49 protein-coding genes, 1 tRNA gene and 1 riboswitch are annotated in these 45128 nt (G+C 36.9%); of the genes, 24 read left to right on the top strand and 26 right to left on the bottom strand.

All coding sequences use genetic code 11. The features are described from left to right. Positions 1 to 1066: 1066 nt before the first annotated feature. From BLV99_RS14455 to BLV99_RS14485, 7 genes are all read right to left on the bottom strand, one after another. On the bottom strand, positions 1067 to 1570 hold the full coding sequence (locus BLV99_RS14455; RefSeq protein WP_244516331.1) for a lytic transglycosylase domain-containing protein: 504 nt from the start codon (positions 1568 to 1570) through the stop codon (positions 1067 to 1069). Between the two features lie 271 nt (positions 1571 to 1841). After that, entirely contained in the window at positions 1842 to 2384 is a 543-nt protein-coding gene (locus BLV99_RS14460) for a type 1 glutamine amidotransferase domain-containing protein (RefSeq protein WP_092691973.1), read from the bottom strand. 382 nt (positions 2385 to 2766) lie between these two features. After that, positions 2767 to 3252: a GNAT family N-acetyltransferase gene (locus tag BLV99_RS14465; RefSeq protein WP_092691976.1), complete on the bottom strand. Its 486-nt coding sequence runs from the start codon at positions 3250 to 3252 to the stop codon at positions 2767 to 2769. A 92-nt stretch (positions 3253 to 3344) separates the two neighbouring features. Then, a complete protein-coding gene (locus tag BLV99_RS14470) occupies positions 3345 to 4544 on the bottom strand; it encodes an acyl-CoA dehydrogenase family protein (protein WP_092691978.1) in 1200 nt (399 codons plus the stop codon). A 25-nt stretch (positions 4545 to 4569) separates the two neighbouring features. Next, complete coding sequence (locus BLV99_RS14475) at positions 4570 to 5856, bottom strand: acyl-CoA dehydrogenase family protein (RefSeq protein ID WP_171259189.1); 1287 nt, start codon at positions 5854 to 5856, stop codon at positions 4570 to 4572. A 235-nt stretch (positions 5857 to 6091) separates the two neighbouring features. Beyond that, positions 6092 to 7465 carry an ABC1 kinase family protein gene (locus BLV99_RS14480; RefSeq protein WP_092691983.1) on the bottom strand — a complete coding sequence of 458 codons (1374 nt, stop codon included), beginning with the start codon at positions 7463 to 7465 and terminating at the stop codon, positions 6092 to 6094. A gap of 254 nt (positions 7466 to 7719) precedes the next feature. Beyond that, positions 7720 to 8025, bottom strand: a complete 306-nt coding sequence (locus tag BLV99_RS14485) for a hypothetical protein (RefSeq protein ID WP_092691985.1) — start codon at positions 8023 to 8025, stop codon at positions 7720 to 7722. A 199-nt stretch (positions 8026 to 8224) separates the two neighbouring features. Here BLV99_RS14485 and BLV99_RS14490 point away from each other — a divergent pair, with 199 nt between their 5' ends. The 8 genes from BLV99_RS14490 to BLV99_RS14525 all read left to right on the top strand — a co-directional run bounded on the left by BLV99_RS14490 (position 8225) and on the right by BLV99_RS14525 (position 15044). Next, positions 8225 to 8605, top strand: a complete 381-nt coding sequence (locus BLV99_RS14490) for a lysozyme inhibitor LprI family protein (RefSeq protein WP_092691987.1) — start codon at positions 8225 to 8227, stop codon at positions 8603 to 8605. A 90-nt stretch (positions 8606 to 8695) separates the two neighbouring features. Next, positions 8696 to 9706 carry a 50S ribosomal protein L3 N(5)-glutamine methyltransferase gene (gene prmB / locus BLV99_RS14495; RefSeq protein WP_086185488.1) on the top strand — a complete coding sequence of 337 codons (1011 nt, stop codon included), beginning with the start codon at positions 8696 to 8698 and terminating at the stop codon, positions 9704 to 9706. 12 nt (positions 9707 to 9718) lie between these two features. Continuing rightward, positions 9719 to 10813, top strand: a complete 1095-nt coding sequence (aroC, locus tag BLV99_RS14500; protein WP_092691990.1) for a chorismate synthase — start codon at positions 9719 to 9721, stop codon at positions 10811 to 10813. Between the two features lie 142 nt (positions 10814 to 10955). After that, complete coding sequence (locus BLV99_RS14505) at positions 10956 to 11492, top strand: GNAT family N-acetyltransferase (RefSeq protein WP_092691992.1); 537 nt, start codon at positions 10956 to 10958, stop codon at positions 11490 to 11492. 360 nt (positions 11493 to 11852) lie between these two features. Further along, entirely contained in the window at positions 11853 to 12590 is a 738-nt protein-coding gene (locus tag BLV99_RS14510) for an iron-containing redox enzyme family protein (RefSeq protein ID WP_092691995.1), read from the top strand. 142 nt (positions 12591 to 12732) lie between these two features. After that, a complete protein-coding gene (locus BLV99_RS18760) occupies positions 12733 to 12900 on the top strand; it encodes a transposase (protein ID WP_425283561.1) in 168 nt (55 codons plus the stop codon). Positions 12901 to 13054: 154 nt separating this feature from the next. Beyond that, positions 13055 to 13144, top strand: a riboswitch (glycine riboswitch). A 143-nt stretch (positions 13145 to 13287) separates the two neighbouring features. Beyond that, positions 13288 to 14532, top strand: a complete 1245-nt coding sequence (locus BLV99_RS14520; RefSeq protein WP_086185492.1) for a D-amino acid dehydrogenase — start codon at positions 13288 to 13290, stop codon at positions 14530 to 14532. 95 nt (positions 14533 to 14627) lie between these two features. Further along, positions 14628 to 15044 carry an NUDIX domain-containing protein gene (locus BLV99_RS14525; RefSeq protein WP_167356339.1) on the top strand — a complete coding sequence of 139 codons (417 nt, stop codon included), beginning with the start codon at positions 14628 to 14630 and terminating at the stop codon, positions 15042 to 15044. 55 nt (positions 15045 to 15099) lie between these two features. On the opposite strand, the gene BLV99_RS14530 is transcribed toward BLV99_RS14525, so the two are convergent. Further along, a complete protein-coding gene (locus BLV99_RS14530) occupies positions 15100 to 15750 on the bottom strand; it encodes an A1S_1983 family putative colistin resistance protein (protein WP_092692003.1) in 651 nt (216 codons plus the stop codon). Positions 15751 to 15849: 99 nt separating this feature from the next. On the opposite strand from BLV99_RS14530, the gene ispF reads away from it, so the two are divergent. Next, positions 15850 to 16341: a 2-C-methyl-D-erythritol 2,4-cyclodiphosphate synthase gene (ispF, locus tag BLV99_RS14535; protein ID WP_004649474.1), complete on the top strand. Its 492-nt coding sequence runs from the start codon at positions 15850 to 15852 to the stop codon at positions 16339 to 16341. On the opposite strand, the gene BLV99_RS14540 is transcribed toward ispF, so the two are convergent. The 7 genes from BLV99_RS14540 to BLV99_RS14570 all read right to left on the bottom strand — a co-directional run bounded on the left by BLV99_RS14540 (position 16329) and on the right by BLV99_RS14570 (position 23607). Next, positions 16329 to 16853, bottom strand: a complete 525-nt coding sequence (locus BLV99_RS14540) for a protein tyrosine phosphatase family protein (protein ID WP_092692005.1) — start codon at positions 16851 to 16853, stop codon at positions 16329 to 16331. The two genes, ispF and BLV99_RS14540, sit on opposite strands and share 13 nt — an antisense overlap. A 64-nt stretch (positions 16854 to 16917) precedes the next feature. Next, positions 16918 to 18009, bottom strand: a complete 1092-nt coding sequence (locus BLV99_RS14545) for a 3-deoxy-7-phosphoheptulonate synthase (protein ID WP_139243561.1) — start codon at positions 18007 to 18009, stop codon at positions 16918 to 16920. A 126-nt stretch (positions 18010 to 18135) separates the two neighbouring features. Then, the gene (locus tag BLV99_RS14550) at positions 18136 to 19026 is read right to left on the bottom strand and encodes a sulfite exporter TauE/SafE family protein (protein WP_092692011.1); all 891 of its coding nucleotides are present in this window, start codon (positions 19024 to 19026) and stop codon (positions 18136 to 18138) included. A 164-nt stretch (positions 19027 to 19190) separates the two neighbouring features. Then, positions 19191 to 19475, bottom strand: a complete 285-nt coding sequence (locus BLV99_RS14555) for a hypothetical protein (RefSeq protein ID WP_092692013.1) — start codon at positions 19473 to 19475, stop codon at positions 19191 to 19193. Next, positions 19475 to 21052 (bottom strand): PepSY-associated TM helix domain-containing protein, encoded by a 1578-nt coding sequence (locus BLV99_RS14560; protein ID WP_092692016.1) that lies wholly within the window; start codon positions 21050 to 21052, stop codon positions 19475 to 19477. The genes BLV99_RS14555 and BLV99_RS14560 overlap by 1 nt, the downstream gene beginning before the upstream one ends. A gap of 3 nt (positions 21053 to 21055) precedes the next feature. After that, on the bottom strand, positions 21056 to 21349 hold the full coding sequence (locus tag BLV99_RS18550) for a hypothetical protein (protein WP_092692018.1): 294 nt from the start codon (positions 21347 to 21349) through the stop codon (positions 21056 to 21058). A gap of 59 nt (positions 21350 to 21408) precedes the next feature. Beyond that, the gene (locus BLV99_RS14570; RefSeq protein WP_092692020.1) at positions 21409 to 23607 is read right to left on the bottom strand and encodes a TonB-dependent siderophore receptor; all 2199 of its coding nucleotides are present in this window, start codon (positions 23605 to 23607) and stop codon (positions 21409 to 21411) included. Positions 23608 to 23815: 208 nt separating this feature from the next. On the opposite strand from BLV99_RS14570, the gene lpxB reads away from it, so the two are divergent. Next, complete coding sequence (gene lpxB / locus BLV99_RS14575) at positions 23816 to 24994, top strand: lipid-A-disaccharide synthase (RefSeq protein ID WP_092692023.1); 1179 nt, start codon at positions 23816 to 23818, stop codon at positions 24992 to 24994. 1 nt (position 24995) lies between these two features. Here lpxB and BLV99_RS14580 read toward each other — a convergent pair whose 3' ends face one another. Next, on the bottom strand, positions 24996 to 25919 hold the full coding sequence (locus BLV99_RS14580) for an AraC family transcriptional regulator (RefSeq protein WP_092692025.1): 924 nt from the start codon (positions 25917 to 25919) through the stop codon (positions 24996 to 24998). A gap of 190 nt (positions 25920 to 26109) precedes the next feature. On the opposite strand from BLV99_RS14580, the gene BLV99_RS14585 reads away from it, so the two are divergent. Continuing rightward, positions 26110 to 27333, top strand: a complete 1224-nt coding sequence (locus tag BLV99_RS14585; RefSeq protein ID WP_086185505.1) for an alkane 1-monooxygenase — start codon at positions 26110 to 26112, stop codon at positions 27331 to 27333. Between the two features lie 332 nt (positions 27334 to 27665). Here the strand turns inward: BLV99_RS14585 and BLV99_RS14595 are convergent, their stop codons facing one another. Continuing rightward, complete coding sequence (locus BLV99_RS14595; protein WP_092692030.1) at positions 27666 to 28964, bottom strand: dicarboxylate/amino acid:cation symporter; 1299 nt, start codon at positions 28962 to 28964, stop codon at positions 27666 to 27668. Between the two features lie 629 nt (positions 28965 to 29593). Here BLV99_RS14595 and ybaK point away from each other — a divergent pair. The 6 genes from ybaK (at position 29594) to BLV99_RS14625 (ending at position 34003) form a co-directional block, all read left to right on the top strand. Further along, positions 29594 to 30064 carry a Cys-tRNA(Pro) deacylase gene (gene ybaK / locus BLV99_RS14600; protein WP_092692033.1) on the top strand — a complete coding sequence of 157 codons (471 nt, stop codon included), beginning with the start codon at positions 29594 to 29596 and terminating at the stop codon, positions 30062 to 30064. Between the two features lie 346 nt (positions 30065 to 30410). Continuing rightward, positions 30411 to 31040: a 2'-5' RNA ligase family protein gene (locus tag BLV99_RS14605; protein ID WP_092692035.1), complete on the top strand. Its 630-nt coding sequence runs from the start codon at positions 30411 to 30413 to the stop codon at positions 31038 to 31040. Further along, positions 31037 to 31555 (top strand): bifunctional adenosylcobinamide kinase/adenosylcobinamide-phosphate guanylyltransferase, encoded by a 519-nt coding sequence (gene cobU, locus BLV99_RS14610; protein WP_092692038.1) that lies wholly within the window; start codon positions 31037 to 31039, stop codon positions 31553 to 31555. The genes BLV99_RS14605 and cobU overlap by 4 nt, the downstream gene beginning before the upstream one ends. Next, a complete protein-coding gene (cobT, locus tag BLV99_RS14615) occupies positions 31555 to 32607 on the top strand; it encodes a nicotinate-nucleotide--dimethylbenzimidazole phosphoribosyltransferase (RefSeq protein WP_092692041.1) in 1053 nt (350 codons plus the stop codon). The genes cobU and cobT overlap by 1 nt, the downstream gene beginning before the upstream one ends. 29 nt (positions 32608 to 32636) lie before the next feature. Further along, complete coding sequence (locus BLV99_RS14620) at positions 32637 to 33245, top strand: histidine phosphatase family protein (protein ID WP_092692044.1); 609 nt, start codon at positions 32637 to 32639, stop codon at positions 33243 to 33245. Between the two features lie 2 nt (positions 33246 to 33247). Next, a complete protein-coding gene (locus BLV99_RS14625; RefSeq protein WP_092692047.1) occupies positions 33248 to 34003 on the top strand; it encodes an adenosylcobinamide-GDP ribazoletransferase in 756 nt (251 codons plus the stop codon). A 63-nt stretch (positions 34004 to 34066) separates the two neighbouring features. Here BLV99_RS14625 and BLV99_RS14630 read toward each other — a convergent pair whose 3' ends face one another. Both BLV99_RS14630 and BLV99_RS14635 read right to left on the bottom strand, forming a co-directional pair. Beyond that, positions 34067 to 34759, bottom strand: a complete 693-nt coding sequence (locus BLV99_RS14630) for an LrgB family protein (RefSeq protein WP_092692048.1) — start codon at positions 34757 to 34759, stop codon at positions 34067 to 34069. Position 34760: 1 nt separating this feature from the next. Beyond that, on the bottom strand, positions 34761 to 35195 hold the full coding sequence (locus BLV99_RS14635) for a CidA/LrgA family protein (RefSeq protein WP_092692050.1): 435 nt from the start codon (positions 35193 to 35195) through the stop codon (positions 34761 to 34763). Positions 35196 to 35290: 95 nt separating this feature from the next. Here BLV99_RS14635 and BLV99_RS14640 point away from each other — a divergent pair, with 95 nt between their 5' ends. Continuing rightward, positions 35291 to 36190 (top strand): LysR family transcriptional regulator, encoded by a 900-nt coding sequence (locus BLV99_RS14640; RefSeq protein WP_092692052.1) that lies wholly within the window; start codon positions 35291 to 35293, stop codon positions 36188 to 36190. 63 nt (positions 36191 to 36253) lie between these two features. Here BLV99_RS14640 and BLV99_RS14645 read toward each other — a convergent pair whose 3' ends face one another. From BLV99_RS14645 to tusD, 4 genes are read right to left on the bottom strand one after another with little or no spacing between them, the layout of a single operon-like run. After that, positions 36254 to 36565 carry a TusE/DsrC/DsvC family sulfur relay protein gene (locus BLV99_RS14645; RefSeq protein ID WP_092692054.1) on the bottom strand — a complete coding sequence of 104 codons (312 nt, stop codon included), beginning with the start codon at positions 36563 to 36565 and terminating at the stop codon, positions 36254 to 36256. A gap of 13 nt (positions 36566 to 36578) precedes the next feature. Continuing rightward, complete coding sequence (locus BLV99_RS14650) at positions 36579 to 36863, bottom strand: hypothetical protein (RefSeq protein ID WP_092692057.1); 285 nt, start codon at positions 36861 to 36863, stop codon at positions 36579 to 36581. A 15-nt stretch (positions 36864 to 36878) separates the two neighbouring features. After that, complete coding sequence (locus BLV99_RS14655) at positions 36879 to 37229, bottom strand: hypothetical protein (protein WP_086185518.1); 351 nt, start codon at positions 37227 to 37229, stop codon at positions 36879 to 36881. Positions 37230 to 37272: 43 nt separating this feature from the next. Continuing rightward, positions 37273 to 37641 (bottom strand): sulfurtransferase complex subunit TusD, encoded by a 369-nt coding sequence (tusD, locus tag BLV99_RS14660; protein ID WP_086185519.1) that lies wholly within the window; start codon positions 37639 to 37641, stop codon positions 37273 to 37275. Positions 37642 to 37712: 71 nt separating this feature from the next. Here tusD and BLV99_RS14665 point away from each other — a divergent pair, with 71 nt between their 5' ends. Both BLV99_RS14665 and fumC read left to right on the top strand, forming a co-directional pair. Then, the gene (locus BLV99_RS14665; RefSeq protein ID WP_092692061.1) at positions 37713 to 38720 is read left to right on the top strand and encodes an NAD-dependent epimerase/dehydratase family protein; all 1008 of its coding nucleotides are present in this window, start codon (positions 37713 to 37715) and stop codon (positions 38718 to 38720) included. A 134-nt stretch (positions 38721 to 38854) separates the two neighbouring features. Further along, positions 38855 to 40249, top strand: a complete 1395-nt coding sequence (fumC, locus tag BLV99_RS14670; RefSeq protein ID WP_092692064.1) for a class II fumarate hydratase — start codon at positions 38855 to 38857, stop codon at positions 40247 to 40249. Positions 40250 to 40551: 302 nt separating this feature from the next. Here the strand turns inward: fumC and BLV99_RS18340 are convergent, their stop codons facing one another. Both BLV99_RS18340 and BLV99_RS14685 read right to left on the bottom strand, forming a co-directional pair. After that, positions 40552 to 40782 carry a site-specific integrase gene (locus BLV99_RS18340; protein ID WP_213030964.1) on the bottom strand — a complete coding sequence of 77 codons (231 nt, stop codon included), beginning with the start codon at positions 40780 to 40782 and terminating at the stop codon, positions 40552 to 40554. Between the two features lie 726 nt (positions 40783 to 41508). After that, positions 41509 to 42477 (bottom strand): hypothetical protein, encoded by a 969-nt coding sequence (locus tag BLV99_RS14685; protein WP_092692068.1) that lies wholly within the window; start codon positions 42475 to 42477, stop codon positions 41509 to 41511. Between the two features lie 237 nt (positions 42478 to 42714). Here BLV99_RS14685 and BLV99_RS18555 point away from each other — a divergent pair, with 237 nt between their 5' ends. The 4 genes from BLV99_RS18555 (at position 42715) to BLV99_RS14700 (ending at position 44760) form a co-directional block, all read left to right on the top strand. Then, positions 42715 to 42960 carry a hypothetical protein gene (locus tag BLV99_RS18555; protein WP_244516329.1) on the top strand — a complete coding sequence of 82 codons (246 nt, stop codon included), beginning with the start codon at positions 42715 to 42717 and terminating at the stop codon, positions 42958 to 42960. After that, entirely contained in the window at positions 42948 to 43583 is a 636-nt protein-coding gene (locus BLV99_RS14690) for a hypothetical protein (protein ID WP_244516330.1), read from the top strand. The genes BLV99_RS18555 and BLV99_RS14690 overlap by 13 nt, the downstream gene beginning before the upstream one ends. A 530-nt stretch (positions 43584 to 44113) precedes the next feature. Continuing rightward, positions 44114 to 44407 (top strand): hypothetical protein, encoded by a 294-nt coding sequence (locus tag BLV99_RS14695; RefSeq protein ID WP_086185526.1) that lies wholly within the window; start codon positions 44114 to 44116, stop codon positions 44405 to 44407. A gap of 276 nt (positions 44408 to 44683) precedes the next feature. Next, positions 44684 to 44760: transfer RNA gene (locus tag BLV99_RS14700), tRNA-Met, on the top strand. A gap of 105 nt (positions 44761 to 44865) precedes the next feature. Here BLV99_RS14700 and BLV99_RS14705 read toward each other — a convergent pair. After that, positions 44866 to 45128: integrase core domain-containing protein (locus tag BLV99_RS14705; RefSeq protein WP_005401423.1), on the bottom strand; the 263-nt coding region annotated here is incomplete at its 5' end.

The raw sequence follows: 45128 nt of genomic DNA on the forward strand, positions 1-45128 counted from the left end.
GATGGTAGTGTGGGGTTACCCATGTGAGAGTAAGTCATCGCCAGCTCATTATTCCTAAAAACACCCCAACCTAAACGTTGGGGTGTTTTTTTATGCGTGAAATAAAAGAAATAAAAGTTAAATATTAGGAATGATGAAAAATATTCAAGAGCTGTTTTGCTAGATCACTTGTATTAAAGCAGCTGATTTAGATCAAACCGATAATTTGAAAATATAGTTCAGCTATTAAAATATAATAATTTTTTTTATGAGTTATTCAGGACACTTTAGAAAGAAAGTATTAGCTAAGCTTGAGGAAGACTATTCCATCCGAGCAGTTGCTTCACAATTTGAAATTGATAAAAATACGATTTTAAGTTAGAAAAAGTATATTGAAACTAAGCGAAGACGGCCTCGAAAACCATCAAAAATCGATAATCAAGTATTAAAGGATGAAGTTGAAAGCATCCCCTTGCGTAACAGTATTACTCATACCAAGATGAGCGTGCTCAGCGTTTTTCTTGTGCTCAATCTTCTATAGGTAATGCAAAAGACGATTTGAGATTGCAGTTAAAGCTAACCCACCTAAAACCAGATCCTGAGCTTAGAAAGAAGTTTAGTGATTCTCTTAATCTTTTAAAGATCATCCCCTCATCATTTATCTTGATGAAAATGGATTTAAATCCAATAGAAAAAATGTGGGCATGGGTTAAACGCAAACGTAAAGAGTGGCTTGTTGATTCTATTGATCAGTTATTCCAGTTGTTTTTCATTTGTGTATGGGAAATTAGACGGTTTGACTATAGTTAGTCACTTAAAACTATCTTTAAAGTATCAACTATATTTTTAAATATTGAGTTTAAATTAGTAAGCTCTTGAGAGAAATTTTGCCATGGATGAGTTTCTCTAATTTGATAAAGAATGGCTTTAATGAAATTACTTGAAGTTTGTTGCAGATAAACTCTAAAACTACGGATGAAGAGCATAGTTTCATAAGGCTGTTAAGCGATAAAATTTTATTTACTCGCTATTTTTTGAACAGTAAAGATCATATCTACTTGTTTATGAATCAATAGGCATCTTATACCTATAATGCACTTTTCAATGTTTTCTGATGTTGTTGTACTTGATGTGCATATTTTTTACCTTGTTTCTTCATTTTGTGGCTAGTGTTATAACCTGTAGGGCCTACATTGTAATAGGCCAAGGCTTTCGGCCAACTACCAGCCTTGCTATTATAAGAGGCTAAAATATATGTACCACAATTAATATTATTATTTTCTTCAATCAAATCCCCAGAACATATTTGTTGCCAATAACGTGGAATAATTTGAGTAAGCCCAACAGCACCTACAGGTGAAATAGCATAGTTTTTATAACTTGATTCTTGTCGAATCATGGCAGCTAATAGTAATGGATCAACATTATACTTATCAGCACTTTGAACAATCATAGGCGATACACGATTTGCTGTATTGGGTTCAATAGCATAAGCTTTTTGTATGCCCATAGATAATTTAGCAGACCGTTTAGCAATTGAGCCACTGCCTAAAGATGAACAACCTGTAAAAGCTAGGGCAATAATGGCTATAGTTACGAATTTAAATGTACAGAAATGAGTATTTAATAATTGTGATTGTAAGTAAGATGTAATGAACAAGGTTAGAAACCAAAAGTAAAATTTTATTGAAAGTTATGCTAGTGACCTTAGTCGCTAGAGTCAATAGTGGATGTTTTGTATTATTTACTCAATTTGTGAAAAATGTTGATGCTAAAATTATTGACTGATTTTGGAAAATAAATTATTTCATATAAATAGAATATCTTATTATTTTGGTGCAAGGTATTCATTAAAGAGTATTTTAACTGCTTAATTCTTTTAAGATGGCTTCATTAAAAGCTGGAATATCGTCAGGGCATCGTGAAGTAATCAAAGACCAATTGTGGATATTACAACGATGAACATTTTCATCCACCCAATTTCCGTCAGCATTTTCTAGATCCAATTGGATGCTTTTATAAGAGGTTAAAATTTTATCTTTAATTCGTCCAGCATTGATTAAAACCCAAGGTGCATGACAAATAGCGGCAATAGGTTTTGCATTATCTGTGAAGTATTGAATAATTCTATGTGCATCTGGATTTAGCCTAAGTATATCAGCATTTATAGTTCCCCCAGGAATCACCAAAATATCATAATCTTGTGCTGAAACTTTGGCTAATGTGGTTTGTGGAATATAAGAGGTTGCAGATTCTTTACCACTTTTAACTGTATGTACTTCCTTTTGTTCTTCAGCAGCATGAATCACTTCAATGCCTTTCGATTGTAAAAATTCAAGTGGTTTGATTAGTTCATCGTGTTCTATACCAACATTAGAAGTAATAAATAATGCTTTTTTAGACATGTTAAAAATCCTGAATTTTGTATTCGAATTTTTACATTAACAAAGTGTATTCGATGAAGCTGTACAAAATTTAGCTTGTTCTTGTTAAAGTTTGAAAAAATTGAGTGAAAATAAGCCCCATACATGATGAGGCTTATTTTATATAGATTTCAAGTTAGACCTTTTTCTTACTTTTATGCATCCTGCTTGCATCGTTTATTATTTTTATTATTGGAAACATCCTATTTCCTGATAATTTAATCATATATTTTTGGATCTATTTCAACCAGCCGAGATTGTATACTTTAGTTGTAAGTAATTGCGTACAAAATAGAGATCGTTGGTCGGTAAAACAGAGTCGAAGAATGACTGATTTTCTATCGCTCTAATATTTAGGCATACATTAAAGTAGTTTTTGCATCCAAATTTCACAAGCATGGCTATGCCCAGTATTTCCTTTAGGTTGGTCTAAATATTTAAAACCTAATTTTTCATACAGTTTGATTGCTTGCCATAATTCTTGGGTCGTTTCTAGATAACAAGATTTAAAACCTTGTTGCTCAGTAAATTGAAAACTTTTTTCTAGTATTTGTTTAGCAAAGCCTAAACTACGAATTTCGGGCAGAAAATACATTTTTTGAATCTCTAGTATGGTTTCATCACCTTTTAGCTTGGATAAGCCGCCACCACCAAATATTTGACCATGTTCATTTTCAATGATCCAATATTGGCTATTTTTCTGCGAATATACGCTGTATAAATCATCTAAAATTGGATCAGCTACGGCAAAACCAGATTCAGCAGCGAGTCCAAATTCTTTGGAAACTTCGCGAATAATACGTGCAATTTCAGTATTGTCTTGGGCTTGGATCGGTCTGATGTGATACATAAACTTAAACCAATAATAGTAAAAAAGAGATGGATTTTTATAACAAAAAATTCATCTCTTGTAAGTTCTTTTTCGATTAAACAATCACAAAACTATTTTAATTCACTTGAATTTTTGCCTAATTCGCGACGCGCAATAATGAGTTGTTGAATTTGTTGTGTGCCTTCAAAAATGTCGAGAATTTTTGAGTCACGCGCCCATTTTTCCAATAATTCATCTTCGTTATAGCCAACAGTTGCAGCCAGTTCGACACATTTTAATGTGATTTTATTACAAATTCGTCCTGCCTTGGCTTTTGAAATAGAAGCTTCACGTGAGTTCGGTTTTTTATTGTCAGCCATCCACGCAGCTTTCATGGCCAGTAAACGTGCAGCTTCCCATTCTGCCTCCATCCGATAAATTTGTGCGGCTATATAGGATGTCTGTAAATAGGGGGTAGCATAATTTTCATCGAGTTGATCTTTAAAAATTTCTTTAATTCTTTCTAGCGATGCTTTGGCACAGCCTACAGCCATTGCAGCGACCAAAGGGCGAGTGTTATCAAAAGTTTCCATGACACCAGCGAAACCTTTTGCCACATCAATTTCGGCATGACCCAATAAATTTACACTCGGTACACGGCAATCAATAAAGCTAATCACGGCAGTATCGGATGCTTTAATACCGAGTTTATGTTCCAGACGTTCTACTTTCATTCCCGCAGTTCCTTTCGGAACGACAAACGATTTAATCGCAGCTCGACCTTGTTTTTTATCTAAGCTTGCCCAAACAACAACAGAATCTGCACGTTCACCTGAAGTCACGAAAATTTTTTCGCCATTTAAAATATAATCATCGCCATCTTTGGTTGCAGTGGTACGAATCGCTGCGGAATCTGAACCACAGCCAGATTCGGTAATGGCCATTGCGGCCCATGTGCCTTTGAAGCGTTCTAGCTGTTCGTCATTTGCGACAGCTGCGATTGCGGAATTACCTAAACCTTGACGCGGCATACTCAGTAATAATCCGGTATCTCCATAGCACATCTCAATGACACCGAGAGCCGTAGACATATTGACACCATTTTTATTTCCAGCTTCGGTGTTGCCACGTTTTCCGACGGCAGCACCTGCGTTCATACCTTCGCCACCATCGTTCATCCCGTCAAGGATTGAGGCAAACATATCGAGTTCTTTGGGGTAGCTATGCTCGGCTTTATCATATTTACGTGAAATAGGGCGCAGTACATTGACAGCCGTTTCATGGGCTTGATCTATCAGTAGCTTAAATTTTTTAGGATTTTGTAAGTTCATGTGCTTTATTCCTTATTTTGATAGATTAAGCATGTAAGCCTGAATGTAAGATTGCTGTTGCACGTAAATCACGATACCAACGTTCTACGGGGTGCTCTTTGGTAAAGCCATGACCGCCTAAAATTTGCACACCATTTGTTCCAATTTGCATTGATTTTTCTGCGCAGAGTAATCGTGCTAAATAGGCTTCGCGATGAAAAGCTTGACCTGCTTCTGCAAGACTTGCTGCACTTAAAATCAACATACGCATCGCATCAATTTCAATTGCCATATCTGCAATCATAAATGCCACACTTTGACGATGTGAAATGGGTTCACCAAAAGCAGTGCGTTCATTGGCATATTGAATACAGTAAGCTTTGACTGCCTCACAAGTGCCTACAGCCATAGCGCACCACATTAAATTACCTAAGTCTAAAAAAGCTGGATAATTAAAGTCCTCATCACCCAACAGTTCAGCAGGGGTTTGGTTGAATTTTAAAGTGACCGTTTCAGCGGCTTTCATCCCCATGGCTGTGCTTTTTTTAGCGGTAATAGTGTGGTCGCGTTTTACAATGAACACCTCTGGTGAGCCATTAAGTTCAGCATTCACCAGCAATAGATCAGCCGTTTCACCTAAGATAACCAAGGTTTTTTCTCCATCAATGCTATATTTTCCATTGTCTGAAATTGCTTTGGTTTTTAAGTTGAATGGATTAAATGCAGGGGTTGCTTCTTGTATCGCAAACGTTGCTTGGATGTCGCTATCATTGGCAAAGCTGGGTAAATAGGTCGCTTGAATTTTTTCCGAACCCCATTGTGTAATTGCATTTATGACACTAAAGGTAGAAAGTAAACCCGCAGTTAAGCTGAAATCACCTTTAGCTAAATGTTCAGCAATCAAAATATTACTTAAAATATTTTTTTCTGTTGCCACGCCACCTAAGGCTTCAGGAAGCGCATAGTAATTTAATCCTAGATTTGTACAGTGTTGCCAAAGCACAGTGGGAAATTTTTCTTCTTGATCTGCTGAATGTGCTAAAGGATAGAGCACTTCAGATGCAAATTGATCCATTGCATCACAGGTCATTTGTTGTTCTTCGGTGAGATTTAAATCGAAGAGTGATTTTTGCTGATTGGGTAGACGCTGTTTGTGGATGTTTGCATCTGCTTTAAATACTTTTTGGGTTTTACTTAAGGTCTTAAAACTAATTTTTGAGCCTTGATATAGCGATTTTTCCAAAAATTTACGTAGCTTGAGCTGATCAAGAACATCACTTCCCGCAATTTTGGTGATCAGTGAAAGCCCAAATCCTTGTGCCTTGTTTATCATATTGGTCATTATTATCGTCCATCAGTTTTTGATTTTTTGTATTTTTATGCTGACATGTGAACATGGAAAAGACTATGTCGTTGCTGACAATTAAAATTGACTTAGATGAATGGTTTTAAGTTTTTTTAAAATTGCTTAAATTACTGAATAATATTTATTTTTTTAGATTTTAATTTAGCGTTAGAAATAGGGGATTGACTAGAATGACAATAAGCTCATTCTAGTCAAGACCGCTTTATAAGAATTTTTCAACCATGTTACGGACATTGGTTTTTGCATCAATCACGGTCATAAAAGTGTATGCACCAATGAATTTACGGCTAATAAACATAAATTCTTTTGGCGGTACGCTGAAATAACGCGATGCCATTGATTTGGATGCACGCTGCATTACACGGCTATGTAGTTGGCTCTTTTTCCAATCGTAACGCTGTTGTTCATCCATAACGCCTTCAGGTAAGTCTGGATTGTTTGTGATTGTACTAAAGGCTTCAGTGGCTAATAAAAAGACTTTCGCCATGTCGGGTTTAATGCTTTGAGGAATGGAATCAAAGAATTCATAACCAGTCATGGCATTGACCATTTCATCAATATTATGATGATAGCCTGCTTGAATTAAATTGCGAGCAACGCTCAGCAAATGCTCATCAAATTGACGAATAGCGCCAAAATCTAACAGTACAATTTTATCTTTACTGTCTGATCCATTGCCCAATTGTACCAAATAATTGCCAAAATTTGGATCGGTTTGCATTTCGCCCCATTCAAAAATTTCACGAACGGCAATTTCTAAAGATGCTTCACCGAGTTGATTGCGACGTTCTTGAGGCAGAGACAACATCACAGGGCTATTGATCGGGACACCACGTTCAAAGGTCATACAAAGAATTTGATCTGTGCAGTACTCATCAATAATGTGCGGTACGACATAGCGTGGGTCATCTTTTAAACGGTCTGCAAAACGACGCGTAGTCGCAGCTTCGATGTCATAGTTGACTTCACGATGCAGCATTTCGCGGACTTCATCAAACCATTGATCAAATTCACGGGTTTGCGGCACGATGCGCGTCAGTTTAAGCATATTTTTAAATAAGCTCATATCTGAATCAATAGCATCGGCTACACCAGGATATTGGATTTTAAGCACAATTTCCAAGCCATCTGATTTGCGAGTGGCACGATGTACTTGTGCCAATGAGGCTGTGCCTAAAGGTTCATGGTCAATTGTTAAATCATGCAATTTAGAACCTAATTGTTGTTCTAAATGCTGTTTAATGGCTGGCCATGCAAGGGCAATAGTTTGATTATTTAATGTATTAAGCGCTTGTGTGATTTCTTCAGGTAAAAAATGTTCGCCATACAGCGCCATCATTTGACCAATTTTAACGATCGAACCTTTGAGTTTACCAATTTCAGAAACAAGATAATCGGCTTGCTCTTTCATGGCTTTTTTACGTTTCTTTTCTTTTTCTGCTTCACTGGAAAACATAGTTGTCGCATTAGATGCAGCCCAACGAGTTCCTGCTAGTAAAGATGCTTTAGCGATAGATAAGCGTCGATCCATAGAGGAAGTTTTAAGTTGTTTAAGCTTATCGTTCTGATCTGACATTAAACAAAATCCTTTAATCAGCAAGTCGCAGAATAATTAATTGTAGCGGATATTAACGTGTATTGACGTATTAAAAAAGTTCAACATGCTTAAATAGAGTATGAATATGCTGAATATTTAATGCATTTTTCAATAAAAGCGCCTTTTATGAAGATGAATCTGTACTTTTATGTTGCGAGCCTAATCATGGGCAAGCGTACTTTTTAAAGGTGTTTATCACAAAGGATATGTGTTAAGAGCTGCATATCCGCTACTTACATATTAAATTGAATTTTAATGTTACTTTTTTGGCTTAACGTCGTTTTATTGTTTTGAATATACTGAAAAATCATGGCTTGAACAGTATCATGCTGAAAACCCAGTGAATAACCTTTTACAATGATAATACTCGGTAGACTAAAAAATAGATATTTAGCATCATCTTCAGTCGCTGTTGCATAAATACCGTGTTGAATGAGAATTTCTTGGAAAAACTTTTTTTCATGTAAAACTTGAGTGGATAACGTGTCATTCCAATAATTTTGACGCATTGCCATTAAATTGTTGTGTTTATAACTCATAATAAAAGATTCGATGCTGAATTGAATGAGAGTGTGTTCAATATAAGGGCATTTGTGCCGAATTCAATATGAAAATTGCAGTGAGCTTTTTGATCTTTAGATTTCAACATGCTGTGATAGGAATCTGTAGATGATTACTGTACTATTCATAAAATAAAAGAATAGAATTTTAAATGAGTCATGTCGACAAGGGGAAGTCATGCGATTCGGATCAGCCATTTTTGGATGTATCATTGCTTTGGGGTCAAGTACAGCTTTTGCTAATGGATACTCAGCAGTATATACGCAGTGTTTAAATAAAGCTTACGGTGATCTAGAAATCATTAAAAAGTGTGTAAGTACAGAACAGGAAAAACAAAATAAATTACTGAAAAAGTATTACGAAAAAGTTTTGGAAAATAATACTCAGCACACGGTAAATATTAAACAACAGCGTCAACTTTGGCAAAATCAGGTTGAACAGCGCTGTTATTCGGCACTAAAAAGTGATTTTGGTAAAATAAGGCAAGCGAAGTGCCAGTTAGAGATGACCATGAACCAAGTCAGTTATTATCAAAGTAAGCAATTAGGTCTGAGTTAATTGTGCATGAATGTCATGCAAGCGTTATAAAAACCAGTAAAACAAGGTATCATAAGGCGTTTAAAAATATCGACCTTGGAGATGCCTTAAGTGGATCAACTGACCATTAGCCCTGAACATTTGCAGGAAGCCGCTGAAAACCTAGTTACCATTCGCGATTTTATTCGTTTTGGTGTTTCAGCTCTACGTCAATATGATGCACATTTAGGTCAAGGTACGGAAGACTTTTTTGCTGAAAGTTCGGCTTTAGTATTGCAAACATTGGCATTGGATTGGAGTGCGAATCCAGAAATTTTAGATGCGAAATTATTGCCAAGTGAAAAAGCAGAATTTATCAGTTTACTTGAACGTCGTATCAATGAAAAAGTGCCAACCTCTTATTTATTGAATCTAGCTTATTTCTGTGACAAACCATATTACGTAGATGAACGTGTGCTTATTCCACGTTCACCGATTGCAGAATTGATTAATCAGCGTTTTGCACCGTACTGCTTAGATGAAAATGGTCAAGTACGCGAAGCTTTAAATAATCTGCCTGAAAATACAAATCCTAAAATGCCACGTCGTATTTTAGATATGTGTACAGGTTCAGGTTGTATCGCAATTGCTTTGGCATATGCATTCCCTGAATCTGAAGTGGATGCGACCGACATTTCTAAAGAAGCTTTAGAAGTGGCTTCGATTAATGCTGAACATCACAATATGCAATATCAAGTTGCATTGATGGAATCAGACTTATTTGCAAAAATTCCTGCTGAAAATCAATATGACTTAATCGTGTCAAATCCTCCGTATGTGGATGCTGAAGACATGGCTGATTTACCTGCTGAATTTTTACATGAGCCAGAACTTGCGCTTGCTGCGGGTCAAGATGGTTTAGATTTAGTACGTAAAATGTTAGCGCAAGCTGCTGATTACTTGACTGAAGATGGCTTAATCGTGATTGAAGTCGGTAATTCTGAATGGGCAATGAAACAGAATTTTAATACTGTGGATTTTCATTGGTTAACATTCCAAAAAGGTGGTTCAGGTATTTTTGCTTTAACAGCAGAACAATGCCGTAAATACCGTGATTTATTTGTAAAATCGGTTCAAGCATAAGGAGTTGTGAACATGGCAGGTAATAGTATTGGACAGCTGTTCCGTGTAACGACTTGTGGTGAATCTCATGGCGTTGGCCTCATGGCAATTGTCGATGGTGTTCCGCCAGGTTTAGAACTTTCTGAAGCCGATTTGCAACACGATTTAGACCGTCGTAAGCCGGGCACCTCTAAATTTGCAACTCAACGTAAAGAACCCGATGAAGTTGAAATTATTTCAGGTGTCTTTGAAGGTAAAACCACAGGTACATCGATTGGTTTGCTGATTCGTAATACCGACCAGAAATCGAAAGACTATGGCAATATTGCACAAACCTTCCGTCCGGGGCATGCAGATTATACTTATACCCAAAAGTATGGCTTTCGTGATTACCGTGGTGGTGGTCGTTCAAGTGCGCGTGAAACAGCGATGCGTGTAGCGGCAGGTGCGATTGCCAAAAAATATCTGGCTGAAAAGTTTGCGATTGATATTCGTGGTCATGTCACGCAAATTGGCACAGAAAAAGCAGAAAAATTAGATTGGGCAGAAGTTCCGAACAATCCTTTTTTCTGTGGTGATGTTGATGCGGTGCCTCGTTTTGAAGCTTTAGTGACTTCATTGCGTGAACAAGGCACAAGTTGTGGTGCAAAGCTTGAAATCGTTGCCGAAAAAGTTCCAGTAGGTTGGGGTGAGCCTGTATTTGACCGTTTAGATGCCGACATTGCCCATGCGATGATGAGTATTAATGCGGTTAAAGCTGTTGAAATTGGCGATGGTTTTGCTGTTGCAGAACAGTTTGGTCATGAAACACGTGATGAGTTAACAACCAATGGTTTCTTGGCAAATCATGCGGGCGGTATTTTGGGTGGCATTTCATCTGGGCAAACGATTCGTGTGGCAATTGCATTAAAACCCACTGCAAGTATTACCACACCAGGTAAAACGATTAATATTGATCGTCAGGATACTGATGTATTAACCAAAGGTCGTCATGATCCTTGTGTGGGTGTACGTGCGACACCGATTGCGGAAGCCATGCTTGCCATAGTATTGATGGATCACTTTATGCGTCATCGTGCGCAAAATGCGGATGTGATTGCACCGTTTGCACCGATTGAGCCGAAGTGAAATAAAGATTTTCTTTACTGAACCTCGTTAGTGAAGAATTCATCTACAGGCTTAATAAAACCAGACTTTATGTCTGGTTTTATTTTTGCATTTCATCCAAAATCTGCTAGATTTTGTTAATCACAGATCAAGATAATAAAAATTGAAAAACTTAAGTTTAAGAATAGCAAATTCTTCAGATATTCAAAATTTAGTGATTCTAATCAACCAAGCTTATAGAACAAATAATGCTGCGAGTTGGACCAGTGAAGAAGGTATTGTTGCTGGGACAAGAATTAATGAAGAACAATTGGTTCATCTTTTGTGGCAGAAGAATGTGTGGCTCTTTGTCGCCGATGTTAAGGACAACCCTCAACAGGGATTGCTTGGCTGTATTGGTTTGACTTTTCAACAAGATACAGTGGAAATAGGTACTTTTTGTGTTGCATCTGCTTGGCAAAATCAAGGTGTTGGTCGGCAGCTACTTAAATATGCAGAAATGAAGGCACAAGAAATATGTGCAAATTTAAAGTGTTATGAGATGTTTGTACTTGATGCCAGATCTGAATTAATTGAATATTATGAACGGTGTGGATATGTTAAAACTGCTTACATTGAAAATTATCCTGTGAATGCAAATGTAGGCATCCCATTAATTGATTTAAAGCTACAGCAGATGAAAAAGTTGATCACGCAATAGATAATTTCTCCGCTGTTGTTGATCTGTAGCATAAGCTAAAGCCATGCTAAATCTTATTTTTCCACGACTAATTTTTTTATAAATCTTAGAATGTAAAAGAGGGATTGTTTTGCCTGCGTTACACTGAATTAAATAAAATGTGTGTTAGATTATAAAAAGATAATATAATTCTCTTCTTTAGAAGTTTTTGTATTCAATATTTAACTAATATAATCATTAAGCTCAATAAAATGTTATATAAATAAAAATAGTTACAATTTAAACAACAATGATTGTGTATTTATTGTATTTAGATAAAATCTAAAAAGCAGCAACCATAGAATGTGGTTGAATTAAGTCATACGAATAGGATACATCGCAATGACTGCTATGAATCAATATGGAACAAAATTAGAAATTACAGCTCATTCGGAGTGGTCTCAAAAGTTTTGGGATGAACTTTTTCCTGCGAAAGAACGAGTTAGCAAACACCCTTTATTTTTAGATATGGCGAATGGATCATTGAGTCTAGAATGTTTTCGTTCAGCATTACTTAATTTTTATCCTTTAGTTGCTCATTTTCCATCTTATATGGCTGGTGCGCTTGCTAAAGCAACATCATTTTCTCTAGAGGGGGTCATAGATACTAGAAATTGGTTAATTCAAAATATTAAAGTTGAAGAAAGTCATCTGCGTTGGTATCAAGATTGGGCTAGAGGCTTTGGTTTAACCGCTGAAATGTTAAATGAAGTTAGACCTCCTGCTGCAATGAATGCAGTGAATCATTTTCTATGGGATGTTAATTTTAGAGGAACTTTAGCGGAAAGTATTGCTGCAACAAATTTAGCAATTGAATGGGCAACAGGGGACTGGACAATACAAGTTTACAAAGGAATACAAGCATATACAGAGCACCCAAAAGTAAGTATTAATAAGCGATCTTTGGCTTGGTTAAGAGCACATGCTCATTATGATGATTTACATCCGTATGAAGCAATGGAGCTTATCAAACGATTGTGTGATAAAGATCCTGTATTGCAGAAGAAAGCATTTTTAGCTGCACAAGAAGGTTTGGCGTATTATGAATTAGCGTTAGATGCATGCTACAAATTACGTTAGAAAGATTTACAAACCGTCATTTAGAAGAAAACTGTACCAATCGTTAGCTTTGGGGGAAAAGTATTCTTTAATATTAGATAATACTTCATTTTACTGAGGTGGAAATATAAGACAGACTGTATAAGCATGTGGTTGTATTTTAATCTATTTACCAGCTTATTCTCCTGCGTTAAATCTAATAGAAAAATATTGGGCAGTGCTCAAGCAAAAAATAAGATTGCTACTATTCTTTGGGTACTGCTCTTTTTGGATGCGTTGGAAATCATTTGTAGCTCTTAAAATGTTTTGCTCATGTAAAATTTCAATGTAAGTGCTGGAATATACTGTATTTTAGAACTATTGAAATTGAATAACAAAATTTTAATTATTTGATATATATGGTTATTTATTACAACAAAATTGGTTAACAAATATAATTAATTTAGTGTTCGCAAATGGTATAAAAATTGCTCATATTAGAATAAGCAATTATTGCAGGAGAGATGTTCTTCTGTGAACACGCCGAAGGAGCAACGACCCCGGAAACTCTCAGGCAAAAGGACTGTAATAATTTTAAAAATCTGGAGAGAAGCATATAAAATATGCTCACCGAAGGGGATGGTCAGCGTTGAAATTTTTAGCGTCATGGTCGAAGCTCTCAGGTACCAATGACAGATGGGGCTCATAGAAATGTCAGTACATTTCAAGGGAGTGTCGTATGTGTCATATTGTTGTGATTGGATCGGGAATTACTGGTGTTACTTCTGCCTATGAGTTGGCAAAATTAGGCTATAAAGTCACCGTGATTGATAAACATTTATATGCTGCTATGGAAACATCATTTGCCAATGGTGGGCAACTTTCAGCGTGTAATGCAGAGGTTTGGAATCAAAAATCCACGGTGCTAAAGGGCATGAAGTGGATGTTTAATAAAAATGCACCTTTGCTGCTTAATCCTTCATTTGACCTGCATAAATATGGCTGGTTAATAGAATTTCTCGGTAATATTAAACATTATGAAGCCAATACGCGTGATACCGTAAAAATGGCGTTATTGGCACGTGAGCGTTTATTTACCGTGGCTGAAGAAGAGAATATTCAGTTCGATTTAGAGAAACGTGGAATTCTTCACTTTTATCACAATAAATTGGATTATGAAGTAGCCACTCGGGTTAATACTTTATTGAATGAAGGTGGGCTAGAACGAAATGCGGTTACGCCAGAAGAAATTAAAAGTATAGAGCCGAGTTTAAAGGGTGAATATTATGGTGGCTTTTATTGCCCAGGGGATGCAACAGGGGATATTCATAAATTTACAATAGGTTTAGCCAAAGCCTCTGAAAAATATGGCGTGAAGTATGTGTTTGGTATGGAAGTCACTGATGTGAAGCATCATGCCAAAGGTGTTACGGTGCTTTATCATGCAAGTAATGAAAATATGCAATTGGATGCAACGACAGTGGAATCACTAGAGGCCGATGCGATTGTGGTTTGTGGTGGTGTTGGCAGTTACCATCTGGCAAATTTATTAGGTGATCGAGTCAATATTTATCCAGTGAAGGGATATTCGATTACGCTTAATTTAAATGATGAAGATAGTGTTAAGCATGCACCATGGGTTAGTTTACTGGATGAAAGTGCAAAAATTGTGACTTCGCGTTTAGGTGCAGACCGTTTAAGGGTTGCAGGAACAGCAGAATTTAATGGTTATAATCTTGATATTCGAGCAGACCGGATTCAACCACTGACAGACTGGGTGAATAAAAATTTTAATATTAGTACTGAAAATGTTGTGCCGTGGGCAGGTTTACGTCCAATGATGCCAAACATGATGCCGACTGTCCGACGTGGTCGCCGTGAACGAGTGTTTTATAATACAGGGCATGGACATTTAGGTTGGACGTTGTCTGCGGCAACAGCAGTGATGATTAGTCAAGAAGTGGCATCACAACATCCCATTTAATTGTATAGAAACTAAAAAAGTGCAACGTGATATGTTGCATTTTTTTTGTCAGTTTAATATATGATTATCAAAAGATTTTCATGAGATGCAAGAAAATGAACAAAGTCTGTCCAGTGATTCTGAGAAAAAACAATCACGTATTGGAAGTTTTACTTTTTAAACATCCGACAGCAGGTATTCAACTTGTAAAAGGTACGATTGAAAAATCAGAACAAATCTTTCATGCAGCTATACGTGAATTGTATGAAGAATCGGGCATCGTTGTGGAACAACAACAATGTTATGATTGGGGAGCACATCAAATAAGCAACCAAACGTGGCATTTTGTTTTTTGTGATACTTCAAGTCAAGATTTAGAGAATCAATGGTGTTATGACACATTAGATGATTATGGGCATTGTTTTGAGTTCTTTTGGGAAAATATAAATACATATCACATTCTAGCTTTACATTCCAAGTATGTACAAGCCCTAGATTTGATCAGGCAGAAAATGAATCTTTATTTGCGGTAAGCAATAAAAAGTCGCTAATATTTAATTTCAAAAAAATAATGAATGCATTAAAAAATTAATCATAAAGCCGATATACACCGACAAAACGTTCACAGCCTTTTTGCTTGGTTTTGACCGATAAGATTGCTTTATTGAAATTGAACTGATATTTGCAATCATGTTCGTTATCTATAATTTCATCTTTCTTTTCTGTTGTTGTATACGCTAAGAATGGAATGGTTTGAGTTTCTAATTTATTGTTCGGGTTACGGTAGGCAATACCTTCAATTTTAATTTTATCTTTGGTGAGTTGATGGACTTGTAAATGCACAGGTTGACTGGCAATTCTGCCATTTTCAAATTTTAAATAGTGATTGGTTAAACTCTGATTCAGTGATGTGTAAAAATTAAGATCTTCAATGCGTAATTCAAATTGTTGTTTATAACAATCTGAATTTTTACATTGCTGTAAACGCTTAAACCATAAGGTATGTGTATCTTCTAATAAATGAACAGGTGCATCACTGACTAAAAAAGCAGTTATATAATCATTGCTTAATTTTTTTCGAAATTCTAAAAAACTTTCAGCACAAATATTTTTCATTGACGATGTATTTGGGCGAGAGCAGTCAATTTCTTGAGCATAAGTCATGGTTGAGCACAAACAGCCAATACTGAATAATGTGCTTAATGTTTTAATGAGATTAATATCGGTATTCACCAGCATGATCGCTTATAATTTCACTATGTTGCGCTGATGTAACTATAGCGAAATAGAAAGCGTGAATACAACATTTCAATCATTTATTTCTTAAGGATGCTAAAAGTGGTCGCACAAATTCGAATTGGTCAGGGAATGGATGTACACGCCTTTGAAGAAGGTGATTTTGTAACTTTAGCAGGTATTAAAATTCCCCATACACATGGCTTAAAAGCCCATTCAGATGGTGATGTCGTGTTGCATGCTTTATGTGATGCGTTATTGGGCGCGTTAGCTTTGGGGGATATCGGGCAGCATTTTCCCGATACAAATGCAAAATTTAAAGGTGTAGATAGCCGAGTTTTACTTAAGCATGTCTATCAACTTATTTTGGATCGCGGTTATGTGTTAAATAATGCCGATATTACGGTCGCATGCGAACGTCCTAAATTAGCCAAACATAATTTAGAAATGCGTCAAAGTATTGCTGATGTCTTGAACGCGCATGTCACGCAAATTAGTATTAAAGCGACAACCACAGAACAGCTCGGTTTTACAGGACGTCAGGAAGGCATTTTGGCAACGGCAACAGTCTTGATTTCACATCAAGCAAAATGATCTGGATGGATGAGCGCCTGTTGTAATTCTTTGGTGGCTTTACGACCTTGCAGTTGTAAAGCGACTGCATGGATTAAGCCTGTCCATGTGTCATTGGGTTCCCAAATGCTATGCATCAGCTCTTGCGCCGTAGGCATGTCCATATCCATAGAATATTGACGATATAAATACATCAAACAACTTACATGATAATTTTTACTACAGTGAACCCAAACCATTTGTTCTTGTACTAAATGAGCAAGCATATCTAATATTAGTAAACATTGGTCATCAGATGGGGTTTCAGCAGAAATAGGTAATTGAATATAGTTTAAGCCTAAATCTAAACAAATTTTATCTTCATGAGTTAAATGCTGCTTTGCATCAGATAATCCCAAGTTCACAATTGTTGTGACACCGTATTCTTTAATCAGCTTGAGCTGTTCAGCAGATGGCTGAGCAGATGTGAAGAGGTGTTCGTGAATAAACTGGAAATTTTCAATGTGGCTTAATGCATTTTCAATTTCATTCATAAGATAAAACTTTTCCTAAGGTTAAAGTAGAAACGCCATCAATCAAGATGGCGTTTTAAATCTCTTAGCGATTTGGTAAAACGTCTTTGAGTGCTTCATGCATATCAAGTAGGGCTTTTTCAGTGGTTTCCCAATCAATACAGCCATCCGTCACTGATTGACCATATTCAAGATCATTCAGATTTTCAGGAATATCTTGACGACCACCTTTGAGATGGCTTTCAACCATAAGACCAACAATTGACTTGTTACCATCTAGAATTTGTTCTGTGATGTTTTTCAATACAAGTGGCTGTAAGTACGGGTCTTTATTTGAATTGGCATGACTGGCATCAATCATAATTTTGTTGCTTACTTTGGCTTTGGCTAAAGCATTTTCAGCTTCTGCAACAGAACCTGCATCATAGTTTGGTTTGCCATTACCGCCACGAAGTACAACGTGTGCATATGGGTTACCACTGGTACGAATGACAGAAACTTGACCTTGATCATTTAAACCAAGGAAGCTATGACCATGTTTAACGGATTGCATCGCATTGGTTGCAACGGTTAAACCGCCATCTGTACCATTTTTAAATCCAACAGGAGAAGATAAACCTGAAGACATTTCACGGTGAGTTTGGCTTTCAGTGGTACGCGCACCAATCGCTGACCATGAAATAAGGTCTTGATAATATTGTGGTGAGTTTGGATCAAGTGCTTCAGTGGCACATGGCAAACCTTTATTATTGAGTTCAACTAAAAGTTGACGACCAATACGAAGACCTTTTTCAATGTTAAAAGAATCATTCATGTCAGGGTCATTAATTAAACCTTTCCAGCCCACAGTAGTTCGTGGTTTTTCAAAGTAAACGCGCATTACGATATAAAGCGTATCTTTAACTTTTTCGCTTAACACTTTTAAACGATCTGCATACTCATGAGCAGCAACCGTGTCATGAATTGAGCAAGGACCAATGACCACAAATAGACGGTTGTCTTTACCATCAAGAATATTGCGAATGGTTTCTCGACCTTTTAAGACAGTTTGATAGGCATGTTCAGTCAGAGGTAACTCTTTTTTTAATTCAGCAGGAGTTACAAGAGGCTGAATGCTTTGTACATTCACGTCATCGATGTCAGATTGTGTAATAGGATTTGACTGTAGTGTATTCATTGCCGTCACTGGTTTGATCATACAAGAGTTTTTTTAGTAGCCTGAATATAACACGATTTAAGCGGTGAGTTGCTATACAAAACACCAATAAATCCGTGAAAAAAACCAATTAATCGCATAGATAGCTTAACCGTTGTTCGATTTTTCAACAGTTAAAATCATAGCAGTTGTTGGTTTTTCAACAGGTTTTACTTTTACTGGATGAAGGATGAAGTTAATACCTAATGCGAATAAGGTAATGCCTAAAATTTTACGGATAATTTTTTCAGGTAAGCGTGAACTAATTAAAGTTCCCACCACAATGGCAGGGATTGAACCCACTAATAACCAACCGAGTAAGTGTAAATCTACATTACCCGAACTCATATGTCCTAAACCTGCAACTAAAGTTAAAAGTACCGCGTGTACCACGTCAGATCCAATAATACGAATCATGGGTAAATTCGGAAACATGAGCACCAATGCCATAATACCAAATGCACCAGCACCGACTGATGATAAAGTGACAAATACACCCAATATGATGCCCATAATCACAATATAGACACGTTTATCTTTGGCACTAAAGTTAACTTTTTCTAAATCTTGTGTCATATCTAGTGTTTCATTTTTACGAAACTTGTTAAAGAAGCGTTCGATATGCCCACGGAAAACGATAGAAACACCTGTTAAAGTCAACATAAAACCTAAAACAGTGGTCAGAACAGCTTTATAGCTTGTAGATTGACTTAAATAATTTTCTAAAACCCAATGAGTTGCCAATGATGCAGGAATACTGCCGACAGCCAGCCAAATCACAATCGGCCAGACAATATTCATTTTTTTAGCATGGACCATTGAACCGCAAAATTTAGAGATTGCGGCATAAAGCAAGTCAGTACCAATGGCAATGTGTGGCTCAATTCGAAACAAACTAATTAGAATAGGCGTCATGAGTGAGCCACCGCCAACACCTGTAATGCCGACGCAGAAGCCGACGATAACACCCGCTAAAATAAATTCAATTGGACCAAACATGGTTATATGCCAAATATCAAAAAACGTGCATATGTTATGACTATTTCAGATAAGTCGTTGTCTTGATTATTGATTTGCTTATTCCAAAAAACGCTAAAGTAAACTCAATGGGCTTAAACTTTTTAACACTTATTTTAAACAGGGAATGACAGTTATCTATAGCGTTACTTTTGTTTAGCGCTAAGCTCATTGATATATAGAATAAAGATAAAAATAAGGGGACTGGAAAAGACCCAGAAGCTGACGAAACCAATAGAATAACCGTCTTCTTGGATAATCAATAGAGTGGCAATCACCAGCAGAAAAAGACAAATAACGCGCACAATTCGCGGATGGTATGCCAACAATGCCCATTTAGACTGCAAAGTTTTTCTGATTTGTTTTTCACTGACCCGATATAGACCATAAACAGCACATAGAATAAAAAGGAAGCTGAATAAAATATTCATCAAAGGCTTTCTCCATTGTTTAGCTGTGTATTTTTTTCAAGCTTATTTTTTATTTTTGTTTGAGCTTTAAGTTGAATAGGCTGAATATTTCTGTATAGAAACACTGCCAATAAGCCAAAAATGAGCATGAATAAGTCGATTCTAAAGAAAGTCCAAAATTGAGCAAAATTTTGAATCTGATTTTGAATATGGTTTTGTTGTAGAAGAAAAAACAGATTAAAAATAGGTAAGCCAAAGGCTAAGGCAATAAATATTGTCAATTGTTTTTTCCAAAGATATTGTTTTTTAAGACATAAGCTTATGGCAAAGATGGCTAACCAGACGGCAAAAAAAGTTGTCACTTCATAATTTTGTGTGCTTTGGAGCATCAGTCCAATTCGATTTGCATAAAAGTAGCCAAGAACCGCAATAGGTAAGCCGATAATAGCAGCGACATTAAGTCGTTGTACCAGATAATATCCAAAATGGAACTTTTCCGTTTTTGTTTGTAGTTGTCGCTTTAGGCTCCAAAGCAATAGTCCTGAAGCAATCATCGCGCAGCCCAGTAAGCCTGAAAAAAATAAGGCCAAACGAAGTAAAGGCTGAGCGAAAGTCGCCATATGTAATCCGTATACGCCTGCATTTAGTGTCGCAATAGTGCTGTTATTCTTCGTGCTGCGTAATTTTTCTCCCGTGACTGCATTCAAGCTAATTTGTGCTGGATTACGGGTAATTGAGTGATCTTGAGCTTCGATAAAAGTGATTTGTGCTTGCTGTGTATTGGGATTTTTTATATTGATGGCACTGTATTTGGTGTTGCCCCATTCTTGATGAACGGGATGCATTAAGTGGTCAAGAGATAACATCTTGGCGTGGCTGTTATTTTCAATTTTCGGAATGGTTTTGGCATTAATTTCTGTAAAATATTGGTAATTATTTTCAGGATAAAGTTTTTGCATACCCCAAGGTAAATATAAATAAAAGAAAATGGCTAAGCCTGTAAATGTAATGGTAAGAAAGAAGGGCAAGGCAATAACAGAGCTGACATTGTGGAAATCTAAATAAGAGCGTTGTCCTTTAAAGGCACGTAGGGTAAAGAAATCGGTGAGAATTTTTTTATGGGTAATAATGCCCGAAACCAATGCGATCAGCATAATAAATGCTGCGAGTGAAACGATTAATCTGCCTATTAAATAAGGCATACCGAACAATTGAAAGTGGAACAGATAGAAAAAATCGCCCCCTTGTGTTTGCGTCAGCGTTAACTCTTGTCCTGTATTGGGATTTAAGGTTTTGCTTTCATAAGCATCATCTGCCTTTTGCCAATAGAGTTGGTTTACAGGCTTTTGCTCATTTGCGAGATTGATCATCCATGTTTTTGCATCTGGTGCATTTTGTTGTAAATATTGGTATGCCGTATGTAGCGCTGTATCTTGATTAACGTGTATTTGAGCAACGGGTGGTTGCATCCATAGGCTGATTTCATGACGATAATAAGACAATGCCCCCATCAGAAAGATGGCGAACAATAACCATCCGAAAAGTAACCCTGTCCAAGCGTGTAGCCATGCCATAGATTGACGTATTGATTTTTGCATGACTTAACCTAATATCCAGTAGATTGCATAAAAACACGCCGTCAAACTTATACTTATCAAGCTTAGTTTAGGTAAAGAGTAGATACAAAAACTGCTGATCACAAAACCTAAGAAAAATAAAATACTTATAAATGCAGCTAAATAAATAGATTCTGCTTTGGGAAGCGAATGATGAAAAAGGACTGTAAGATTACTCACCAGTAAAGACGTGCAAGCGTAACCAAATACAAAGGCAATGATAAAGCGGTAGAGCACCGTCATTCGATAAGAGAAAGATAGGGAAGATGTTTTACTCATAGAAAAGATCACTGTGCTCATAAAAAACCAAGCCTGAGTACTCAGGCTTGGTGGGTAGATTAGTATTTGAATTTAACTGCAAGTGTATAGTTAGCAGGCTCTCCATAAAAAGCTTGCCCACTAGGGAAGCTATTTAAGTATTTTTTATCGGTAACATTTTTAGCATTCGCTTGTAGCAGAATATGGTCGTTGACTTCATAACTGGCCATTAAATTGACGAGTGCATAGGCATCCTGAGAGATGGTGCTTTTTAAAGTCGAGTCATATAGCTTAATCTTATCTTGCCATTGTAGCCCAGCGCCAATTTTAAGTTTAGGTAATGCAGGAACTGTATAAGTGGCTAACAAATTAATGGTTTGATTTGGATTATAAGTACGCGCGGCACCGCCATTTTTCATATCTTTAAGGCTAAATTGGGTGTAACCAAAAGCTAAATTAATATCATCACTAATTTGCCCTGCAAGACCGACTTCGACCCCTTGTGATTGTAAATCACTGGTCTTAGAAGTACGATTTAATGGATTACCATCTGAATTACGGAGTGGATAATTATTCTGTTCAGTTCTAAATACTGAGAGCGTACCCGTCAATTGATCGTTTAGCCATGCGCTTTTAATACCGACTTCATAGCTTTCACCCTCGACAGGTTTTAACGCTTGGCGTGTTGTTTCTTCAATACCTGTTTGTGGGCGGAAAATAGAGGTATAGCTCATATAGCCTGTGTATTCGGGTGTGAAGTTATAGGTTAAACCCGCATATGGCGATAACTTACTTTCATCGTATGCCATTGGAGAGCCATAACTTACGCCTTTACTGCTTGCTTGAACGTAATTTCCACCCAAGATTAACTTTAAATCGTCCGTTAAGTGAAGACGTGTTGCGGCATAGTATGAGTTGATTTTTTGTCTGTATTCAGCTGCATCACTGAAGTCAGACCATGTTACGGACTGTGGTGTCCAGCTCGCCCAATCTGTAGTGTATTGCGTAAGATAAGGAACGCCATTATAAATGCCCGAGACATTGTTAATATTACTGTCATTAATAAAACCACTGGATTGTTGGTCGTATTGATGCGTTTGAATCCGACTGTATCCCAGAGTTGCTTCATGTTCTTGATTGAATAAGTTGTAAGTACCTTGGAAATTTAGATCAGCAAAATGTTTACGAAGTTGTTCTTGACCGCCCCAAGCTGTAAGTGAAACGCCTGAACCATCTGCTTGAGGGTTGCCATAGTAATAAAGCAAGCGGCTATTGTGTTCAGTATCGCTATAGTTGTAGGTGAGTTTAGCCGTCCATTTTTTGCCAAGTTTTTGCTGTAATTCTATAAAAGCATCCTGAGTTTCATTGTCCCAATGTGCCCAATCTGGATTTGGATTGTAACTACGGTCATAAGACAGTTGTTTTCCATTTGCATCCAGTAGCGGTAAAGCCCCCCAGTTATTGGCATTTGGCTTGTTCTGATTTTGACTGTAACCGACCGTGAATAATGTTGAGTCAGTAATATCGGCTTCTAAGATGCCTGCAAAGCCATTTTTTTCAGAAGAATATCGGTCAAGATGAGAATCTCCCGTCTGCTCATAACCCATGAGACGACCACGTACTCGTCCATTTGGAGAAAGTGAGCCAGAAACGTCTGCTTCATAGCGCTGAGTATTCCAAGAACCATAACTTAGTCCAGCACTTGCCTGTAGTTCTTTGGTCGGACGTTTACGAATATTATTAATGGTTGCACTTGGGTCACCAAAGGCATTCGATAGGGCATCGGCTCCTTTTACCACTTCGACACGGTCATAAAAGTAAGTGTCTGGATTGGTATTGTTATAGTTATAACTGCTTAAAGGAAAGCCTACGCCGTCAGTGAGAATATTTGAAATTTCAAAACCTCGTGCCATGTAAGAAGTACGTTCTGTTTCTTGACTTTGAACAGTGACTCCGGGCGTGTTTTTTAAGATTTCACGTGTTGAATTTAACCCGAAATCCTCAATCTGTTGACGCGTTACGACATTGACGGTTTGAGGTGTTTCTTTCACTGTAATATTGAGTTTTGATGCGCTGCGACTATTTTTAACGGTATACGCTTTGGTTTTTTCAGAGCTTTGATCAGCATTTTCTGATTGAGCTTGTAGCTGAATGGTCGATAAAGTTTGCACCTGATGGTCTACAGCATCTGCTGCGTAACTATTTTGAATATTCAGTATGGATAAGCTTAGGAATGACAATTTAAAGCATTTGGAAAGCAGAGGAGAGATGGACTTCATTATAAAATCTAAGTGAAAACAATTATCATTTATATTATTGTTTAATAAATCTAAACACAATGGGATGATTATCGATATTTTGAATTAAAAAAATTATTTAAATATAAAATAGAAGCAAAAATCTTATTTGTACTGTCGGGATATGTAGATAAGATTTCAAATATATGAGTATGCTAAAATACCCATACTTTGAAATAGGATAAAAGTTTTGCAAAATCGGAAACTTAAAATAGGAATTGTCGTCGGTGAAGTATCGGGTGATACACTTGGTGCTCAACTTATTCGTAGCTTCCGTGAGCAGGGAATTGAGGCAGAGTTTGAAGGGATTGGTGGACCTCAAATGATTGCTGAAGGTTTCAGCAGTGATTATCCGATGGATATTTTATCGGTTATGGGTATTGTGGAAGTTTTAAAAGATATTAAAAAACTATTTGCTGTCCGCGATGGTTTGGTCGATAAGTGGACTCAAGATCCCGTTGATATATTTATTGGTATTGATGCGCCAGACTTTAATTTACGTTTATCGAAAAGCTTAAAACAAAAAAATCTACCGATTAAAACAGTACAATATGTTAGTCCTTCGGTATGGGCGTGGCGACAGGGACGGGTACATGGTATTAAGGCCAGTATTGATTTAGTCCTGTGTTTATTTCCGTTTGAAAAAGCTTTTTATCAGAAATTTGATGTGCCTGCTGCGTTTGTTGGGCATCCATTAGCAAGTCAATTGCCACTGAAAAATCCTCTTATTGAAGCGAAACAAGAACTTGGCTTAAATGTAGAGCAGAAGCACATTGCGCTTTTACCGGGTAGCCGCCGTGGTGAAATTGAACGACTTGGCCCATTGGTGCTTGATGCAGCGAAAATCATCAGCCAAAAGCATCCTGACTATATATTTTTAATTCCTGCGATTAATGATGCACGTAAGCAGCAGATTGAAGAATTATTAAAGCATTATTCAAGTGATTTTATTGCTAAAGTTAAATTGATGGAAAATACGGATACCGAATCTAAAATTGGCCGTCAAGTGATGAATGCTTCAAATATTATAGCGTTGGCTTCAGGAACGGCAACTTTAGAAGCGATGCTGTTACATCGTCCGATGGTGACCTTTTATAAGCTCAATTGGCTCACTTATGTTGTGGTTAAATTTTTGATCAAAATTCAGTATTACTCATTACCGAATATTATTGCGGGTAAAAAAGTCATTCAAGAACTGATTCAGCATGATGCAACGCCAGAAAATTTAGCCGCTGAAATTGAAAAGCTGATGAATATTGAAACTGCGCAAATACAAGCGATGCAGCACCTTACTATGCACAAGCAATTGCTTTCAGGAAATAGTGAGAACCCCGTTCAGGCTATTCTTAGTACATTAAATGCAGAATAACTTATTGAAATTGTTGTCGATACTGACTTGGTGTTAGATCAAACAGTCGTTTAAAGGTTTGGCTAAATGCCGTTTCAGAAGAATAACCAACCCGATGAGCAATGTGTTGAATAGACCATTGTCCTTCGCGTAGGTACTGAGATGCCAAACGGAAGCGATATTGCTGTAAATAAGCCAACGGTGTTTCGCCAACAATCGTGCTAAATAGCGGGGCAAATTTGGAGCGCGACATACAGCATTGTTCAGCCAGTGTTTCAACTGTCCAAGCCAGTTCGGGTTTTCCGTGAATGGCGGCTAAAGCATTGGCCAGTTCGGTATGTACCAGTGCGCGAAGCCAATTATTGGAATCACTTAATTGGGCAATGTAGTCACGCACACACTCAATAAAAAGAATACTAACCAAATGATCGAGAATTTTGTCCCGACCGGGGCGAATTTGGTAGGCTTCAACCGCCAGAAAATGCAGACCTATTTGCAGCCATTCTGGTGCATTACTGCCCGTAATATGGTGAATATGAATATAGTTGGGTAGTGCGTTAAGTAAAGGGCGCGCCATGATGGTATCAATATGACAGCGAATGGCTAAAATGAGAGCAGGTTCACCACTTTGGCTGCCAAACTCGATCGTCTCTTGTCTTTTTTGATCAAAAAGTGCTGTGATGTTTAAGGCTTCAACTAAATTATTTTTGTTATTGCTATGACAAGAATGATTTTGTCCAGACGGAATAAGGACTAAATCACCTGCTTCAACGTGAAGGTGGGTGTGTGAGTCAAGTTGAATGGTGAGATTGCCAACCAGTACCACATAGCCAATCATGGCACCTTGTTCTTGATAGGCATATGCCCAGTCACCTTGAGGTTTTAAATAAATATATTCAGATTTATTGAGATGAATATCATCAAAAATTTTACTTAAAGCATCCATGTATTATCTTTCTGTCATCATCGAATAAAATTATAAAAAGCTTTGAATCATTCAAGCATGTGTTTTTAGGTCAAATATTGGCTCTTGATGCCAAAGACGTTTGCATAGCTTTTTTGGACGTTTACAACTGTTATTGATTGCCCATTTCTAGAAATATAACGGTAGAACAAAAAATAGGGAAGTCGCCAGCATGAATGCACCAGTAAATTTAAATCAAACAACAATTCAAACCCTGCCCATTGCTTCAGGTTTAGCACTGGATAAAAAACGCTATTGGTGGTTATTAAGCCCCGGTTTACCTGTCATTGGGATGGGGATTTTGGCTGGCTATCAGTTTGGTCCTAAAGCGACGAAAAAAATCTTTGCTTTGGGCGGGCCGTTATTACTGCATGTGATTATTCCCAGTATTGATTATGTAGTTGGGACAGATAACAATAATCCCAGTGATGATCAAATTTCATCTTTGGTCGCTGACCCTTACTATGACCGTATTGTAAAATTATTTATTCCTTTGCAAATGGCAGCAAATGTATTTGCAGGTTATGTGGTCAGTCGTAAAAGTACCTCGTTGCTTGATCAAATCCTGTTGGGAGTTTCGATGGGAGCAATTAATGGTATTGGGGTCAATACTGCGCATGAGTTATCACACAGACCCAATAAAAAAGATCATTATCTTTCGCATGCGACACTCATGCCACTGTTTTACAACCATTTTCGTGTAGAACATCCGTATGGACATCATAAACGTGCTGCAACCCCTGAAGATCCTGCATCGTCTAAAATGGGAGAAACATTCTATGAGTTTTGGCCAAGAACAATTTTTGGTGGTCTAAAGTCTGCCGTTGAAATTGAAAGAAATCGTTTAAAACGTAAAGGATTATCTTTTTTTAGTCCTCAAAATGAACTGTTTCAAGGTTGGGCGATGAGTGCTGGTTTTCATGCCACCATGTTGAAATTATTTGGTAAAGACATTATTCCATATTTAGCAACACAGGCTTTTTATGGTGTGAGCTTGTTTGAAATTATTAACTATATTGAGCACTATGGTTTAATGCGTGATCAAAAAGAAGATGGCTCTTATGCACGGACGATGCCAGAACATAGTTGGAATAATAATAACATTACCACCAACTTATTTTTATATCAGTTACAGCGCCATTCGGATCATCATGCTTATCCGACACGTCCATTCCAAGCGTTACGTAATTTTGAACAAGCGCCTGAATTGCCAAGCGGTTATGCAACGATGTTATTGCCTGCATTAATTCCATCGTTATGGTTTAAAATGATGGATAAGCGAGTATTTGATCATTACGAAGGTGATTTAAATAAAGCCAATATTCATCCGAAACGCCGTGCAAAAATCTTTAAAAAATTTGGTGTAATTGATCGATTATTAAATAAAGAAGAATAGATGTGGTTCGCTTAACAGCGAAGTAAATTTATTCTAAGCAATGATGTGAAACATTGATTGAATAATAATCGCAGAACATTGTAAATTATGGCAAAACCCAATCGGTTGATATTGGGTTTTGTTATCAATTTTTTGATTTATATGAAAATAAAAATATTTTTAGATAAAATGTATTATCTGGGTTGTAATAAAACTTTAGAATTCACTGTAAAGTATCCGAAGCAATCGAGTGAAGTGCTTCCCTTGCAAATTTTTGATCAATCATTAATTTTTTAATGATTGGAGAAAAAAAAGAGCCTTAGTAGACTCTTTTTATTTGAAATAACAGAAATTTATGACTGTTTTGATTTGTTTAATACTTCATCTAAAACTTCTTTATCTAAAGCATTATCCCAACGAGCAACGACAATGGTCGCACAGGCATTACCAACAAGGTTGGTCAATGCACGACACTCAGACATAAAGCGGTCAATGCCTAAAATGAGTGCCATACCTGCAACTGGTACAGCAGGTACAACCGATAGTGTCGCAGCTAGAGTAATAAAACCTGCACCAGTTACGCCTGCTGCACCTTTAGAACTCACCATTGCAACGAGCAATAATGCTACTTGTTCACCAATTGATAAATCTACATTACACGCTTGGGCAATAAATAAAGCGGCCATAGTCATATAAATATTAGTGCCATCAAGGTTAAATGAATATCCTGTTGGTATCACTAGACCTACTACAGATTTTTCACAGCCTGCTTTTTCCATTTTATGCATAATAGAGGGTAAAGCCGCTTCTGAAGAACTGGTCCCCAAGACTAGCCATAATTCATCTTTAATATAACGGATAAGCGCTAAAATTGAGAAACCATTATAGCGAGCAACAGCACCTAAAATAATAAGTATGAATAACAGCGCAGTGATATAAAATGTCATAATAAGTAATAATAAATTACCAATAGCTTCAATACCATAGGCGCCAATTGTAAATGCCATTGCACCAAATGCGCCAATAGGAGCTAATTTCATTAGCATACCTACTAGGTAAAATACGGGTGCTGTCAGGTTATTTAAAATATCAACAATAGGACGACCACGATCACCAATTGCAGCTAGAGAAATACCAAATAAAACTGCGACGAATAGAACTTGTAGAATACTTCCTTCAGCTAAAGGGCTAATTAAAGTCTTTGGAATAATATTCATGAAAAAATCGACTAATGTCGCATCGTGCGCTTTTTCTATATAACCCGCGACTTTGTCATTTGCTAGAGTAGTTGGATCAATATTCAAGCCTTTACCAGGTTGAATAATGTTTGCCACAATCATGCCTATAACAAGTGCAAGTGAAGAAAAAGTAAAGAAGTACAACATTGCCTTACCCGTTACACGACCAACACGACTCATATTGGTCATACTGGCGATACCAGTCACAACTGTTAAAAAGATTACAGGAGCAATAATCATTTTAACGATCTTAATAAAAGCATCCCCTAAAGGCTTTAAGCTTTCACCAAATTCTGGATAAAAATGTCCTAAAAGGATACCTAAGATAATTGCAAAGATGACCTGTACATATAAGATCTGATGAAACTTTTGTTTCTTCTTTATAACTTCTGGTTCAAGGGTACTGAAATCCATTATCTGCATACCTTTTACGATGGAAAGATTTTTAAATTGCTAAAGTACTTAATCGCTCAGCAATATTGGTACTTCAGAAAGGAGGAAAAAGAAGCATTGTAAAGAAGAAAAAGCCAACTTCATCATAAATTTTGGAAATACTAGTTTTGGAAATTATATCTTTAAGATATAAAAGTATATTTTGTTATGTTATAGTAGGCACCAATATGGTGCGTATAAATACATGTTTTATATGGCGTATTTTATAAATAGCTGTTTTGTAAAAATTAAATATAAAATGTTTATCTAAATTATAAAAGCATATAAGGTATATTGGTATTTTTTGTATGAATGATCTGAAGGGTGGAATTTAAGTAAATAATGAACTCACAATATTCATATTTTTTATTAGAATGGATTTATCACGGCTAAATTGAAGATTAGATTTTTATTGATGAAGTCTTTAAAGCAACTAAAATTGTATGAGCATAATGACATTTATACGAAACTCGGCTCTAAACCCCAAGCAAAAATATCCACTTTTAGAGTACTCAATTGAATATTAATTTAGATAAAATAGCCTAAGCAAACTAAACATTCACTTTAAAAAAGCATATAATTTCGTAAACCAACTATTTTCATCATTAAAAATGACACCAGCTTGTAAAGTTTTAAAATCAAATAAAATTGAATTTTCTATCCATGAATATGAGCACGATGTAAATGCTAAAAGTTTTGGATTAGAAGCTGCCGAAAAGCTTAATTTAGAAATACATGAAGTCTTTAAAACGTTATTGGTAACGGATAGCAAAAATTACTATGTAGCGGTTTTACCTGTTGCACATCAGTTAAGTTTAAAGAAAATTGCTGCGGCAGTTGGCGTAAAAAAATTACAGATGGCAGACCCTAAAGATGCCGAGCGTTTAACAGGCTATTTGGTGGGCGGTATTAGTCCAGTAGGGCAGAAAAAGCGTTTAAAAACAGTTGTCGATGGTTCAGCAGAATTATTAAATAAAATTTACGTTAGTGGTGGAAAACGAGGTTTAGATATTGGGGTAAAACCGCAAGATTTAGTCCATGTTTTGGGTGCTCAGTTTGCAGATGTTTTAGATCAAGATTAGGGCGGGTCATAAAACGAGTCAAAAAATACCTCTTTATACATGTCATCAGATTGGTATTTTTATCCTGAATTTTGATAAAAATATAAACCATGAATAATGTGTAGTAGATATTCACATGCCATGATTTACGGCATTCTTTGACTCTTTTTGCAAAGCATGATCATCCGTTTTTAATGGTTGGTTAATGACGAGAAAGTTATTGAGGCATCAATATGTTGCTAACATGCTTTAATGTGATAAAAGCTGAATATAATTCACTTTTTTTGAATGTTACTAAATCAACAGATTAAGAAAGCCAGCATCATCCGTGCTTTAATAACAAGGTTGAATTTAAAGTGATTTACGCGTGTTTTTAAAACCTTCTATGCCCGTTGTTCCTACCCTTACAGGGGATTATCCCGAATGGCATTGTGGTCGTGAGAATTTTTCATTGTGGTACATTGAAATTGAGCATCCAGAATTATTAGATTATTTAAATCAACTACGTGCAGATTTTTCCAAATTTTTATATACACCGAATAACCGCCAATTTCACATTACTTTATTTGTCTGTGGTTTTATAACTGAACAAAACCCAGTTCTGGATGATGATTTTGGCATTGAAAAACTGCATCAGCACATTCAAGATTTAACTCATCATTTTCCCAAGAAAATTCAATTAAAAACGGGTCGTATTAATAGCTTTGAGAGCGCTTTATTTGTCGAAATTATTGATGAAAATAATGTACTTTTAGAGTTGCGCAATATACTTGGACAAAGTTGTGCCGAAATTGCACCGCTTGACTATTGTCCACATTTAACTTTAGGTTTGTATCATCAAGATTTTGAAAGTGATTTAATTTTTAATCATATTAAAAGCATAGAACAAAAAAGTTTTGAATTTTCAGTGGATCAACTGACATTTGGTACATATCAGGCAAAAATATTACAAGGTCAGCTTTATCCGTTTCAGCAATTTAAATTGGAAAATGCATAATGCAACTTATTTTAGGTGGCGCGCGTTCGGGTAAAAGTCGCTTTGCAGAGCAAATAGCAAAAGATTCAAATCTAAATGTGACTTATATTGCCACGGCACAAGCATTTGATCATGAAATGCAGGCGCGTATTGATCACCATCAAGCACAGCGTCCACAACATTGGACTGTGATTGAAGAACCTTTATATCTAGCTGATTGTTTAATCGAGCTTGATCAACCCAATCAAGTAATTCTTATCGACTGCCTAACGCTATGGATGAGCAATTTGTTGATGCATGAAAATACTGAGTTACAGATGCAGCAATGCCAAAAGTTGTTGAATATTATCCCGATATTGCAGTCAGAGCTTATTTTAGTTAGTAACGAAACAGGTTTAGGTGTCATTCCGATGGGGGAAATTAGCCGTAAGTTTGTCGATGAATCTGGGCGTTTGCATCAACAGTTGGGGCAAATTGCCGATAAAGTTGTATTTTGTGTTGCGGGTTTTCCCATGCTGTTAAAAGGAGAGAAGTAGTGAACTGGTGGTTGGATACGTGTAAAACGCCAAGTGCGGAAGCAAAACAATTGGCGGAAGAACGTCAATTACAATTGACCAAACCGACAGGTTCATTATCTGAACTTGAAAATATTGCGGTGCTATTGGCAAGTTTACAAGACAATCCACGCCCCAATGTGGATCGACCTTGGATCACTATTTTTGCTGGCGATCATGGTGTGATGGCAGAAAATATTTCTGCCTATCCACAAGCGGTCACCCGTCAAATGCTGCAAAACTTTACCACTGGCGGTGCATGTATTAGCGTGATTGCCAAAGAATATCAGGCAAAACTGCAAGTGATTGACTGTGGTTCAGTGGGTGATGCCTATGAGTATGCAGGCGTAGAGCGTCATTGTATTGCTTCGGGCACAGCAAACTTTGCTAAACAGGTAGCGATGACTGAAGCGCAATGTATGGCAGCGATGGATTTAGGGCGTAAAAGTGTTGAAGATGCGGTTGCTTATGGCGCATCTATTTATGTCGCAGGGGAAATGGGCATTGGCAATACTTGTTCAGCTTCAGCGGTTGCATGTTTTTTATTGAATGAACCCGCAGAACAGTTAACGGGTGTGGGAACTGGGATCCGTGAAGAACAGCTCATTCATAAGAAAAATGTCATTAATCAGGCTTTGGCTTTGCATCAAGATTATGTCGTTCAGGATGCCTTTAAAGCACTGTGCGCAGTTGGTGGTTTGGAAATAGCAGCAATCACAGGTGCTTATATCCGCTGTGCCCAACTTGGACTACCTGTAGTTGTGGATGGTTTTATTACCACAGTTTCAGCACTGGTGGCAGTCCGTTTAAATTCTGCTGTTCGTGAGTGGATGTTGTTTGGACACCAGTCAGCAGAATATGGTCATCGTCGATTATTAGAGCAACTTCAGGCAAATCCTTTGCTCAAACTGAACTTACGTTTAGGAGAAGGTAGTGGTGCAGGAGCATCTTTAGGGCTGATTAAACTGGCATGTAGTCTTCATAATCATATGGCAACTTTTGCGGAAGCTGCCGTGATTGGTGAAAAAGTTTAATTCTAGAATGATTGCATAGGGTATTACAGATGTTAAAGATTGATTTATTGCGTCATGGTGAAACGACTTTAAGTCATACCTTACGGGGTTCTACAGATGATGATTTGACCGAACTGGGTTGGTCGCAGATGCAGCAAACCATAGATCAATCTTTGCAGGCTTTTAGTCAGCAACAGGCGCAATGGGATGTAATTTTTAGTTCACCCTTAAAACGCTGTCGTTTATTTGCCGAAACTGTCGCAGCACAGCAGCACACACCTATTTTTTATGATGCAGATTTACAAGAAATGCATTTTGGTGATTGGGAAGCGCTGCCAACAAAAGTCATTTATGAAAATGAACCTGAATTACTGGCAAATTTTTGGCAACAGCCGACTGTATTTACACCGCCCAATGCAGAAAATATGCAAAATTTTCATCAGCGAATCGCTAAAAGTATGGTCAATATGCAACAACAAATGTTGGAAAATAGTTGGCAACACGCTTTGGTGGTAACGCATGGCGGCGTGATTAAACTTCTGAAGTGCATCGCTTTGAATCATACGCTGGATGATATTCTTAAAATGAGCGCAGAATTGGGACAACTCAATTCTTTTGTCATTCAAGATAATGCTTCGGTACATTTGCTCAAGGAATAATAATGATGCCATTTTTGATTGCTTTACAGTTTCTCACGACATTTCCCATTCAGCTCAAAGAAATGCCAAGTAAACAGCAAAATGGTCAATCTTTACTGTTTTATCCATTGATTGGTTTGATGATTGGTGCAATTTTATTTGCCATAGCTTCCTTATTACATGCACTACCCATTATTTTACTCAGCAGTTTAATTTTAGTGGTTTGGATTTGGCTCACAGGTGGCTTACATCTAGATGGATTGGCGGATACAGCAGATGCTTGGGTCGGTGGTTTTGGCGATAAAGAACGTACTTTAGCAATTATGAAAGACCCAAGTTGTGGGCCAATTGGGGTGCTCAGTTTAATTATTTTATGTTTAATTAAATGGTCAGCAATTTATGTACTGATTGAACAGCAACATTATAGCGCCTTGATCCTTTTTCCAATATTGGGGCGTTTGGCACCACTATTTTTATTTTTAACCACGCAATATGTGCGTGAAAAAGGCTTAGGTTCTTCCATTGCAGAATTTATTCCTAAAACTGTGGCGGTAATGGTTTTTGTACTCTGTTTACTGGCATCAGCCTATTTCTCTTGGGTAGGTATTTTTACGGCAATGATCTTTATGGTGACTTTGATATATTTACGTCGTAAATTTATGCAGCGGATTGGCGGTATTACGGGAGATACAGTAGGTGCAAGTGTTGAAATTTGTGAAACAGTAAGTGTCTTTAGTTTTGTATTATTAATTTTTTATTTACCTATAAGTTGGATATAAATTTCTACTGAATTAAGCGTAATTAAATGACATAAAATTACGCCTATATTTAAAACTGAATGTTTATAAGTAAGTCACAGTAAATTGAATCATCATTGGCCCAAACAAAACCATAAAAATACCTGCAAGTACCATCGTTAAACAAGCCACTACGCCTTCTTCACGATTGCGCATAAAGGCTTTACTGGTTCCAAAACCGTGTGCAGAATTGCCCAATGAAGCCCCTTGGGCAAATCGTGAATTAAGCTTTAAGCCAAGTAAAATAAGATCACCCATAGCAACACCAACGATGCCAGTAATCATGGTAAATAAAATCACCAGTTCAACCGATCCACCAATATTTGAAGTCAGTTCCATGGCAAAAGGTGTGGAAATAGAACGCGCCATTAAACTGTAAGATGTTTCTGGGTTAAAACTAAATAACTGTGCCAAATAAAATGAACTCACTACACCAGCAAACATTCCAATGATAATCCCCAAACTGATTGCAAGCGCACGCGCTTTAATCACGTGTCGATATTCATAAATAGGAATAGCAAAGGCAATGGTTGCAGGGCCGAGCATCCAGATAATCCATTGGCTTTCAATCATATACGTATCGTAGGAAACATGAAATATCAGCATAAATACAATGATAATAGAGGGTACAAAAATCCCAGGCGCTAAAAGCATATAGGGGTATTTTTTATGAAGCTGTTTAACCAGTACGTAGCAAATAAATGTGCCAATAAAGCATAGCATTGCAATTAAATTCATCTTATTTTTCCTGCTTCATTGGTGGGTTAGAATGTAATTTCTGTTTTAATAAAGCTTCTAATTTGAAACCGACATACACGCTATATGCTGTTGCAACCATTACGCAGATTGTGCCTATAGATACAGCCAGAACAAGTTGCCAACCTTGAGTTAAAAAAAGATTTTTATATTTAATAATGCCGACCACACATGGAATAAATAAGAGAACCAATTCGCCAAGAATAAAATCTGATCCTGTTTTAATCCATTGCAAGTTAAATATGCCACTTAACAACGCCAATAAAACCAGTAAAAGACCAATCACACCTGCGGAGATCGGTAAATTAAATTGCTGCTGAATTATGGATGCGATCCACCAAATCACGATAAGTAAACTCAGTTGTAGCAGCACTTGAACGAGATGGCGCAATTTGGTGGGGAGTATTGAAGTAGACATGTTACGTTGATCTAAAAGCGTGAGATTATTTTAGATTTGACCGAAGTGTTATATTATGAATAATAAAAAAAAGATTATGCCTAAATGGAATATTTGTGGATATTAAAAGTCTGACGATGTTTGTAAAAATTGTGCAGCTACAAAGTTTCACACGGACAGCAGAGGAAATGTGTGTCACTCAACCGACCATCAGTAAAGCCATTCATCATTTAGAACAAGAAATGGGAGTACCGCTATTTCATAAAGGTGAGGCAGGGCGAAAAAGAGATGTGACCTTGACTTATATGGGCGAGCAAATTTATCAACATGCTTTGGTTATACTTGCAGAACAACAACGCATATTTGAAACCGTGGCTCGAGTTCATCACCTTAAACAAGGAAAATTAACATTAGGCTTACCCCCTTTAGGTTCAGTGTTATTGAGTACGTTAATTGCTAGATTTCATAAGCAATATCCCAATATAGAGCTGAGTTTTTTAGAAGTGGGCGCAACGAGTATTGAAGATGCAATTTTGGCGAAAACCATTGATGTCGGTATATTACTCGGTCATTTAAAGCCAATATTAAGCGGTATTCCTATTATGGATTCACCCTTATGTTTACTCTCACGTAAAGAAAGCCAATGGAAAAACCGAAAAAGTGTTTCTTTAATTGAATTAAAAGAAGAATCATTTTTATTGTATGCCGATACCTTTAGCTTAAATCATCTGATTATACATGCAGCAAATCATGCTGGTTTTGAACCCAATGTGGTGTGTAAAAGTAGCCAATGGGACTTTATTGCCAAAATGGTTGAATCCGATGTTGGAATAGCATTATTACCGAAAATTTATTGTGAACAGTTGGACGCAGAAAAATACAATATTAGTGTGTTGGAAAACCCCAATTTAAATTGGACGCTGAGCATGGCTTGGAATACCACAGTTGCAATGAGTCCTGCGACACGGGCATGGTTAAAAATTATTGAGGAAAATCAGGATAAAATTCATTTTTAATGATTTGAGATTTTAGGAGGTGAAGTACAACTTAAAGAGTCATCACTTCCTAAGCGCTAAAATTTATAAACAATTAGGAGGTTTAGGAATACCAGCTAAACGGCTTAAATGACGCGCCACCAAGCCAGTATTAAATTGGTCTTGCAACACAGCATTATTGATGTCGGTACTTACTGTTTTCATGAGAAATTTAATCAGTGGTCGAGTCGCAGGTGAATGACCAAATTGGGCGTAAAATTGGCGTACTGCATGTAAAACTTCAAAATGCCATGCGGTTAGTTCTAAATTCAGGCTACTTGCTAATTCTTGCGCAACCGTTTCATTCCAAATCGTATAATCGACTAAGTGACCATCTTGATCGAGTTCTAAATTCATTATTAATCTCAAATTAGTTTAAACGAATACAGCGGGTATAATTTAAGCAAATATCGGCAAATTCAGCATAAGAAATAATCTGCATATTTTTTACTTTCTGACCGGCTAAAAGTTCTGCATCGGTATCAAGTACATAAATACAATTCAATTGTTGCAAAAAAGGTTGCTCAAACTGCAAAACAGATTCACCCATTAAAACTACGCTATCTTTAGGGCTATACATTTTTTCTAATTTTGCCACTACAGCAGGAGTCGCTGAAAAACTACTTTGTAGCAAATATAAGCTTTTATTTGACATGATTATTTTACTCTTCTACCAATACAGTACAAAATCAAAACTTTGAATGAACTCGCTATTCAGCTCAATAAACTCAATATCCTGTTGCGCCTGAGTCACAAAGTAAGCATCTTTATGCTGATTTTCGACCAAAACTGGGGTAAGGTCGTAAAACTCAAAGCTATCGACCATATTCGATGCGACTTTAAATGCATGTTTCATTTGTTCAAATTGTAATTCTGAATTTAATAAACTTAAAGCCCCATCTTGGAGTAAGACTTTGACTTCACAACCAAAAGTAGCTAGAACCATGGTTGCCGATAAGCTTTCATGCACATGCAAGTTGACAAGATTGGCTTGAGTTAGAATAACGAGTACAGATTTCACACAATTAACCTTTTAAAAGCAACAAATTCACAAAAATAACATCTTAGAATTGAATAAGACGTTGTGTTGACTGTACTGCATCGGCAAGTTCGCCCAACCCAACCAATTCAAAGCCATGAGCAAGGTTGTGTTGGCTAATCTGATGTCGTTTTGCATTTTCTTGATCGGTAATACCGCGAGCCAATGCAGCACTGACACAAACGGGTAAGCGAATGGCTAACTTTTGCCATTCTTGAGTCAAATTACGTTGGTCATCAGGAACCCACTGTAAAGTATTCGCTACGGAAACGCCGTCTTGATAGAAAAAAACGCGAAATGCTTGCTTTTTAGTGTATAAGGCTTGTGCTAAGCCAAGCGCATGCCAAGCATAGATCGAGGTTGGTGCGGAGGTAATTAGTAATAAGGTACTCATCAAAATTCACTTTAGGAATGCCCAATCCAATGTTGATGCATCCAAACTTCATAAGAAAAAGGTAGTATACAATGATTTTAGTCACTGGTGGTTTAGGCTTTATAGGTTCGCATATTGCTTTAAGCTTAATGGCTCAAGGGCAAGAAGTCATTATTGTGGATAATTTATCCAATGCAAATTTACAAACATTAGAACGACTCGAATATATTGCAGGTCGATATGTGCCATTTGTCAAAATTGATATTAGAAATACACCTGCTTTAAATAAAGTTTTTGAACAATATTCTATAGAAGCTGTCATTCATACGGCTGGTTTTAAATCGATAGAAGAATCTGCACTTAAGCCACTGGAATATTATAACGATAATGTCAGTTGTATTATGAGCTTACTGCGTGCTATGCAGCGTACAGGCATCCGAACATTCATCCATTTGTCTAGTTTGGCGGTCTATGGACAGTCAAGTTTAACATTGTCAGAAGATACACCGTTTAAATATGCTTATCCCAATCCGTATATCAAGTCACAACAAATGATTGAAGAAATTATACGAGATACAGCGCTGACCGATAATGAATGGAAAATTGCCATTTTAAGACTAAGTAATATTGCGGGTGCATTTGAACATGCTGTTTTAGGTGAATTTGTTGCGCCATTGCCTAAAAATATTATTCCTTTGGCGTTACAAGTTGCAGCAGGGCAACGCGAATATATTGAACTACGTCAGCAAGCCCAAACAAACGATCATACGGTTGAACGTGGTTTCTTACATGTGTTAGATAGTTGTGATGCCATTATTGCAGCTTTAGAGTGGTTAAGAGGTCAACAATATGTATGCGAAGCCTTTAATATTTCAGGGCAAAGTATCTCGATTGCTGCTTTGCTAAAGGAAATTTCCAAAGTCACTCAAGTCGATATTAAAACCATCGAGGCGCAATTTTATCCCGCTGCGGAACTCGATCAGATTGCTGCAACCTCAGAAAAAGCACATCAAATTTTAAAATGGCAACCTAAACGCAACATCAGCAAAATCATAGAAGATGCTTGGCGCTTTTATCAACAAACATTAATAGGACGTTAGAACGCTTTGGATGTTAGAATTATTATGTAAATAATAATCATTTACAATTATAATTTGTTTGCTTAAAATATTTGAATGTGTCAAAACATAATGAAAGAGCAAAGCTATAAAATTACAGGGAAATGAGGTTAATCATGCAAACACGTATTGAACATGACACTATGGGCGAGGTTGAAGTTCCGAGTGAGGCAATGTGGGGCGCGCAAACACAGCGTAGTTTGCAAAACTTTAAAATTGGGCAAGAGCGCTTACCACGAGCGATGATTCGGGCGATGGGCTTAGTCAAAAAAGCGGCTGCCATCACCAATGCTGAGTTAGATCAAATCCCTCATGAGTTGTCACATTATATTGTGAATGCGGCAGAGGAAGTAATCTTGGGTGATTGGGACGCACAGTTCCCATTGGTGGTATGGCAAACAGGTTCTGGTACGCAAAGTAACATGAACTGTAATGAAGTGATTGCAAACATTGCCAATCAGAAACTGGGGAACCCTTTAGGTTCGCAAAAACCAGTACATCCCAATGATCATGTGAACCGCGCACAATCAACCAATGATTCATTTCCAACCGCCATTCATGTGGCAGCCAGTTTACAAATTAATGAATTGCTGATTCCAGCAGTCACACGTTTACGCGATACTTTGGCGGCTAAAGCGCAAGAATTTTCTGATATTGTTAAAATTGGTCGTACCCATTTACAAGATGCAACGCCATTAACACTGGGTCAGGAATTTAGTGGCTATGTTTCTCAGCTTGATCATGGTTTAAAGCGTTTAGATTATGCCTTATTGGGTTTATATGAGTTACCTTTAGGCGGTACGGCAGTGGGTACAGGGTTAAATGCTCATCCTGATTATGCGGTAAAAGCAGCAGCACAGTTGGCAACATTGACTGGTTTGGCTTTTGTGACTGCACCAAATAAATTTGAAGCTTTAGCAGGGCGTGATGCCGCAGTTTTTGCTTCAGGTGCTTTAAAAACCTTGGCTGCTAGTTTAAATAAAATTGCCAACGATATTCGTTGGTTAGCCAGTGGTCCACGCTGTGGTTTTGGTGAGATTCGTATTCCTGAAAATGAACCGGGTTCAAGCATTATGCCGGGTAAAGTGAATCCAACTCAAAGTGAAGCCATGACTATGGTGGTTGCCCAAGTGCTGGGCAATGATACGACCATTAATGTCGCCGGGGCTTCAGGTAACTTCGAGCTAAATGTCTTTATGCCCGTCATTGCATTTAATTTATTACAATCTATTCAACTGTTGGGTGATGCGTGTAATAGTTTCAATGATCACTGTGCTGAAGGGATTGAACCCAACCGTGAAAAAATTGACTATTTCCTACATAACTCACTGATGCTGGTCACGGCTTTAAACCCTGTTATTGGTTATGAAAATGCCGCAAAAGTAGCAAAAACAGCGTATAAAGAAGGCAAGACCTTGAAGCAAGTTGCTGTTGAATTGAACTTAGTGACCGCAGAACAGTTTGATGCCGTGGTGATTCCTGAAAATATGGTTTCACCTAACAGCAAATAATCATTTGATTGCTTGAAGTTTTATCAATTGATCATCAGTGGTTTTTATCTTATGCATATATGCGTACAATATAACTAGAAATTAACTGCTGATGATTGATTATGCTTGATGTTTATTTAACATGTATTTTAATTTTTGTTAAATAATTGTTTTGCATAGTATTTTGTATGTCATTTTACCGCTCAAATATAGGAAAAATGGCTATTGTGGACACTATAGAAAACAACGAGTTAGCATATAGTTTGCTCGGCAGTTCAGCCAATTAAAAAGCCACTTGTAAAAGTGGCTTTATTGTTTGTTGATCAAGCTGTATTAAAGGGAAGATCAATACCAACATCTGCATCATTCCAAATAAGCTCATGACTAGATGCATAAATTTCTGTCATTTTTTCAGTTGCATAACCTGCCAACGTTTGGGCTGATTTACCAGCTTTTTTATGCAAGTGAATGGACAGAGCACGAATTTCATGAAAACTTGGTAGTTGGCGACCATTTAATTCAGGATAAGCATTGGCTGCTCTGCTTGCATTCAAAAACTCCCTAGAAACATATTGAGCTTCGATTTGTGTCCAATGCACTTTGGTTTGACTACGGTTTTTAGTCTTCCTTTTGGGACTCTGTGAATAATGTATGGGCTTAAAATATTAACTTTGCAATGATCTAAAACAGGCTGTAATTCATCATTAATTTTAATTAGCACATATCAAACACCTTCCAATAATTCAAAATCATCTTCTGGGTCGTCTGTAGTTTTTTCTTGTGCAATGTGTAAAAAGCCATCTTTAATGTCGGTCCATTTCATATTAATGATGTCTATGCGTCGCTGTGTTGTGGGTTAAGTGGAAATTATATGTATTTTGAGTATGCGAAGAAAAGGATTGGTAGTGATGTCAGTATTGTCAATAATCTACTTATTCATGAAGGAAAGCCCAGTATGCTAAGAATATTTGGCTTTTTTATGTTGATTTTATTTGTAGTATTATCAATTTCTTACAAGTCATTTGTGTATTTCAACTGAGGATACCGTTGATGCCTCTGAGATTGTCGAGCTGTCACCGATATTACGGCGTTTAGTTCCTACAAATGTTGTGGTCAAGGTTCATTCAAAGGCTTTGGATGTTGAGTTGGGGAATAGCTTAATAGGTGCAGCGGTATATGATAAGGTTTATCAGGTGATTGATTTCAGCGATTAAGATTGAAAGTTGCAAATTCTGGGGGATATAAAAAGGCGGGTTTCCCCACCTTTTTATATTTTATTATCAAGGGTTAGTTGGTAATTCTCTAAAGCCTAGATATAGTCCATAAGCAGCTTTTTGATCAAAAGATGAACATAAACCAGATTTAAGTGAAGGATCAATATTTTTACTTAGATCGACTTTTTTGTTTGATGTGTAATCGCCAAAATATAACTTTCCATTTAATTCCACTACGACCATTTGGTGTTCATCTGAAATCTCTCCATCAGCTTTTTTTACATATGCAACATTCTTATTTGCCCACTGTTCTGTAATAACATTTAAACCCTGATTTTTTCTCTCATTTACCCAAGCTGAATATGTTTTATTGACTAAATTATTCTTATCAAATTCAATAGTAGAGTGTGAAATTTGGGTGCTTAAGAACTGGTAACATTCAGCTCCCTCAGGAAAAGTTTGAGTAGATTTGAAAAAGGCAAGTCTAAGCCTTAAAAATTCAGTTGGTTCTGAGTTGAGATTTTCAGAAGCGAAAATAGAGTTTATTACTTCCGAAGAGTTAATTTTCTTTTTAGAAAGACTAAGTGTCTTAAATGTAATGGTTTTAGTTAGACCACCTTTGTGCTGGTCATACGAAGTTATTACAGTACCTTTATCATTTTTTTCTAAATATAGAGGCAGGCTATAACCATTAGATTCATATAATTTATCTTTAGTAAGAGTAAAATCATATTCTGTATAAGGATTTTCAGCCGTAGCATATTGTTGTTCAAAATCAACTTGTGTTCTAGTGGTTATTGAAACATTATTATCACGTAATATTAGTGATTCACTAAATATTTTATATAACTCCCTTCCCATAGAATCATTTCTTTCACCTATTAATTTGTAAGTATGCATTGGAAATTTAATTGAAGTATTAGCTGCACTATTATTATAGTTGTCACCTGTGCCACCTTCACCACATGCAGAGATAGTTAAGCCTATTAGGGAAATCAAACTTAGTTTTGAAAATTTTGAAGTTAATAATTGCATTATTGAATTACCCGAATTTTAAATTAATATAAAGTATGTATTTAAAAATAATAAGAATTTAGCAAGTGCTATTCTAAAAAATTGAAGGAATTCTATATCAATTTAGAAATTTTTCCTTCAATTATTTTTAACAAAAGGTAAAAAAATGGTTACACGGTTTTGATTGGAACATTCCAAAACCTACACTGCGCTGTCTTGCCAAAATAGCCCTAATAATCACTTATTGGGGCTTTTTTCATGGCTGATACAGCTCGAAAAACCAAGAAAATTAAATACAACTTATTTGAGCGTGGTCGCCAGCATTCAGGTAAAAACCGCGCCAATGTTGATATGAAAGAAATGATCAATCAGATTAACCATCCTAGAGTTCAGGAAATGATTAAGTCAGGAACTATGTATGGCTATAACGGGCATGAGATCCGCCGCCGTTACGGCAGTTCCCGCCTGAATCTACGCTCATTGATGGCAAAGTGGTGTATTTAGAGGCAGCATTTAGAACACTTGAGTCTTATGCGGATAAAAATGGTGATGTAACCCATGTAGCAGAATTTCTCGATAATGCAGCAGGGGAACATGCCCGCAAGCAGTATCTAGCCCGTGTAGGCGGTTTCAGTTCTGCTCAGGATTACCGTCGTTCTGGACTCGGTTTAGTACCAGTTAATTTCTATGGTTATGATTATGTCATGCAGCCGAACTATACAACAAACGTGGGGGATGGCCAGCTGTTCGATGGACTTGCAGTAACAGAACAGCAAGAAGGTCTTGTTTCCTATTTTGACAGTGCAACTGATATTTCCTTACTATCACCGTCTGAAGCGATGATTGCGAATATGCTAGAACAGCAAATTGTGCGTGATTTTGACAATATCCATGCACAGCTTCAGCAACTCAATGAACATGCTTTAGATCAAGTGGATATGTTGGCAATCAGCTGGCTAAACGTGATCAGTGTGCAGCATTACAGGTGCATCGAACACAAGATTTTTACCTGGCATGGTCGGGGAATACGTTCTTTTGATTCAGTGTGTGATGAAGCAGAGCAGCTGCTGACTGTTAGCGATTTAGGCAAGTCACAAGATTGCTACCGCGTATACAGTCACATCTAACAAAGAGCAAAATGTTGATGATGTAGATCCAACGATGCTGCCGTTTAGTATTTGATTCTAAAGCTGACTAATATTTCACAGAAAACCATGAGATGCGGTGATCTTTAATTAGGTCATGGTCTGAAATGGTGACTAATGTGCGCAGTTGGGCTTTTGTAATTGATAGAGATTTAAATTGAATGTCAGTATTTGAGTATATCGGAAAATATGATTTTTTTAACAAAAAATAAACATAATACCGATTGGTAAAAAAATAAAACCTACTATTATAGTCAAGTTAATGATTCTCCACTTTAACTGGTTATCCAGTTTCCAGCCTGCACCTTCCCCAAGATGCAGGTTTTTTTTGATGGCTATTTTATCCCTTAACTGGTTTAGAAATGAATCTAGCCGTCACCATGCGCCATTAGCTCAGCTGGATAGAAGGGATAGACCAGAAGTTCAATTTTTGTATGGCGCACCAGTTATTTATTAGCTGAATGGGTATTGTTGATTGCTGGTATAGTGAGTTGCTATAAGGGCTATTAACTATGTATGAAACCTATAAATATTTATATACACATATAAGTACATTTGGCTCTCTGCCAACACATAAAGTATTTCTGAACAGTACAAGCAATAAATCAAAATTAATTTTTGCTGATAATACTTTCATTTATGGTTTAGTTTCTGATTGGACTTTAAATAATTCAGCTTTTGGCAGTAGGAAATCTGAATGGGAAGAGGAACCTAAACCTTTTTTAGAAAATGAAAGAAAGAGATTAATTTTATACAAATGTGCTCATCCTCTATTTCAAACCGAGTCGGCGGTAAGATCGGTTTAGTTGAGTGGTTCTGTTATAGTGAGCTTGATCGAATCCGTAAGCGGAACGGTAGTGTTTGAGTTGTTATAGGAATCGCGTATTCCCATCAAATAGATTCAGGTGAGTATTCGCCTAATTCAGACAGTTAACGCAAAGCATGAGATCGCAGCATGCCGATCTATAAAGCCCACAGCTATTAGTGGGCTTTTTAATATCTAAATGGATAAAGGATTTTTTAAATATATTTAATAATGTTTGTATTACTTATCTTAAACGCGTATAAAGTCACTTCGTTGATGCGGGATGGAGCAGTCTGGTAGCTCGTCGGGCTCATAACCCGAAGGTCGTTGGTTCAAATCCAGCTCCCGCTACCAACGAAAAAGATTTAAAGTTTATAACCTAATTTACTTCATGTAAAAGAGGTGGTCCCACATGTTTGAACAACTAAAAGCTTATTTATAAGTGATACTCTGCTCTAGTTAAGCTACCTTATTTTGTTGTGGTAGCTGGTCATAGTAAAACTCATCTGGAGTCATTTTGTCCAGACTCGAATGAGGTCGTTTCAAATTATAAAATTCAAAATATGCGTTTAATTGCTTCTTCGCATCCAAAACATTGCTGTAGGCTTTGAGATACACCTCTTCATATTTAACGCTCCGCCATAATCGTTCAACCATCACATTATCAACCCATCGACCTTTACCATCCATGCTGATTTGGATGTCATTTGATTTCAATACAT

Source organism: Acinetobacter kyonggiensis, assembly GCF_900107285.1.
Lineage (GTDB): Bacteria > Pseudomonadota > Gammaproteobacteria > Pseudomonadales > Moraxellaceae > Acinetobacter > Acinetobacter kyonggiensis.

Coding starts and splice junctions, on each gene's coding strand:
- BLV99_RS14460 (WP_092691973.1), bottom strand. CDS start 2,384: ATGTCTAAAAAAGCATTATTTATTACTTCTAATGTTGGTATAGAACAC.
- BLV99_RS14465 (WP_092691976.1), bottom strand. CDS start 3,252: ATGTATCACATCAGACCGATCCAAGCCCAAGACAATACTGAAATTGCA.
- BLV99_RS14470 (WP_092691978.1), bottom strand. CDS start 4,544: ATGAACTTACAAAATCCTAAAAAATTTAAGCTACTGATAGATCAAGCC.
- BLV99_RS14475 (WP_171259189.1), bottom strand. CDS start 5,856: ATGATAAACAAGGCACAAGGATTTGGGCTTTCACTGATCACCAAAATT.
- BLV99_RS14480 (WP_092691983.1), bottom strand. CDS start 7,465: ATGTCAGATCAGAACGATAAGCTTAAACAACTTAAAACTTCCTCTATG.
- BLV99_RS14485 (WP_092691985.1), bottom strand. CDS start 8,025: ATGAGTTATAAACACAACAATTTAATGGCAATGCGTCAAAATTATTGG.
- BLV99_RS14490 (WP_092691987.1), top strand. CDS start 8,225: ATGCGATTCGGATCAGCCATTTTTGGATGTATCATTGCTTTGGGGTCA.
- aroC (WP_092691990.1), top strand. CDS start 9,719: ATGGCAGGTAATAGTATTGGACAGCTGTTCCGTGTAACGACTTGTGGT.
- BLV99_RS14510 (WP_092691995.1), top strand. CDS start 11,853: ATGACTGCTATGAATCAATATGGAACAAAATTAGAAATTACAGCTCAT.
- BLV99_RS14520 (WP_086185492.1), top strand. CDS start 13,288: ATGTGTCATATTGTTGTGATTGGATCGGGAATTACTGGTGTTACTTCT.
- BLV99_RS14525 (WP_167356339.1), top strand. CDS start 14,628: ATGAACAAAGTCTGTCCAGTGATTCTGAGAAAAAACAATCACGTATTG.
- BLV99_RS14530 (WP_092692003.1), bottom strand. CDS start 15,750: ATGCTGGTGAATACCGATATTAATCTCATTAAAACATTAAGCACATTA.
- BLV99_RS14540 (WP_092692005.1), bottom strand. CDS start 16,853: ATGAATGAAATTGAAAATGCATTAAGCCACATTGAAAATTTCCAGTTT.
- BLV99_RS14545 (WP_139243561.1), bottom strand. CDS start 18,009: ATGAATACACTACAGTCAAATCCTATTACACAATCTGACATCGATGAC.
- BLV99_RS14550 (WP_092692011.1), bottom strand. CDS start 19,026: ATGTTTGGTCCAATTGAATTTATTTTAGCGGGTGTTATCGTCGGCTTC.
- BLV99_RS14555 (WP_092692013.1), bottom strand. CDS start 19,475: ATGAATATTTTATTCAGCTTCCTTTTTATTCTATGTGCTGTTTATGGT.
- BLV99_RS14560 (WP_092692016.1), bottom strand. CDS start 21,052: ATGCAAAAATCAATACGTCAATCTATGGCATGGCTACACGCTTGGACA.
- BLV99_RS18550 (WP_092692018.1), bottom strand. CDS start 21,349: ATGAGTAAAACATCTTCCCTATCTTTCTCTTATCGAATGACGGTGCTC.
- BLV99_RS14570 (WP_092692020.1), bottom strand. CDS start 23,607: ATGAAGTCCATCTCTCCTCTGCTTTCCAAATGCTTTAAATTGTCATTC.
- BLV99_RS14580 (WP_092692025.1), bottom strand. CDS start 25,919: ATGGATGCTTTAAGTAAAATTTTTGATGATATTCATCTCAATAAATCT.
- BLV99_RS14585 (WP_086185505.1), top strand. CDS start 26,110: ATGAATGCACCAGTAAATTTAAATCAAACAACAATTCAAACCCTGCCC.
- BLV99_RS14595 (WP_092692030.1), bottom strand. CDS start 28,964: ATGGATTTCAGTACCCTTGAACCAGAAGTTATAAAGAAGAAACAAAAG.
- ybaK (WP_092692033.1), top strand. CDS start 29,594: ATGACACCAGCTTGTAAAGTTTTAAAATCAAATAAAATTGAATTTTCT.
- BLV99_RS14620 (WP_092692044.1), top strand. CDS start 32,637: ATGTTAAAGATTGATTTATTGCGTCATGGTGAAACGACTTTAAGTCAT.
- BLV99_RS14625 (WP_092692047.1), top strand. CDS start 33,248: ATGATGCCATTTTTGATTGCTTTACAGTTTCTCACGACATTTCCCATT.
- BLV99_RS14630 (WP_092692048.1), bottom strand. CDS start 34,759: ATGAATTTAATTGCAATGCTATGCTTTATTGGCACATTTATTTGCTAC.
- BLV99_RS14635 (WP_092692050.1), bottom strand. CDS start 35,195: ATGTCTACTTCAATACTCCCCACCAAATTGCGCCATCTCGTTCAAGTG.
- BLV99_RS14645 (WP_092692054.1), bottom strand. CDS start 36,565: ATGAATTTAGAACTCGATCAAGATGGTCACTTAGTCGATTATACGATT.
- BLV99_RS14650 (WP_092692057.1), bottom strand. CDS start 36,863: ATGTCAAATAAAAGCTTATATTTGCTACAAAGTAGTTTTTCAGCGACT.
- tusD (WP_086185519.1), bottom strand. CDS start 37,641: ATGAGTACCTTATTACTAATTACCTCCGCACCAACCTCGATCTATGCT.
- BLV99_RS14665 (WP_092692061.1), top strand. CDS start 37,713: ATGATTTTAGTCACTGGTGGTTTAGGCTTTATAGGTTCGCATATTGCT.
- fumC (WP_092692064.1), top strand. CDS start 38,855: ATGCAAACACGTATTGAACATGACACTATGGGCGAGGTTGAAGTTCCG.
- BLV99_RS14685 (WP_092692068.1), bottom strand. CDS start 42,477: ATGCAATTATTAACTTCAAAATTTTCAAAACTAAGTTTGATTTCCCTA.
- BLV99_RS18555 (WP_244516329.1), top strand. CDS start 42,715: ATGGCTGATACAGCTCGAAAAACCAAGAAAATTAAATACAACTTATTT.
- BLV99_RS14695 (WP_086185526.1), top strand. CDS start 44,114: ATGTATGAAACCTATAAATATTTATATACACATATAAGTACATTTGGC.